Source organism: Zhongshania aquatica, from assembly GCF_027257955.1.
Classification (GTDB): Bacteria; Pseudomonadota; Gammaproteobacteria; order Pseudomonadales; family Spongiibacteraceae; genus Spongiibacter; species Spongiibacter aquatica.
Genome location: NZ_JANZNQ010000002.1, coordinates 1 through 57,671, shown reverse-complemented (window position 1 = coordinate 57,671; position 57,671 = coordinate 1). Strand labels below are relative to the sequence as shown.

Below are 57,671 nucleotides of genomic sequence, written 5' to 3'. Positions count from 1 at the left end.
CGCCAAACTACGTCGATCGAGTTGAACGGCGGATAGTTAAAGAGGCGAGTGAGCGCCGAGAAACGTTACCCGCAAAGTTGGAGTGGTTTGATGAGCAGGTGCTCGTCAGCGAAGAGCATGTGCGTCTCAAGCTTGTGCCTGCAACGTATAAGTGGAAGGAAGAGCGAACGCAGGTGTTACCCGCCCGTAGTCGTCAGGAATTAGTCAGCGCGGCTCGTTTTGATACGGTGGTTGAGGAAGTGATTGATACCCCGGAGGAGTGGGTATGGCGGCCGGGGCGGGGAGATATAGAAAAAATTGATGAGGAAAGTGGCGAGATCGTTCATCAGGAGCGGATACCCGCTCGCTACCGTCAAATTAAAAAGCAGGTACTGGTTGAACCAGCCAAATACCGAAAGGTAGTTGAACCTGCGGTATATGAAACGCTGCGCAAAAAAGTGGTAGACGTGCCAGAGCATACTATCGAGGAGCGAATTCCAGCCACGTATAAAACGGTGAAGGCGCAGCGGGTCTTAGAGCCAGAGCGCGAACTTGTTCATCAAATTGCCCCAGTATATAAAGAATACAGTTATCGAGAAAAAGTGGCCGACGCACGACTCGATTGGCGGATGGTGCCGTGTGAACGGGAAATCACTAAGGAATTGGTTTATCGCGTTCAGCGAGCACTGCGTAAATTAGACTACGGCACCGGTGGTATAGATGGCATTTTAGGTAAGCACACCTTGGCTGCTATTCATGACTTTCAAAAGAAAAAAGGACTGGCGACAGGGCGCTTGTCATCAGAAACATTAAGGGCTCTTGGTATTGATGGTGACACTATCAACTGAGTATTTGCCTCGTATAGTTTGTGATTTACTTGCCGCTGGCAATTGTAGCGGCGCACAATACCGGCATGGAAACCTTGCCGTCATTACTCAGCACCATTCGTGATTGCCAATATTGCAGTGCGGTATTACCTTTGGGGCCGCGCCCGGTGGTCGTGGCAGATACCGCAGCGCGAATACTCATTGTTGGTCAAGCGCCCGGTACTCGCGTCCACGAAAGTGGAATTCCGTGGAATGACCCCTCTGGTGATCGATTGCGGCAGTGGTTAGCCATCGATCGAGATCAATTTTATAACGATAAACGTCTAGCTATTATGCCTATGGGGTTTTGTTATCCCGGCAAAGGTCAATCTGGCGATTTACCTCCCCGCAAAGAGTGCGCGCCCTTGTGGCATGAGCGCTTGTTGGCGCATATGCCGTCAATTGAGCTGATTTTACTCATCGGCCAGTATGCGCAAAATTATTATTTAACTGATACATACAAAACCCTCACTGAAAGGGTAGAAAAGCATCCCGGTGACAGTCGGTTTTTCCCTTTACCTCATCCTTCACCGCGAAATCAAATGTGGTTACGACGTAACCCTTGGTTTGATACCGATGTGATACCTAAGCTTCGGCAGCGTGTAAAACCCATTATGGATAATCTATGAGCAAAGTGCTTGGTCCTTGGCAGCAGCTAAGCTGTGAAACAGTCTACGAAAACCCGTGGTTGCGAGTTGAGCATCATGAAGTAAAGACCCCGGCGGGCACTGATGGAATTTATGGTAAGGTTTGCTTTCAGAGTATCGCGGTTGGCATTGTTCCGTTAGACGATGACGGATTTACGTATTTAGTGAAACAATACCGCTACCCGTTAGAGGAAAGCAGCTGGGAGATACCTGAAGGTGGTTGTCCACTCGGTAGTTCACCGCTTAATACTGCAAGCCGCGAGCTGGCAGAAGAAACGGGACTTACTGCGGGGCGCTGGGCAAAGTTAATGGATTTGCATACCTCAAACTCGGTAACAGATGAGCGCGGCGAGATTTTCTTGGCTCTGGATTTGATTCAAGGCGAGGCAGATTTAGAGCCAACCGAAGATATTGTGGTGCGTCGTGTGCCGGTAGGTGAAGCGATATCGATGGCGATGGATGGCAGAATAACAGACGCGATAAGCGTCGCTGCACTTCTTAAATTACAGATTTTACTGCTGAGTTGTGGTGGTGATTTGCGGCAGGTGTTTGCAGTACTTCCAGAACTTGCGCAGTAATTTTTACCATAAGAAAGAGAATAGTCTACATACTACATGGAGAAAAATATGAAGAGTAATCGTATCCACTATCTGATGTGCACGTCATTGGTGTTTGTTTTAAGTTTGGCTGCGCCGGTATTTGCCGCCGACGTTGCAGCCAAGTCTGAAGCTAGTGAGGGCTTCACTAAAGAGGAGGTTCTAGCAAAAGCCGATTCCTTTTTTGGTGAAACAACGGCGGGTTTAGCCAAGGCCATTGAGAAAGTATTTGAAGAGCAGGGAAGCCCCAACGCAATTATTGCTGGGGAAGAGGTTTCTGCGGCTCTGGGTGTCGGTGTTCGCTATGGCCAAGGTGAAGTGCAGCGCTACAACGGCGATGTGTTGCCGATCTTTTGGCAGGGTCCGTCTGTCGGATTCGATATGGGGGCAAATGCCTCTAAAGTATTTACCCTCGTCTATCATCTAAATGACATCGAGCAGCTTATGCAGCGCATTCCCGGCGTAGATGGCAGCTTTTATGTGGTAGCGGGTGTTGGTGTAAATTATCAGCAAAATGGCGACCTGATCTTAGCGCCGATTAGAACGGGAGTTGGCTTGCGTGCTGGCGCGAATGTTGGTTATGTACACTACAGCGATAAGAAATCATGGATACCGTTTTGATTTCCTTACAACAATGTAAAAATAAGGGGAGCAATTGCTCCCCTTATTTTTTAAGTCCTAAAACTCTGTTGTCTAGTCTTCCACTTCCTCGATTTCCGCTTCCGTTTTTTCAACCGCGTTTTCTGAGTTAGTTTGTAAGTGCCTGCGGTAAAGCTCGTTTAAATAGACCGTCAGATGATTGACGACAATTTGGGTGCGAAGAGACACTGGAATGTCGAAGGCATGCTGTGCGTCGGGTAATTCGGCATAGCTAACGGCTTGTTGTGACACTTCTTTCAATGCCTCGTAAAGCACTCGCGATTCTTGCACGGGCACTAATGTGTCAGCTTCACCGTGAATAAGTAAGAAGGGTGGTGCGTCCTTGTGTACCCAGTATAAAGGAGAGGCTTGCCGCCATAGCTCCGGTGACTCAGCTCGGGTTTTCTTAAGCACTTTTGCTGAAATCCACTGACTTAAGGATTCACTGCTACGTTGACCTTGGCTATTTAAAAAGTCGTATACGCCATAGAAGGGGATGCAGCCTTGTACACTTGTGTCAGCATCCTCAAATCCCGGTTGAAACTCGGGTGCATTGGCACTTAATGCGAGTAGAGAAGATAAATGCCCGCCAGCCGAGCCGCCGGTGGCGATAACGAAATTTGGGTTGCCGCCATATTCGCTAATATTTTCTTTTATCCAATGCAGTGCTCGTTTGCAGTCAATGATGTGATCTGGGAATGTCGAACCTGGGCTAAGGCGATACTCGACGGCAACGCAGACCCAGCCATTGGCTGCCATCTGGTTCATCAATGGCAGCGCTTGCTCGTTCTTACTGCCCATCTTTTCTAGCCATGCTCCGCCGTGCATTTGAAATAACACCGGTGCATTTTTTGGGGTGTCTGCTCGGTGATAAATGTCTACGCGCAGCGAGCGGCCAGCGACGCGAGAGTATTCGATATTCTTGCGGCGTTGCACATTGGGCAGTTTGTAGTCGAAGGGTTTTGCCAGACGTTTTGCATCTGCTTCAATTAGCAGCGAACTGCTGGTATCTAGAGTTTGTTCCGGGCTTAATTGCAATGCATAGCGCACGGCTTGCGCCATGATGGGGTCGGCGCGTTGAGCACGAAAATAGAAAATGGCTATGGCTGCCCAACTACAAATGGCAATCGCCAAACCCAAGGCATCGCTAAGACCACTAAGTTCGCCGACCATAATAATAAGTAGGGTTAAGGCGACCTCGATTGCGATGATATGTATCGCGAGTTCCCCGGTTAGAAAACCGAATATAAAACTGAGCACGCCAAGTAATTCAGGTGCAGATTTATGGGGGTGATAGACGTTCCATGCCGTCCAAGCCCAAATTAGTGATAACAGCAACATAGCTAAGTCTCTTTAATGAGGTCGCGATGGGGAAATTTGTGTCCATAATAGGATATGTGAATGACGATCTCTACCATGTGGGAATTAGCCGCCAGATCCCGTGTCTTAATGGCGGCTAGTCACCGTAGCGAATGCGAACAATGTGGTAGTTTTGGTTGCCGGCGGGGGTGGAGACGATGACCTCATCATCGAGTCGCTTGCCCAGCATGGCTTTTGCCAGTGGCGAATCCATTGATAATTTGCGCAGTGCTAAATCGAATTCGTCGGGGCCAACAATACGATATTCGCATTCGTCGCCCGCGTCGTTTTCTACGGTCACCCATGCGCCGAAGTAGACTTTGCTGTGATCACTGGGGGTATGTGAAACAACAGTTAGCTCCTCTAAGCGTTTGGTGAGAAAGCGAACTCGGCTATCTATTTCTCTGAGGCGTCGTTTCCCGTAAATATAATCGCCGTTTTCTGAGCGATCGCCGTTCTTCGCCGCTTCGTGTACGGTGGCAGTTACTTGAGGGCGTTCTATTTTCCAGAGTTGGCGAACTTCGTCGCGAAGCGCCTTCTCGCCCTCTGGGGTAATATAGCAGGCGCCTTTAGGTTGGGGTGGACGGTAGCGAGACATAATATTATTGGGTACTTTATTTAACGAATCATAGCGCGCTATGGTAGCGCAGCGGTCGCCATTAAAGGATAGCGAATAATGAAAAGTTGGTTTGTAGCAGGGCTTGCACTGTTGGGTATTACCGCCGGTGCGCATGCAGAACTGAATTTGAACGGCAGTTTAGAGCAAGGTGGGCTGATATGGGCAATGGTTGCGCCCGGCAGTTCTGCGGCACTGGATGGTAAGGCGCTGGCGGTTGCAGAAAATGGTTTGTTTGTGGCGGGCTTTGACCGCGACGCGGGGCCTACGGCAAGCCTGAAAGTCTGTAGCCCCGAAGGAGAGTGCGCAGAGCAGCAGTTAAGTATTGTACAGCGTAGCTACGACGTACAGCGTGTTAATGGTGTTCCTCAGCAAACGGTTACGCCACCTGCAAGTGTTTTAGAACGAATTCGGCGTGAAGGCGCCTTGGTGAGTAAGGCGCGTAGTCAATTCACCACTAGGCAGGATTTTGTAAATGAATTTAAATGGCCGCTGCTTGGCCCCATTACGGGTGTATTCGGCAGTCAGCGTGTCTATAATGGCAACCCCGGCCGGCCGCACTATGGATTGGATATCGCGGCGCCCACCGGTACGCTGGTATCGGCACCGATAGATGGTGTTGTGACCTTAGCTTACCCAGACATGTTTTACTCTGGCGGCACCTTGATTATTGATCATGGTTTGGGCGTGTCTTCGACCTTTATCCACCTCAGTAAAATATTGGTAGAGGAAGGGCAGGAAGTTAAACAGGGAGATGCCATCGCAGAAGTAGGGGCGACAGGGCGCGCAACCGGGCCGCATTTAGACTGGCGGATAAACTGGTCTGATCGGCGGCTTGATCCTGCACTGATTATTGGCCCAATGCCTGCGCACGATCAAGCGGCAGGGCACTAAGAACGGCGCTACAAAGAACCGATTGGCGTCGTGACGACGCTGAAAAACAATGAATTTGAGTGTGAAGAAACCAATGATAGATAAGAAACTATTAGAAATACTGGTATGCCCCGTTAGCAAAGCACCCTTAGATTACGATCAAAAGCGCAATGAATTGGTGTGTCGCGCAAGTGGCCTTGCTTACCCGATCCGCGACGGGATTCCCGTCATGCTAGAGTCTGAAGCACGTGCGTTAACCACGGATGAGAAATTAGGCTAGTTTCAGCTTTATTTGCGGTAGATGTGTTGCGCGGCTAAGGTCGCGCTAACCGCTCAAACCCGATACAAATACCCGTAATTTCGATATACTTGGCGTTTTTTCGCCCAGGCTTGGTCTGTGGCGATGAGTAGTTGTGTGATGTTCATCCGCGACCGAAAAAGTGCCCATGGAGTGAGAGAGTTTCAATGAAAAGCGCCGCCATTCGCGAAGCCTTTATCAAATATTTTGAAGGTAAAGGACATACTCACGTCGCCAGTAGTTCTTTAGTGCCAGGTAACGACCCTACGTTGTTGTTTACCAACGCAGGGATGGTGCAATTCAAAGACACATTTTTGGGCCGCGAGAAACGCAACTATGTTCGAGCAGTGAGCTCGCAGCGCTGTGTTCGCGCGGGTGGTAAGCACAACGATTTAGAGAATGTAGGTTATACCGCGCGTCACCACACTTTTTTTGAAATGCTGGGTAACTTTAGTTTCGGTGATTATTTTAAACGCGACGCCATTACCTTTGCTTGGGAATTTTTGACCTCGTCAGAATGGATGGCCATTCCGGCGGAAAAGCTATGGGTCACCGTGTACGCCGACGACGAAGAAGCTTATCAAATTTGGAACCAAGAAGTGGGTGTTCCCGCAGAGCGTATGGTTCGCATTGGCGACAATAAAGGCGGCAAATACGCATCTGATAACTTTTGGTCTATGGGTGACACAGGTCCCTGTGGTCCGTGTACCGAGATTTTTTATGACCACGGTGAAGACGTGTTTGGCGGCCCACCGGGCAGTCCAGACGAAGACGGTGACCGTTACATAGAGATCTGGAACAACGTTTTCATGCAATTCAACCGTGACGCCGATGGCACTATGGCGCCACTGCCTGCCCCTTCGGTAGACACTGGCATGGGGCTGGAGCGTATCTCTGCGGTTATGCAGCACGTTCACAGCAACTACGAAATTGACCTCTTTCAGAATTTAATCACCGCTACCGCTGGCGTTTTAAATGTCAGTGATCTTGAGCATACATCGCTGCGTGTTATTGCCGACCATATTCGCTCCTGCGCATTTTTGGTGTCAGATGGCGTGATGCCGTCAAATGAAGGGCGCGGTTATGTCTTGCGCCGGATTATTCGTCGCGCCGCTCGTCATGGTAATAAGCTTGGAGCAACAGCGGCGTTTTTCCATAAATTGGTGGCACCGCTCGCGCATGAGATGGGCGAGGCCTATCCAGAGCTAGTTATTCGGCAGGCGCAAATTGAGAAGGTGTTACTGCAAGAAGAAGAGCAATTTGCCAAAACCCTTGAGCAGGGTATGAAAATCCTCGAGCAGGATTTGGAAGGGTTAACGGCGACGCAAATTCCCGGTGAGACTGTATTCAAACTTTACGACACCTATGGTTTCCCCGTTGACCTTACCGCAGATATCGCCCGTGAAAATGGTCTGACTTTAGATTTAGATGGCTTCGAATCCGCAATGGAAGCGCAGCGTACTCGCGCTCGTTCAGCATCTAATTTTAAAGTAGATTTAAGTAATGAGCTGGCACTAGACGGAGAAACGACATTCTGCGGCTACCAGAGCCTTGCTGACGATGCCATTGTTGTTGCTATTTTGCGTGATGGTCAGAGAGTGAACTCCTTAAAAGAGGGCGATGCTGGCATCATTATCTTAGATCGCACGCCATTCTATGGTGAGTCGGGTGGTCAGGCTGGTGATACTGGGTTTTTGAGCGCTGAAGGTGTTCGTTTTGAAGTGCGCGATACCCATAAGTCGGGTGGTCATCATTTGCATCACGGTGTGGTGTTGAGCGGGGTGATTGCCGAGGGTGAAACACTGCATGCCGATGTTGATAACGATGTTCGTCAAGCAACGGCATTGAATCATTCCGCGACCCATTTATTACATGCTGCTCTTCGTCAGGTTTTGGGTGAGCACGTTAGCCAGAAGGGGTCGCTGGTTGATTCACAGCGACTACGGTTTGATTTCTCTCATTTCGAAGGCGTTACCAAGCAGGAACTTGTTGAAATCGAAGGCTTGGTCAATCAGCAAATCCGCCTTAATACCCCTGTACAGACTGAAGTGATGGACATGGAAAGTGCTGGTAAGCGCGGTGCTATGATGTTGTTTGGTGAAAAATACGGTGACAGTGTTCGTGTATTGAGTATGGGTGGTGACTTCTCTATCGAGCTTTGTGGTGGTACTCACGTGCAACGCACAGGTGATATCGGTGTGATGCGCATTACTGCAGAATCTGGCATTGCAGCTGGGGTTCGACGCATCGAGGCGGTCACCGGCGCAGCGGCGTTAGCGGCCTTTGACCATGCTGAGAATGAGTTGAGTCATTTGGCTGGTCTACTGAAAACTGGTCGAGAAAAGCTTGGCGATAAAGTTCAGCAGTTGCTTACACAGCAAAAGCAGCTTGAAAAAGAACTCAGCGCCTTAAAGGGTAAGCTGGCCAGTTCTGCCGGTAACGATTTGATGAGTCAAGTTGAAGAGATTAACGGCATCAAAGTATTAGCAACAAAGCTGGACGGCGCAGATGCTAAATCTCTGCGAGACACGGCAGATCAACTAAAGAATAAATTGGGTTCGGGAGTGTTATTACTCGCGGCCGATGAGGGTGAAAAAGTGTCTTTGGTTGCTGGCGTGACTAAGGATCTTACCGATCGATTCAAGGCTGGCGACATTATGAAGCTGGCTGCCGAGGCAGTTGGTGGTAAGGGTGGTGGTAGACCCGACATGGCCCAAGGTGGTGGAACAGACAGTGCAGCCATTCCGTTGGCGTTACAGGCGGCGCGTGATTATTGTCGCGGTAAATAACGCGTCGCTACGTAAATCACCTATAGCGCGCAACGAGTCATTTCCTTTAAATTTGATCTGGTGTTTAATGAGCGCCCTCTGCGGTGGGTGTTTATTAAGTAGAAGCGAATCATGAGTCTGATAGTTCAAAAATTTGGCGGTACCTCGGTTGGCACAGTCGAGCGTATAAAAGCCGTAGCTAAAAAAGTGGCAGGCTTTCGGGAGCAAGGACACGACATTATTGTCGTAGTGTCTGCAATGAGTGGCGAAACCAATCGTCTCATTGAAATGGCGAAGGCCATGCAGTCAGTGCCGACTCCGCGGGAGTTAGATGTACTGGTTTCGACCGGTGAACAGGTGACAATATCTCTGCTGTGTATGGCCTTACATGATCTAGGTCAGGGGGCTAAGTCGTATACCGGGACGCAGGTACGGATATTGACTGATGAGGCTCATACCAAGGCGCGAATCAGGGATATCGACGACGAAAAGATAAGACAGGATTTAGCGGCTGGTAATGTTGTGGTGGTGGCAGGCTTTCAAGGTGTCGATGAAAACGGCAATATCACTACCTTGGGGCGTGGCGGTTCAGATACCACCGGTGTTGCCTTGGCGGCAGCCTTAAAAGCTGATGAGTGCCAGATATATACCGATGTGGACGGGGTGTATACCACTGACCCGCGGGTTGTGAGTAATGCACGTCGTTTGAGTCGTATTACCTTTGAAGAAATGCTGGAAATGGCCAGCTTAGGTTCAAAGGTGTTACAAATCCGCTCGGTGGAGTTTGCTGGTAAGTACAATGTACCTTTGCGGGTGCTTCATGCTTTCCAAGATGGCCCCGGTACATTAATTAGCTTGGAGGAACAATCGGATATGGAAAACCCGGCGATTTCGGGTATTGCTTTCACCCGTGATGAAGCAAAAATTACTGTTTTAGGCGTGCCGGATACCCCTGGCTTGGCTTACCAAATACTGGGGCCAGTCAGCGATGCAAATATAGAGGTTGACGTTATTGTTCAAAACGTTGCCGAAGACAACACCACAGATCTTACCTTTACAGTAAGTCGCGGTGATATGGCCAAGACTGAAGCCATTGTGCGCAAGCTGGTGAAACAAACAGGTGCGCGAGAAGTCAAAACTGATGACAAGATTGCCAAAGTATCTTTGGTTGGCGTAGGAATGCGCTCCCATGCCGGTATTGCCAGCAAAATGTTCAAAACTCTGGCGGAGGAGTCAATCAATATCCAATTGATTACGACATCGGAAATAAAAATTTCGGTGGTGATTGATGAGAAGTATTTGGAGCTAGCCGTTCGGTCGCTGCATGCAGCGTTTGAGTTGGACTTGGAGCCCAGTATTTAAATTTATAACGCTATTTTCGCTGGGCTGTAGAGGGATTTACACCAGGGTGTGGCGATGGGCCCTTACAAGGAGATGCCATAATGTTAATTTTAACTCGTCGTATTGGTGAGACTTTGATGGTTGGTGATGAAGTGACCGTTACTGTACTCGGAGTAAAAGGGAATCAAGTCAGATTAGGGGTTAATGCACCCAAAGACATCGCTGTTCACCGTGAAGAAATTTACGAACGTATTCAAACAGAGAAGGACGGCAACAAGTAATACACTGAAAAAGACGCTCTAGGTCTTTGCTTATTTTCTCAGTGTGGTATCATGCCGCCCGATTCGTTGAACAGCGCTATGTGCTGATTAACGCTCTACTTTTTTGGAATTCCATCACTGGGAAACCTTAAATAGAAGAGACATCCCGGAGAGGTGGCCGAGTGGCTGAAGGCGCTCCCCTGCTAAGGGAGTATGCGGTTAATCCTGCATCGAGGGTTCGAATCCCTCCTTCTCCGCCATTATCAATGAGTTAAGCCCGCTAAATGCGGGCTTTTCTTTGCCTGAAATTTGGTGAGTACGGTAGTTGTACGGAAATTAATACCCTCTATAGTGTAGTAATTTCTTTAGGTTTGAAATCCTCTTATTTTAATACCCTACCAAGCTGAGTTTGGCTTTGGCACCAAAATCTAATCTCTAATATCTGCAAATATCCGCGACTAGACTTATCTCATTTATATAAGTTTTTTGCTGCATCGAGGCTCCCTTAAAGCATTCTAGGCTCAAGTAAAATGCCTTGGGTGGATATGCCTGAAGATAAGCCTAAAACTCGTTATGTCGTTAACTCTGGGGCGAACAAAGTCTATGACTAGACGTATGCTTGAGAGCTGTTTTTGATTAAGTGATAAACGGTAACGTCTTCACTTAAGGTTTGCCTAGGTGGCGAGCTAAGAGATGCGGCTAGGTTCTAATAGTAAAGCCTGTTCATCGCTGGTAATCTTGCCCTCAATAAAGCGAGGTAAGGATAGCCCGGTTTCCACAAGTGATTTCAGCTATTTAAGCCTCTGTGTTTTTTTAATTGGATGTTTAAGTAGCGATCTATGACGAATTCTGAAGAGCAGCAGTTCCTTAATGACCTAGAGAAAAAACTCTGGACCAGCGCCAACAAACTTTTGCCATCGCTAGACGCCTCCCAATACAAGCATGTGATGCTGGGCTTGGTGTTTCTCAAATACGTGTCCGATGCCTTCGATATTCGCCGCGACGAGTTAACAGCTCAATTTAACAATCCCGATTGCGACTACTATCTAGACCCAGCCGATTTTGATGATGCCGCATCCTACCAAGCTGAAATCGACACCGAGCTAGAGGTTCGCGACTACTACCTAGAAACCAATACCTTCTGGGTACCACAGCAGGCGCGCTGGCAATTTCTGCAAGACAATAACAAAACCGTTATTGGTGGCGCAGATTTGCCGCTAGGCGAGGGCGCTAGGTTAAAGATCAGCTCCGTCGGCCACCTTATCGACAACGCCCTCGACGCTATCGAAACTGACAACCCCAAGCTCAAAGGAGTACTAAACAAACGCTACACCCAGCTGCAAATCGACCAATCTAAGTTAGGCGAGTTAATCGACCTTATCGCCACCATCCCATTTAACCACGCCACACTGAGCAGCAAAGACATACTCGGCCATGTTTACGAATACTTTCTGGGTCAGTTCGCCTTGGCAGAGGGCAAAAAGGGCGGTCAGTTCTACACGCCCAAATCCATCGTTAGCCTTATTGTGCAAATGCTCGAACCCTTTAAGGGTAGGGTTTACGACCCCGCCATGGGCAGCGGTGGTTTCTTTGTGCAGTCTGAGCACTTTATTACCGCCCACAAAGGCAAAATTGGCGATGTTTCTATATACGGGCAAGAGGCCAACCACACTACCTGGCAGCTGGCCGCCATGAACATGGTCATACGCGGCATCGACTTTAACTTTGGCAAAGAGCCCGCCAGCACATACACCCACGACCAACACCCAGATCTACGCGCCGACTTCGTTATGGCCAACCCACCCTTCAATATGAAAGAGTGGGACACTGGCGTGAGCGACAACGACCCGCGCTGGGTTTACGGCAAACCGCCCAGTGGCAACGCCAACTTTGCGTGGTTGCAGCACATGCTTTACCACCTAGCACCCAATGGTAGCCTGGGTTTGTTATTGGCAAACGGATCCATGAGTTCCAACACCAGCGGCGAAGGCGCCATTCGCCAAGCTTTAATCGACAACGACCTAGTGGAATGCATGGTCGCCTTACCCGGTCAATTATTTACCAACACCCAAATTCCTGCATGTATCTGGTTTTTAAGCAAAAACAAAAACGCCCGCACCGCCGCCAGCGGCAGGCAACTGCGCGACCGCCGCGGCGAAGTGCTGTTTATAGATGCCCGCAATTTAGGCTATATGAAAGACCGCGTATTACGTGACTTTACCCAAGACGATTTAAACAAAGTCACCGAGACGTTTCATGCGTGGCAAATGGGCGAAGCTTATGAAGACACTGCGGGCTTCTGTAAATCTGCAAAACTAGATGAGCTGCAAAAGCACGACTACGTACTCACCCCCGGTCGCTACGTGGGCGCTACCGAAGAGGAAGGCGATGGCGAACTCTTTGCGGATAAAATGGCACGGTTAACTGGGCAATTGAAAAGCCAGTTTGAAGAATCGGATCGTTTGGAGGTGGAGATTAAAAAGAACTTGGCGGGGTTGGGTTTCGATGTCTAGTTTTCAGGAAGTTCTAATTGGTGACGTTTGTTCTGTAGGCGACGGTGCTCATAGTAAAGTTAAAAGGATTGGTGAAGGCGTGCCGTATTTAACTTCGAAAAATATAGGCCAAGGGGAGCTGAAGTTAGATAAATTGGATTTTATATCTGAAGAATCATTTGAAAAACTGTTTCCAGAAAATAGTAAAGCGACTAGAAGGCCCCGGCCCGGTGATGTGTTATTTGGAATAATTGGTACTTTTGGTAATTCATATCTTTATAAAGAAGGTGATTATTTTGGATTCTCTAGTTCTATTGGCTTGCTGAGACCTGATCCAGAAAAACTGGATTCAGAATATTTATATTATGTCGTTAGTAGTGAAGTATTTAAAAGTAATCATGCTAATCATAATGCCGGTTCTGTGCAGGGTTATACAAATATTCCAACTGTTAAAAGTTTACCGATTCCATTGCCACCGTTGGCAGAACAAAAAAGAGTTTCTAAAATATTGAAATCGCTGGACGAAAAAATAAAGCTCAACCGCCAAGCCAACCAAACCCTAGAACACATCGCCCAAGCCATCTTCAAAAGCTGGTTTGTCGATTTCGACCCCACTCGCGCCAAAATCGCAGCCAAACAACGCTGGCAAGCCTTGCACGACGTGGTCGAAACCAGCTCGCCGACGTGCTACAGCGAGACCGACGACACAGCTAAGCCAAACTCCCAAAGCCTCGACGACGCCATGAACCAAGCCGCCATGACGGCTATCAGCGGCAAAAATCCAGAAGAACTACAACAACTCAGCCCCGAGCAGCTACAGCACCTGCAAAACATCGCCGCCTTGTTTCCTGATGCTTTGGTTGATTCTGAGTTGGGTGAGATTCCGGAGGGGTGGGGGGTTAAAAAAATTGGTGATGTCGTTGAACGCTTGAAGCCCAAGAAACGATATACGAAAAAACAGATTGAGCCTTTTGGGGCGATCCCGGTCTATGAGCAAGGGGCAGATATTTTGCTTGGATTTCATAATGGTAAAGCGGGATTTTCCGCCTCGGCCGACCGTCCTCTATTCATATTTGGGGATCATACGTGCGTTACCCATTTATCATGCGAAGATTTTGACATTTCACAAAATGTCATTCCGCTTGCTGGGAGTGGCTATCCTACAATATGGGTTTATTACGCAATACAAGGTAGGCAAGAGTTTCAGGAATATAGAAGGCATTGGGCTGAGTTCATCATTAACGAAATTGTTTCACCTGCAATTGATGTAGCCGAAGCTTACTCAACAATCATTACGACCTTGTATAAGCAAAAGGAACAGCTGGTAAGAGAAAATAAAACACTCGAACAAGCTAGAGACTCATTATTGCCAAAACTCCTCTCCGGAGAGATTGAAACTGGTGAGGTTGCTTAACTGAATTATGGATAATTATGATTTTGAAAAAATCCCGTTATGGAATGACGACACTGTCAATTTTGATATTTTGTCTGATGAGGTTAATGGCCGTATTCCCGTCACTCGCTTAGAGCATTGGCAGGATTTTACGCGATTGCTTGAAGCTCCCTTTTTTAACCGGCCAAAAACGCAATTGGTTTTTCGTGGCCACCGCCGTTTCGATTGGGGCTTGATGCCGACGCTAGCCAGAATTCCTGAATCGGGCATTATTGATAAAGAACTGGCTGATACGCAACTGGACTATTTCAGACGGGCGGTAAGAGGTCGGCTTTCAAATAATGGGTTGGTATTAGAAGACGAAGAAGATGAGCTATGGGCCGTCGGGCAGCATCACGGCTTAATGACGCCCTTGTTGGACTGGACTTATTCCCCTTATGTGGCGTTATTTTTTGCTTTTTCCAAGGAGGATTCGGAAGAAGAAAAGGAGAACGATTACCGCGCTATTTATGTTTTAAATAGAACATTCATTGCTGATGATGAACTTTGCCCTGAAATACGTATGTTTGAGCCGCGGAAAGACGACCACGGTCGTTTGGTTAATCAAGCAGGTCTATTCACATTTTCACCTTATGATTCCACTATCGAAAACATGCTCGCTGACACTATAAGTGACGAAGATTTTGACGATGATGAATTGCGCAATGCGCCAGAGGAGGATCAAGCCAATATCATCGCTAAGTATATCTGTAAAATTTATATCAAAAACGAAGATCGTGAAGGCTGTATGCGGCACCTACGACGGATGAATGTTCATCATGCCAGTTTGTTCCCTGATCTTATCGGAGCCTCTGAATACTGTAATTTAATTGTTGCAGAAGAAAGACGCGAGTATGAGCTGGAACAATCGACGCGGCGCGTAAAGGAGTCTCAATTACCCGCCGTTGATACTACCAGGCCTGAAAAACCTCGGGTCTTTGAATCAGACGAGGAAGGTGTGCCTATTCTTGCCGCCATATTAGATTCGCAAGCTGAGAAGCGCGTAGAACCAGGCCGAATTCAGTTAATTGCAGAGAGGATCAATAAAGAGATACAGCAGTTGCAGGTGGTTGATTGGTACGAGCGCGAGGCGATTCTGGCGAAAATACGTTCTACTTTAAGGATTACATTGAGAAAGCTAGGTTATCCAGCTAATGCTAGGGATGTGGCTATAGCAAGCATATTGGATGTGTTGACTAAGGACGCAAAGGCTAAAGGAGTAGCTATCGATGACTAGTAGTCATCAAATTCAACTTTTTCAAGCTGCTGACGGCAAGGTAGAGCTGGAAGTCTCGCTGGATCAGGATACGGCTTGGCTTAGCCTGGACCAAATGGTGGATCTGTTTGCGCGTGATAAGTCGGTAATATCCCGCCATATATCAAACATCTTTAAGGAAGGGGAGCTGGTGAGAGATTCAGTTGTTGCAAAAAATGCAACAACTGCGGCAGACGGTAAGATCTACCAAGTTAGCTACTTTAATTTGGATGTGATTATCTCCGTCGGCTATCGGGTCAAATCCCAGCGTGGCGTGCAGTTTCGCCAGTGGGCTACAGGGGTGCTAAAACAGTATTTGGTAGAAGGCTACACCCTCAATCAGCGCCGCTTGCAGGAACGCGGCATTGAGTTTGAGCAGGTGGTACAGCTGCTGTCGCAAACACTGGCAAATCAGCAATTAGTGACCGAGCAGGGCGCGGCGGTATTGCAGGTGATTAACGACTATGCCCGCAGTTGGTCCTTGTTACAGGGCTACGATGAGCAGAGTATTGGTGATCAAACAGCCCGCCAAACTGACATGGCAGGTCTGGAGCTGGAACAGGTATTACCCGCCATTGCGGAGTTGAAGCAGGCCTTGATTGCCAAAGGTGAAGCCACCGAGCTGTTTGCTCAATTGCGCGGCGATGGTCTGGCCTCGGCGCTGGGGACTTTAGAGCAAGGCTTTGGCGACGAATGGTTTTACCCCAATGTGGCTAGCCGAGCCGCCCACTTGCTGTATTTTGTGATTAAGAATCACCCCTTGGCAGATGGCAACAAGCGCACGGGTTCGTTTCTGTTTTTGTGGTATCTGCGCAATAATCAGCATTTGCTGGCCAAACCGGTTGATGCGCTGGTTAACGACAACACCCTGGTGGCCTTGGCCTTATTGGTTGCCGAAAGTAAGCCGGATCAAAAAGAACTGATTATTCGCCTTGTGCAGCAGTTTATAACGCTTAAGGCTAATTAAAGGACTAATAAGTGATAACAGAAGACCAGCTGGAACAGCTCTGCCTCGCTTGGTTTAAAGCCATCGGCTACGACTATGTGTGCGGCTACGATATTGCCCCCGATGGCGACAGCCCTGAGCGCAGCGATTACCGGCAAGTCGTTTTGCATGATCGTCTGTTGGTCTGCCTGCAGCGTTTAAATCCCACTATTCCGGCCAGCACCTTGGTGCAAGTTGCTTTTCAGGTCGCTAAACCAGAATCCCCGAGCTTAATTAAAAACAATAAAGCCTTTCATACTTGCTTGCTGGAAGGCGTGAAGGTGAGCTTTAAGGATGCGGCAGGGGAAGAAAAGACCGATTACGTTAAATTAGTCGATTTTGCCAATACCGCGAGTAACCAGTTTTTAGTGGTTAACCAATACACGATTACCGGCAGCAAGGGTAATCGCCGCCCCGATGTGATTGTGTTTGTTAATGGCTTGCCGCTGGCGGTCTTGGAACTGAAAAACCCCGCCGACAGTAACGCCGATATTTGGTCGGCTTTTCAGCAGCTGCAAACCTATAAAGATGAAATCCCTGATCTGTTTATTTTTAACGAGGCGCTGGTGGTTAGCGATGGCCTAAATGCGCGAGTCGGTTCGCTTACCGCGAGCAAGGAGCGTTTTTTGCCTTGGCGGGTAGTGAATAACGAGCACGATAAACCCCAGTTTGAATATTTTTTAGAAACATTGGTAAAAGGCTTTTTTAAACCGGAACTGTTTTTAGACTATCTGCGTCACTTTGTGTTGTTCGAGCAAGCTGGTGACGTAACGATTAAAAAGATCGCCGGTTATCACCAGTTTCACGCGGTGCGCGAAGCGGTGCGGGCAACGGTTATTGCCGCCCAACAGCAATCTAAAAACCTGACAGAGCCACGGGCGAACTACGCCAACAACGTGGTGCCCGGCTCCGGTAAAGCTGGTGTAGTTTGGCATACTCAGGGTTCGGGTAAATCAATCTCGATGGTGTGTTATGCCGGTAAGCTACTGGCCCAGCCGGAGATGAATAACCCCACCATTGTTATTGTCACCGATCGCAATGATTTAGATGGCCAGTTGTTCGACACCTTTAGCATGGCCAGCGATATTTTGAAGCAAACCCCGGTTCAGGCGAGCGACAGGGACGACTTGCGCGATATTTTAGCGTCGCGGCAATCCGGCGGTATTATCTTCACAACCGTGCAAAAGTTTGCCTTAGCCAAAAATGAAGACGGTAGTGAGGAGTCTAGCCACCCAGTACTGAGCACCCGCCATAATATCGTGGTAGTGAGTGATGAAGCGCATCGCAGCCAATACGGCGACAAAGCCAAGCTTGTTAATGTTAAAGACAAGGCTGGCAATGTGGTTGATATGAAGTACACCTTCGGCTATTCCAAGCATATGCGCGACGCCTTGCCGGAAGCTTCGTTTATTGGCTTTACCGGCACACCGATTGATTCTGCTGATAAAGACACCCGCGCGGTATTTGGTGACTATGTTTCGATCTACGACATTCAAGACGCGGTAGATGATGGCGCTACGGTGCCAATCTATTACGAGTCTCGCTTGGCAAAGCTCGATATTAATGCCGCAGCGATGGAAGCCTTAAACGATGAAGTAGACGAGGTAATTGAAGACGAGGAAGATGTCTCTATTCGCGAAAGCACTAAATCGAAATGGGCGGCACTGGAAAAACTCGTTGGCAGTGAGCCGCGTATAGCGCAAGTGGCCAAGGATTTAGTAACACACTTTGAAGACCGCACTAACACTATGCCGGGTAAAGGCATGATTGTGTGTATGAGTCGCGAAATTTGCGTGGACATGTATAACGCGATTGTTAGCTTTAACCCCGACTGGCACGATCTTGATCCCGCCAAGGGCGCCATTAAAGTGGTAATGACGGGGTCGGCCTCTGATAAAGCCAAGTTGCAGCCGCATATCCATAACAAGATTACCAAAAAGTTGTTTGAGAAGCGTTTTAAAGACGTTAATGACCCACTGCAATTGGTGATAGTGCGGGATATGTGGCTGACGGGTTTTGACGCGCCTAACTGTCACACCATGTATATCGACAAGCCAATGAAAGGCCACAACTTAATGCAGGCCATAGCTCGTGTTAACCGCGTGTTTAAAGACAAGCCCGGCGGTTTAGTGGTGGATTACATCGGCATTGCCAATGAATTGAAGCAGGCCCTAAAAACCTATACTGGCTCCCAGGGCAAAGGTAAACCGACCCACGACACCCACGAAGCCTTTGCAGTGCTGCTGGAAAACATAGATAAGCTACATGGCATGATGCACGGCTGCGATTACAGCGAGTTTGAAACCAAGGCGCTAGAACTGCTGCCAAGGGTGATGAATCATATTCTCTCTTTAGAGGGCGCCAACGGTGAGTTGGATGGTAAAAAACGCTTCCTCGATGTTATGGCGAGCCTGCGCTCAGCCTATACCCTGTGTGGCACCTTAGACGAAGCTAAAGCTTATTCTAAGGAAATCGGTTTTTTTGACGCCGTAAAAAATGCGATTAGCAAATTTACCACTGTGGATAAACGCCGTACCGATGAAGAGAAAAATTCGGCCTTAAAGCAAATTATCGACAATGCCATTATTGCCGGTGGTGTAGATGACATTTTTAAGCTGGTGGGGCTAGATAAACCGAATATTGGTTTGTTGTCTGCTGAGTTTATGGAAGACGTCGCCAACCTTAAAGAAAAGAACCTTGCTGTTGAGCTGCTAGAACGCCTACTGCGTGATGAAATAAAAGCCAGAATGAAAACCGATGTGGTCTCGGAGAAGAAGTACTCCGACCGTATTATGGAAACCCTACGCAAGTATCATAACCGTGCTATTGAAACGGCGCAGGTGATTGAAGAGCTGATTAAAATGGCCAAAGACATGGCCACAGACGCTGAACTTGCTGAAAAATCTGGGCTGTCGTCCGACGAAATTGCTTTTTACCGCGCATTGATTCAAAACGAAGCCGCGGTTAAGGAGCTCGGCGATAACAACCTGCGTGAACTCGCCAAGTACGTGACCGAGCAGTTGCGCAAATCCACCACGGTAGATTGGCAAGTTCGGGATAGTGTAAGAGCTAAGTTAAGAAACCTAGTACGCCGCGCACTACGACGCTGGAAATATCCGCCGGATAAGTCCGAAGAGGCGATTGAACTGTGTTTGAAGCAAGCAGAAGTTTTGAGCCAAAACTGGAGTGTGTAGATTTAAAAATCTTGTTGCGCGTTTCATCCCTCTGAGCGAGCCGCGCGCAACAAGGCTACATCGAAGTACCCCGTTTCCCAGATTCCTTTGCCTTTTTTGAGCGTCCGTACATTGGTTTGTAGTTGTAAAAGTCCAAGGCCTCGGGCTCTCGGTGGCTGATTCGTTAATTCTTACCTAGTAAAAATTAACAACAAAACAAACGTGAAGCCATTGATTTTCGAGTAGACAAGCAAGAATGTCACATGTGGCACTCTAAGGGCATGCTACTCCCATATTAAGATAGCGAGTTGTGTTAGGGTGTTTTTGCTAGTTCTAGGTTAATTTTGTCGTCGCCAAAGATAGAATATTTAATCTTCGGTAGAAACCGGATAAAAAAGTAAATCTTGCCTGAAACTCAGATAGCATAATGAAACAGTATTGGATCAAGTGATTAGTTAGGGAAAACGTAATGTCCGTACTCAACGAAAAGTATAAAAAGCTCGCCCTCACGGATGAATATTTGCAAGATCCATTGCTGCTGGCATTGGCTTGGAAAAAAGCTCAGCACTACGTCCGGACTACAAGTTGGTATGCGGATAACTTTGAGATAGATACCACGACGATTGATCTTCCAAATCGTTGTCAGGATTGGTCTCGCGAATTGGTGAATGACCTAGAATTTACTCCGATTGAGCTGATTCCAGCTCCTAAAGGGTGTAAATGGGAATTTAAAGAAAACGAAAAGAAACCGACTGAAGGGCAAAGTGTATTAGAAGTTTCACTTAGTGAGTTTAATGTACCCGCAGAGTGTTTGGTTTGGAAGCCCTCTGATCTCGATAAACTAAAGTTACGCCCCCTTGCTCACATTGGTATTCGTGAACAAACTATAATGACGTTGGTAATGATGTGTATTGCTAACGAGGTGGAGGCCGAACAGGGAGACCCTGCAACCCCGTTTGATAAGGTTCACGAAAAGAAAGTTGTTAGTTACGGAAATCGACTGTACTGCCAATACGTAGATGAAAAGGCAGAGCACAGTTATGGCGCGACGACTGTCTATAGTAAATACTTTACTGACTATCGGCAGTTCCTTCAAAGGCCATACCATTTTGCGATAAAAGAGTTGGCTGAGAAATCTGACGATCAAGAAGTTTATATCGTTGAGCTAGATATGAAGCAATTTTTTGATTTGGTTGATCGAGACAAGTTGGCTCAAAAAATTGAAGTCATTGCAAATAGACAGGAATCTTCGAGCAGCAGCAATATTGCCGCAAGAGGCAATATCCTACAGGCGTTTTGCCACTGGAAGTGGTCTTCTGACGCACATTCAAAATTCGCCGTTTGTGCATCTGATATTGTAAAAGTAGTACCCGAAGGCATACCTCAAGGGCTAGTTTCTGGTGGCTTCCTTTCAAATGTTTACTTGGCAGATTTCGATAAGTACATGTCTCTCCTTACTGGTAGTAAAGCCGAAATTTCGGCGCTCCTCGGTAGTGAAATTAGAATTGTAGACTATTGTCGTTACGTCGATGACATGCGGTTAGTGATTGTTGGTCCTAGCAGAAAAGGTTGTGGTGTCGATCCTATTACCGCAATTACCTCATGGCTTAACGAGATGTTTGATCGCGAATTGCAGAAAATAAATCTTCGCCTAAACACGGATAAGACAAAGGTTGAGGTGTTTCGCGGTAAATCCGTTGGGATTTCTGTAGCTATGCAAGATATTCAGTCGAAGATGAGTGGGCCTGTGCCATTAGATGAGGCAGGTGAGTACCTTGGGCGTCTTGAATCTTTGCTGACGATGGCTGGAAGCGATAATCCAGAGCAGTTAGGGGATAACTGCCGGATTAACAGGCTGGCGGCGATTGAACGGGATTTTCTTGATGTGCGAGAAGATACGCTGAAGCGTTTCGCAGCAAACAAAATATCAAGTTTACTCAGTAGTATTAGGCACTTCACTTCCCGTGATGTTGGTGAACAAGGCCAGCCCGTGCCTGGGGAGTGGGATTATCTGCAGGAGCGCATAGCTCGTCGTTTTATTGCTTGTTGGAGCCGGGACCCGTCATTAGTGTTGCTATTGAAAAAGGGTTTGGAGCTATATCCTAGTCCCAAATTACTTGGGCCGATATTGGAGCAGCTAAAGTTAATCCTAAATAAATATAGCAATTCGCGTGTTGCTAATGCGCTTAGGCTGGTTGCGACAGCTAATTACTGTTTGGCAGAAATATTTCGTCATTCAGCAACTGTTATTCACCGCAAGGACCTGCAAGCGATTCCTGCTCATGCTGACATGAACTCGTTTTTTGAAGAGCTGCAGCAATTTGCTGTCGACATTATTATTGCCGATGACGAACGAGCCGCTGAGGATGATGATAGTGCGGGCGGTAGAGCGGTAAAAAAGGCGCCGTTTAACTTTTTGGCAGAACAAGCACGATTCCTACTGATGGTTCGTCTTGATACAACATTGGAGTTGGGTAGTGGTAATGATTACCAAGACTTAATCGTAAAGCTAACTAAAGGGTTCAGGCAAATAACCTTACCGGAAGAAATGACTGACCGTGAGATAGCTGCCTGTATATTGATAGCTAGTCAGTTGCTTAATGATCAAAAAGCAGTGATTCGTGCTACAGCTTCGATGCTTAATATAAGGCTTGAGGCTATACCTATTCTAGAGCTTATCGCTATGCAAGATGTGGCCCTGTGTTGTTCCTTGATTCGTCATGCTCGGCAGCTAAAGTATCGGTGGGTTGCTGAAGTAAAGGCTACAGAATTGGATCGCCGCCTTTACCTTGATTCCCGGCCGTCAGCTAAACCTTTAAAAGACCTTAACGGTGATATACCAATATATAAGCTTATTAGCCGTATAGATAACCCTTTGGCGAATGAGGTGATGGCGCTTAAATTGATGTTGGCTTTGATTGATAAAGCGCCCGAAATTGAGACGGCGCGGCCAGACAAATTTATAGATTTGGCGGAAACGAAGATTGAATTTTCTTGTTATCGGAATCCTCCCGCTTTTGGTGCATTCGACGAGAATTTGATTGTCAGCGCTGTGCGGTTTCATGTGTCTATAGCGAATATCGCGGGTCACCTCCATGCTGAGCACGACGATACATTTGTATTGCAGCGTATCGCATTTTGCCTGCGTGCAGTTCTGGCTGGGTCCGAAGATCCAACTAGCTTTGGCCGGTCCTTTTTAACTAAGGCGGGTTATAGAGGACTTAAATCTACCCAATACAAACGGCAAATTGGTTTAATGACCACGCCAGAGGCGTTGGCTGGCGAATCAGCCGAGTTTTCGGCTTGGTTGACTACCTTGTTGTCTAAATTACTTAGGTGGCCCGGTATCAGAGTGAATGATCAGGGCTATGACTGGCCCTTGGAGTTGACCCTAGTGGCGGTTAAGAAGCTGGTTGACGAACGCCTTGCGTTACTTAAGCGCAATTATTGTGAACTTTCTAGAACGCCTAGCTTACTCGAACTCGTTAACCCAGCATGGTCGCATGATAAAACTGGGCTTACCGTGGCAATGGTTCAGTCTAAAATGCCGCACAAGGATGATTTTTCAAGTTATGGAATTCTATTGGATCAGCCGATCTATCGGGCTAAGCACCGTCAGCATGTTGCTAGGGTTGCTGAGTTAGTGATCAAGCATATCGAAGCTCAGCATCTCGATAAGCCTAAAAAGGGCGAGCGACATGAGGATATAGATCTAATTGTTTGGCCTGAGCTAGCGGTACATAAAGATGATATGGATATTCTCGTAGCTCTCTCTAGGAAGACGCATGCAATTGTATTTGCAGGCCTAAGTTTCATTCAGCAACAGGGCGTCAAAGGCCCAAATAATTGCGCTGCGTGGATTGTTCCTAGAAAACACAATGGAAATATGAACGAAATTATTAGGTATCAGGGCAAGCACCACATGATGGAGGGGGAGCGAATAGCAAAGGTTCAGCCATGGCGACCCTACCAGTTAATGTTGGAACTTGTTCATCCTCGATTTCCGAAGGAGAGAGGTTTCGTTCTAACGGGGGCGGTCTGCTTTGATGCGACAGATATTCATTTGAGTGCGGATTTGCGCGACAAGTCGAATGCACTTCTAATTCCAGCATTGAATCGTGACGTTAATACCTTTGACTCAATGGTTGAGGCGCTGCACTACCACATGTATCAACATGTTGTGCTCGTCAATACCGGTGAGTTTGGGGGGTCCTACGCTATGGCGCCTTATGACAAGCCGCACAAGCGCTTAATTGCACACTCGACGGGTAATGATCAGGTGGCTATTAATACCTTTGAGATGAACATGTTTGACTTCCGAAGGGACGGGGCTGGTAAAAGCATGCGTTCTAATATCGACAGGAAAACTGCGCCTGCCGGTATACCACTTGAAGACTTCGAGTGACTTGATTTTCTTTACGGAGCGTTTTAGATGGCAATAGAACAAGGTATATGGCGAATTGATGGAGGAGGCAATGTGGCCTCCCAACGCCTTCGGACAGCAAAGCTAGATGATGAAAATCAACTTGAGGAGCTTATTGTTCGTGACGTTTCCATTATTAATGCTGATTGGTTGCTTATCGGTCGCCAGGTGCGTACCAGTTTTGACAAGCGGATTGATCTACTTGCACTAGATGCCAATGGCAGCGTGATTATCATCGAGCTGAAACGAGATAAAACTCCTCGTGATGTGGTGGCGCAGGCCATAGACTATGCATCGTGGATTGATACCGTAGACGATGCGCAGCTGGTAGATTGCTATCTCGATTTCGCTTTACGGCACGGGTTGCCGGAAAGTAGTTTGGACGCAGCTTTTTTTGCCAAATTTAGTTTACCTTTGGCAGATGTTAACTTGAATGACTCCCATCAGATGGTGATAGTGGCGTCTGAGTTGGATGCAAGCACGGAACGTATCATCACCTATCTTAATGATCGGCACGGCGTAGGTATTAACGCGGTGTTTTTCTCTGCATTCATCGATGGAGATAAGCGCTATTTGTCTCGAGCGTGGATGATCGACCCAAAAGAAACCCAGCAATTGGCTAGCACCAGAGGTGCACGTGAACCTTGGAACGGCGAATTCTATGTGTCGTTCGGTGAGGGTGAACGTCGGAGCTGGGATGACGCTCTTCGTTATGGATTCATTAGTGCCGGTGGGGGTGGCTGGTATACCAATACGCTGAATATGCTGTCTGAGGGAGATAGGGTCTGGGTAAATATTCCTAAAACGGGCTATGTAGGCGTTGGAGTCGTGACTGGAGACCGTGTAAGTCTGGATGATTTTCTAGTCGAGAAGGAAAATCTTAGAGGCTTGGAAACTCAGGTGAATTATTGCAGTTTTGACCATGACTCTATCGACGCTGCCGAGTATTTCGTTCCGATAAAGTGGGAGCACACAGTTCCTATAGCTCAGGCATTTAGTGAAGTTGGCTTGTTTGGTAATCAGAACTCTGTATGCAAACCGACAACACCTAAATGGAGCCATACAGTGAATCGATTGAAGCAGACTTGGAGTATCACCTAGCCTTTTTTGAGCGTCTATATACAGTGGTTTGACGCCTACATTTGTATCTTTCGATAACTATGCTTCAAGCTCGCCGGCCCAGTGACTCTTTTCACGATAAATGGGGTAGAAGGTAAATAACATCCAAGAGTGTAATATTTCAGCCGACCATGTAATGGGCCCTACGTGATATGGGCCTTGTTTGGCAAATAGCCAATCAGGTATCTCAAGGTATTCGTAATCCTCATCATCTTTCATTGTTGTTGGCCTTTTAGTGGTGGTTTTAGTTAACCCAAGCAAGTGAGATTGTCTGGTTAAGTCTAAGTTTTTATAGTTAATTGCTGATGTCATTATTCGTTATTACTTCCGCCAACCTAAGCTACGATTGTAGAAGTCTACTGTAGCCGACAAAGCGTGTATTGCATCTAATTCTGCATAGAGGTATTCAAAATAAAGACGATCCCTAGTTCTCTTCCACATGCGGGGCCGGCAATTACCGTGCAGCTTTTCATATAGTTTATTGCGTTTAGTGCAAGCTCTACCGTGTCTGTCTTCCAATTGCGTGGGATAGAGCAACCGGCAACATTGCCTACAATAGAATGAGGTTTCTTGCATATAAACTACTTCACAGCGCCGCATGCAGCGAGGGCAGTTTAGCCAGTGCCGAACTCCGCCAAATTGGCATGGTGTAGTTGATAGCGGGATCATGCATTCCCGCTTTAGCCAGTTTTCGTCCTCGAGTCGGTTCCTGTAGTAAAAACTTAGGATAATGTGTTTCTCAGATTCTACACGTATGTTGACGTTGCCTGCTGATTGGCCATTGCGTGTCCAAGAAAGAGTGCCACGCCCGTCCGGCACTAATAACCCTTGTTTGCGCAGAAACCGAATATCTATATGTTTTGAGTTACCTGTTGTTTTAGGGAGGGATGATTGTCTCCCGCTACCGATTCCGCCCATCTCATATCTCCTTTTTCTCGAAATACATAGGGGATAGTGTTTTTAAGTTTGTAGTCCTTATCCAAGTGTTAGCTACAAATCTGCCCCTGTTTTGCTTCCTGTGCCCGGCTGGCTCTGCTGCCATGGCCTCAAACCATATCTCTCGATAACGAGCTAGGGCAGTGTCACGCATGCCTGGATCGAAGGGTAAGTGGTGGCGTAGAAATAAGAGGTCATCGTGCGTTAGATCTAAGCCGTCCTTATTGAATGCGTCGATACTCAGTTCAAAAATAGCAAGTGTGGCGGATTTGGCGGATTGGCGTATTTTAGCTGTAGAGCCTTCAGCATGGTCTGGATTTTCGTGTGTTTTCAGCATTGGTGGGTGTTGGCGGATATTGGCGGGTACTGGCGGATTTGTTGCGGATGCACTCATCGCCACCTGTATTGGCCGCTGATTACGTATTGCCATGCCCTCGGCTATTAGGTCTAGCATGATATAACCTCCCAATACACCGCTTTAGCGCCAGCTCCCATTTGCACCTCTAGGTGGCCATCCATGCGTAGCCTGTCCAGTATGGTTCTGGTTTTGCTGGCTTTTCGGTAGGCCCTCGGTAATCGGTTAAATTGAGTCGCCTCCAGCTTACCGCCGTGTTGAGTTATCCAGTCGAGTAATTCACGCGCCTGTATATCCTCTATATCGTTTGCGGCTTCCCCTGTGCGGGCTGCCATTGATTCCAAGTAATAGGCCGTTAGTTGTCCAGCTCTTTGAATATGACTCTCTGTAATCTCCTCGTTTTCAATGAATGCCATTACAGCCGCAATTCTGGCTGCGTTTTCTGCAGCCTTGGACGCGAAGGCTTTAATGTCGAAAAACATGCCGCTTGGCGTCAGGTGTCGTTCTATACCATCATGTAAGGCTTCCCATTGTTGATAGGCATCACCGGTGATTTCGAGGGTGCGCAGATCTAACCCACCGGTTTCTTCGTCTGTGGCTGCAGTTATAGCTAGCAATTCGGTTAGCCGCGACCAATAGGCGATAATCGCAGGATTATCATCTGGGCCTATTGTTGGGTCACGATTTGCGAGAAAGCGAGTGCCGGCAATACTACTTTCATGACAGATTAGAAAGCGAGCTATAAAGCCTTGGCCTAGTAATAGTGGATCGGCTAACACTTCCGCACTTACTATCGGTTGCACCATAAGGTGAGTAGATAGGCGGCGGTTGTCCATTTCGCCAGATTCACCCTCAGCGGCGCGGGTACGCTGTAAGGTGCTGCCATCCCATAATTGAGAAAGACAGCCAATCATGCGGCCCTTTGCCTCTGCGGTCATACCGTGGCCGCTAAAAAATCCTACAGCCTCATCAGAGAATAAACCGGCGCTGGGTAATCCTTGCTGATAGTGTCGCCATATTGCTTCCGGTGTCGGTTCTGCAAACGTAATGCTTGCCCGTGGTGGCGGAGTTGGTTTTTCTGCTTCCAGCTCCATTAATGCATTAGCAAGGCGTTGTTCCTCGCTCTCGCTCATAGCCTTATCACCTTTTGGTTTGAATACCTGTTTTGTTGAATTACCGCGCATTTCCCATGCGGTTAGATTTGAGCGATAGCGTTTCAACTCGGATCGTAATTCATCACGGCGGGCTGCTTCAAAATCACGAACGGGCTTTAACGCCAGCTTGTCGGTTGCGCTTTTGCGGTCGCCACTCTCGGCTATCGAAAGGCAATAGAGCGACACTGGGCCGGTGCTGATTTTGCCTCTCGCCACGTTCACGTGCTGCTGTGCCACTAATGAACCTGCAGCCAGTACGGACTGGCACGCAATGCCTAACGGCACTTGCACATGGTAGGCAATGGCTTTGGCTGCTTCGCCCAATATTGGGCCTAAAGCCTTTACGGGGTAGTTGAGGGCTGCAGGCTTCTCGGGTAGTGGCATAGGTTTACAGAGGGGTAAATTTCGGCCTTCTGCACAATCCGCCACCTTTTCGCCATTGTTCCGCCAATTAACATTAGGCTTAAATCCACGTATATCTAGGGGGACACTATTTATACGCCAATCCGCCATTTCCGCCATTGCCGGGTTGTTGTCAATATGCTCGCTCATCCCATCACCCCCGATTCAATCATCCAATCATTGAAGTCATGGCCTTGCGTGGGTGGGTACCAGAAGTCAGCACCAGTTTTTGAAGCTGCTTGTTTGGCAGCCTTAATACCTACCTCGTCATGGTCGGCAACAATAACTATAGGGACGTTCGGATATTTTTTGCGGATCGCTGTGGCGACATTCGTCATGTTGCCCGCGTTGAATGCGCATGCTGCTGTGTTGGTAGTGTAGAAGGCAACACTGGCGGCGGTCGCCCATCCTTCGGCAATATATAGCGTGTCGGTGCGCTTGCCTTCAATCCAGGACATACAGTCTTTAGTGCGCCCACCAGATAGAAAACGCTTTTCACCGTTTGGCTTAATTGTTTGGATCGACCACAACACATTATCAATGTCGGTAATTGGAATAATTAAATTACCACTGGCCTCGCGCAATCCAAAAGGCGGTAAGCATTTACGTTTAAGGTATTGGTGGTTTTGATTGGCAGGAATAGTATTGTTCCAGATTAATACCGCGCGCCTCGCGGTGGCGTCTTGCTCGGCTTTTCTGGCCTTCTTAGCGTGTGCGCGTGCTTGTGCCATCATTGCCTTGGCTGCATCCATATCGGTTTGTGTGATTGATTTATCACGCCACGTCGATACGTTTGCACTTAGACCGGTGCGCCAATCACCGACCACCCCAGTCACGCCGCTGCCGGAATCAAAAAACACGTACCAGCTCGATACTGACTTTGGTTTATCCGGTTGAGCATATCGGTGCAGTTTTCCGTCAACGAGAATACGGTCGGGCGGGGTTAGTCCTGCATTCAAAAATGCTTGGTTCAAATCTAGGTAGAGAGCGTTCATTGTTTTAACCCCCCCTGTTGGCAGAGCTGGCGCCACGCGTAGGCGGACTCCTGCGTAATCAGGGTTCGGCTACCCACTTTCATCGCGTTCAGGCGGCCCGCTTTGATTTCCGCGTAGGCCTTTACTTTTCCGATACCGTTGCGTCGAGCAAAGGTATCGACCGACATGGCGTCAGCCTCGAAATCGACCGCTTGACGGTCTTTCGCGGAGGGGCTGCGGGGTTTGTTAATAATGCCTATTTCATTGTGTTGCATCGTGTATCACCTCAGTTGTTGGTAATACGTGATTCTCCACATGGGTTTTACTGCGCGGAATGTCCCTCTGATAAATAAATATCAGGAATTGGCTAATATTTGGCGCTTTCGAGGGGGCGAAATTAGATCAATGCCCCTTGGTCGATAAGCTGGCGCTATCGAGCTTGATCTTAGTTACCCCTGCTAATAGGTGTCCGTAGTGGCGCTGGATCATATCTTCGCTTGTGCCAGCTAATTTCGCAGCTTCAAATGTGCTGAGTCCACCAGCGAGCCATCGACTAATTGTGGCGTGGCGCATATCGTACGCAGAAGTTCCTTCTGGTAATCCTGCTTGGATTGCGTACTTACCGCATTCCTGCCAAGTTTGTTTGTTCCACGGGTTGCCAGCGGAGTCGTGAAATAAGTAGGCGCTTTTAAGCTTAGTCGTACACTGCTTACTGATGAAGTTTGAGGCATCAGTAGTTAGCACGACATTTCGGAATATTTTCTCCCGGCCTTCTTTGCGCTTCCCCGTCGCGACAGTAAGTATCCCTGCAGCTTTATCGAAATCTTGTACTTTTAGAGTAGCTAACTCACCTGGTCGTGCGGCTGTCAGCATCAGGCCATAGAGAAAGTTGCGCAAGGGTTGCGGAGTCGCATCGATCCACACTGAGGTCTGGCTGTCATTGAGGTAGTTTCCTTTTGAGCGATTTGTTCCTGGGAAGGCTATCCCAGTTGACCACGCTGATTGAAGGCTGTTGCTGCACATTCCATCACTGCATGCTAGGTTGAGAGCCGCACGCAAATGCCGAAAATCTCGGTTAGCAGTGTCCTTTGCTCTTCGCATTACATCAGGATCTGAAGGGTCGGCACCTGTTTTATCCACCGTTTGCTGAACCGAACCGAGCATCCAGTCCCGCAAATGGCTTTTGCGCAGGGACGAAAGTTTGATCTTGGCGATTGGATTGGCTTCTATCCGATAGCGAAAACTACCGCTTGCCGACTGTTGTGCCTTTGGGCGGCCTGCTAGGCCAGCGTTGACATAATGCTTGCACGCATCCGCGACAGTGGGTTGCGTATTAGTGATACCAGCCCTCATATCATCGGCCCAGGCGATAGCTGCCTTTGACGCTTCATCGAATGCTTTCACTTTTGCATGCTTCTGATTTGTCCCGTAGATGTCGGCAAAGTGGCCCAAGGAAGCTGTTAGGTGTTTGCCAGTGTCAGGATCTCGCCACCGAGCTTGCCAAATCCCTTCGTCAAAAGTCTTGGACACTCTATAGCCGACTGCTAAGCCTTTATATAGTGGATGCCAATACGGCTCTCTACGGACGGGCAGTGTGGCTCTTTCTGTGGCAGATTTTATGCTTCGCGTTGGCCGCTTCATCTAGGCCTCTTGAAATAAGTTGAGGAAGTACGGTAGTTGTACGGAAAAATATGGGTGTAATCAAGTGAATTGTTATGAACTTATTTTTGGTAACGTATTGATAATAAATACATTAATGAACTGACATGAACTGATATTACTCCCCTGCTAAGGGAGTATGCGGTTAATCCTGCATCGAGGGTTCGAATCCCTCCTTCTCCGCCATACAAATAAAAAAGCCCTAGTCGCGAGACTGGGGCTTTTTTATTTAGCGATAGTCCACCAAGCGCGTACACCACACAAATTACCTTTATTGGGTTCTACCCATAAAGGGGGATGGCACTCATTAAACCCTGTTAATCACACCGTTCCACCCACAACGGGCTTCAACCATGAGCGCAATGTGTTCACTAGCGCTCGTAGTGGGCTCTCAGCTAACTCATCAAGTAATCTCATACATACCGGCAACTTGATACCGGCTTTCTTACGCGGCAGGGTCTTGAGCAACACAAGCCTGATTAATCCTTGCTTGGCCACATACAGTGCTTGCAGCACAGGGCAATCAGCAAATAGTGCATAAGGTTGGCGTTCTGCTCATCGCGCAAATTCCACTGATGACGGCGCATTAAACGGATTAAACCACGGTTCCTTCCTCCCTCGGGGGCATGCTGCTTCCAGACACTTTAAAAGTGCTGATTAATAAGTCTGATCACATGGAGTCGGTCAGCCACTATTGTGGCGTTGGGAAAGTAGCTGCGGGCAATGCTGCAGTGTATGTTTCCGAGAGGTCCATAATCACAACCTGAACGCGTTCTCGCCCCTCAAGGGCCGTTAAATAGTGGCGCAAACTCAGTTCTGGTCGTCCTAGTTGAACACCAAACACGTTGTGATTTTAGAGGTCGGTAAGCGTGGTCGCATACCCCTTTTAAGGGTAAAGAAATGCTCCTCCATTCCCAAGACGGGAGGGCAAAATCGGCCATCCCCCTCGGGACGCCTCTGATTAATATGATGCTGATACCAACGCTTTATGGTCGCTGGACTGATTTGATAGGTTCGAGACAACTTACGCTGCGTTTCACCGCCATCGTGGGCTTCGAACACTTCCAGCCGATAGGCTTCTGAAGCGCGAGAACGCTGGCGAATACCGGTAAAGACGTGACGAAAATAACGCTTACACTCCTGGCAATGGTACTTGGGTACTCGAAGGTGCAAGGTCATCACTTGATTCCCCTGACGGGTGTGTTTCACCGCCCTGAGATGCGTAGCCTTAATCCTCGGTCCATCGCCCTAGCAATGCTCGCAGGGCGGCCTGCGCGCAGGCTTTGCCCAGACCTTGATTTCTTTCCTAGGTATTATCCGTTCAATCTCAAGGCCAAGTATGCCTATAATTCTTTCTGCATGGGGCATCGGTATTCTCCATGAAATGGAGCGTCGCAAAATCATTTTAATGAATACCTGTGTCCGCTGTTAATGATGAAGAGCCGTCAATGATACTAACTCCGGCGCGTAATGAGCCATAAACATGAATGTCTTGAATAGATGGTTCATCAACAATAGCTGTCGTGAAAAAAGGAAAGTGCGGACATTTTTATAGAATCTATGAACGCTTAATGACGTGACATTTCCATTTTAAATAGCTGCATTTTCGTTGATAGATCTAACAGATCTTACAAACTCACTCTTTTGTATGGACGGTATCGCGGAGTCCAGAAATTACGTTCAATACAATCAAGTAATTGTTCGTCGCTTAATGGTTGAGCTAAACCTTGGTCAATAGCGACCTTGGCGACCACAAAGGCGATCTCCCGACTTAGCTCAGTTATTTCGGTCAGAGGTGGCAGCAACTTTCCTTCGCCGTCATTGACAAGTGGTGAGACCGTGGCCAATGCGTTACTAGCCGCCATTAGCATTTCATCACTAACCAAACGCGCTTTACAGGCGAGTACGCCCAAGCCGACGCCGGGAAAAATATAACTGTTATTACATTGTGGAATATCAAATACCCGGCCACCGTATTCAACGGGATTAAATGGACTGCCAGTGGCAATAATCACCTTGCCTTCACACCACTCAATAATGTCTTCTGGTCTAGCTTCCACCTGTCTGGATGGGTTGCTTAGGGGGAATATAATGGGTAGCTGTGTGTTTCGCGACAGGGTTTTAATCACCTGCTCGGTGAACACGCCAGCGACGCCTGATACACCAATCAGGATTCCCGCTTGGCTCTGTTCAACGACCTCTAATAGTGAAGGAAAGTCCGACCTTATATCCCACGTCGCCAAATTATCACTGTGTTGAATGAGTTTTAATTGGAAGTCACGTAAGCCCGTCGAGTTTTCGGTTATTAATCCAAAACGGTCAACCATATAAATTTGCTGTCTGGCTTGTTGATCGCTTAGACCTTCTTTGATCATTTGCCTAATCAACTGCTCTGCAATGCCACAACCTGCAGATCCCGCTCCGACAAAGACAATTTTCTGCGATGACAGGCTGACACCTTTGTGGCGACAAGCTGCCAATAATGAACCTAAAGTCACTGCGGCTGTGCCTTGAATATCATCATTAAAGCAACACATGCTATGACGATAACGTTGAAGTATTTGCATAGCGTTATGTTGAGCGAAATCTTCAAATTGAATTAATACCCCCGGCCAGCGGCGCTGGGCACTCTGCATAAAACTATCAACAAACTCATTGTATTTTGATTGGTGGATACGGGGGTGTCTGGCACCCATGTACTTTTTATCTTCCAATAATTTTTTATTATTAGTGCCTACGTCAAGCATTACTGGCAGGGTGTAGGCTGGGCTAATTCCGCCACAAGCTGTGTACAACGATAGCTTTCCAATTGGTATCCCCATGCCGCCAATACCTTGATCTCCAAGACCTAAAACCCTTTCGCCATCGGTTACCACAATCACCTTAACTTTTCGCTTAGTAGCGTTACGCAGTATGTCGTCTATTTGATTAATATTATCGTAGGTAATAATTAAGCCTCGTGAACTGCGATAAATATCGGAAAACTGTTCGCAGGCATCGCCTACAGTTGGTGTGTAAATAATCGGCATCATTTCAACAATATATTGCTTAACCAAGCGATAGAATAAAGTTTCATTGTTATCTTGAATTGCGCGCAAATAAATATGTTTGTTCATCGGTTCTTCGAAGCTTGAATACTGCAAGTACGCTCTATCGACTTGTTCATCTATGGTTTCATAGCGTGGTGGCAGCAAGCCTGCCAGATTAAAGTCTCGACGCTCTTGCTCGCTAAAGGCGCTACTTTTATTCAGTAGTGGGGTTTCTAATAAGGCTGGTCCAGCATAAGGGATATATAAGGGCTGAAGAAAATCATGGTCTGTCATGTTAGAGAGAATCCTATATTGCCATAAGCACTGCGGTGCTTATGGCGTGGTTTTTGGTAAGCAATGAGCGTTATTGTGATGGACTTTAGCCTGAATTTCCCAGAGTCAAATACTTGGGAGGATCAGGCTTATACCAATGTCATTAAGAGCTAAAAACCAGTGGTGCGAGAAATATCGATATCAAGGAAACCAGTACAACCCCTAAAATGTTGAGTAGAAAACCTGCTTTAGACATTTCATGAATACTGATAAAACCTGATGAGAACACTATCGCATTTGGGGGAGTGGCGACAGGTAGCATGAACGCGCAACTGGCAGCCAAAGCGATAGGCACAGTTAAGGTGATTGGGGCGCCGCCGATTTGCAGTGCAATCGCAGCCACGACGGGTAGAAATGTCGCAGCAGTAGCTAAATTACTGGTCATTTCAGTGAGAAAAATAACCATAGCTGTAGCACAAATGACCAAAACAACTAAGCCCATTGAATTGAGGTGCACCAGACTTTGACCAAGCCATGTCGCCAAGCCAGAATCCGATACGGCCAAGGCTAAACTTAAGCCGCCACCGAACAGTATGAGTACCCCCCAAGGAATATTGCGCATATCTTCCCAGCGCATTAATGGGGAGGCTTGTTTATTACCTGCTGGCACAACAAACACTGCCGCAGCGGCCAGCATGGCTAAGCCTGCGTCTGAAATGCCGCTAAGATTTAACCAGCTTGTCACAAAGGGGCGGGTCATCCACGCCAAGGCAAGTAGTAAGAATATAATTCCCACACGTTTTTCCGCAGAGGTGATTTTGCCAAGCTCTTTGCGTTGTTGTTTTAAACGGTGTTTGGCTTCTTCAGGAGTACGAAAACTAACTGGATAGACCACGCTAGTGAGTAACCAAAACGCAATGGGCAGCATAGTCACAGCTAAAGGTAGACCAATCATCATCCATTGAGCGAAACCTATTTGTAAACCGTAGGTATCATTCATAAAGCCGGCTAAAAAGGCATTGGGAGGAGTGCCAACCAAAGTAGCCATACCACCGATGGTGGCGGCATAAGCTACGCCTAATAAGATCGCTAGCTTAAAGTTATTGCGCTCTTTAGCACTCATTTCGCTATGCTCATTATCTAAGGTATGGATAATAGATAAGGCGATAGGCAATAACATCATGGTAGTGGAGGTATTTGTCATCCACATGCTCAGCAGCGCGCTGACCGACATAAAACCCCAGATGATCGATTTGGCCCCGTTGTCGGCGTAACTTAAAATAACAAAAGCAATACGTTTATGTAGGCCACTTTTTTGTAAGGCGGCTGCCATAATAAAACCACCTAAGAATAAATAAATGGTAGGGTTGGCATAAGGTGCCGTCGCCTCTTTAATATCCAGTATCCCCAATGGCGCAAACATCGCGATTGGCAGTAAGGCGGTAACTGGAACCGGCACCGCTTCTGTTGACCACCAAATAGCCATCCATATGCCCATAGCGGCCGTCGCCCAGGCTGCAAAACTTAAGTGTTCTGGCGTGGGTGACATCATCATGAGGATTGCAATCAGCGGGCCTCCTAGGAGGCTGATGCGCTTCACGGCGGATTGATCGGAGAACTTTTTTTCCTGTGGCTGAATAACTGGCATGGGTGAGCTATTTTTATTTTGAACCGCTGAGTCCATTGTATAACCTACTTTGATTTTATAGTTTGTTCGATTGCAACCTAGCCCCGAGGGAGTGGCTGTTGATTTATGCAAAAAGTAATCTGTAAGCTCAATAGCAACATGTTTGCCAGAACTGCTATTTTCTTATAATCACAGTAGTAACAATAGCTTAGGTAAAGTCGCACATTTAAGTCACCTTAAAATGTGTGGAAAACTACCCATTGTCGACTCAACGTGGCGGGAATTGACCCATTTTAAAGGCGGCATAGCGTTTAAGGTTTGTACTGCTTACTCTCAAGTCCAGTTTTTTTCATTTTGTCATAGCGTGTTTTGCGCGCTGGTGAAGGCCACCCCCTTTCAAAACCAAAGAGCTCACTTCCAATAATTGTTTCAGGAATGGTGCCGCAGGTAATCGCCTCAAAGGTCCCACTACTGCGTATGCTGTTGTCATGCAGGTGACGGGCACGCAAATCTTTACCCGTGCCTGTTTTAAACAACACATCTGTGGGCGTAACTTTAATACGTGCTAGAGCCTTCTATGCGGTCGGGTACTTACGTTACGTGAATCTGTCTGCAAAATTCAAAACAAGCATCGCTTGCGATGCAGGCATCAGTGACTGACAAAACGGCCCGATCTCCAGTAAAGATGGAGTGCAAGAACCTCGAGCTAATATGTGTTCCGCTAGCTGTTACCCATTGCGATTTGGTTTGAATGCTTCCTTGTCGCTAGGTGGCGAAAGAGCGCTTTAGCGGACAGTTTTCACTGATAGCATAGATTGAAGTTACAGTGTGCTAACGATTACGCTCATGTAATAATAGTCTGCACTGCTCGACCTTTCTGCAAGACAGTGCTACTTTTTGAGCCAATTTTGAAAGCGTCTAACTCAGCGTTTTAATTAACAATTTTTTGATGAAAAGTGCTGACAGATGGTTTTTTTTGTGTACAACATTTTCGAACTTGATATTGCATAGGAAAAGTTTATGAGCAGGCGGATGGTTATTATGCTGCTGCTGAGCGCAGTATTATTTGGCGGCGTATTTGGCATGAAGTGGTTCGGTACTAAGAAAATGAACGAGTTTCTTGATGCTATGCCAGCCCCTGCGGTAACTATATCTAGTGCTAAAGCGGAAGCGATGACGTGGGAGAGCCGCTTGGCATCGGTTGGTAGTTTAGTGGCGGTCAATGGCGCGGATCTTACCGCGGAAGTTGATGGGGTGGTCACTAATATTTATTTTGACTCAGGTGATACGGTCAAACGAGGCGAACTTTTGCTGAGTATGGCGTCGGCTAGCGAGCAGGGCGAGCTAAAGCGCCTGCAGGCGCAGGCTGAGTTAACAGAATTGAACCGCAAGCGCAGTGAGCAGTTATACGAGCGCAAGACTATCTCGAAATCAGAATATGACACGGCGGTTGCTGAAACCAATGTGGCACTGGCTGCCGTACAGGCACAAAAAGGCCGCTTAGAGCAAAAGTCGGTTAAAGCGCCATTCGATGGTCAGTTGGGTATCCGTCGGGTCAACGTTGGTCAGTACCTAGGAGTTGGCGTTGCCATTGCAACTTTACAAAAGCTGGACCCAATCGATGTCGATTTCTCAATACCTGAGCGCTATCTGTCTATTTTGGCGCCCGGACTTAAGATATCTGTGACAGTTGATGCCTATGGCGATAAAACATATGAAGGCGAAGTTCTTGCGATCGAACCAAAAGTAAATCCGCAAACTCGCAATGTAGATGTGCGCGCCCGGCTGCCGAATCCTGAGGGCAAGCTTAAGCCTGGTTTATTTGCGACGGTGGTGGTTAGTTTGCCAAATAGTAGTGACGTGACTGTGATTCCGCGATCAGCGGTGAATTACACCTCCTATGGCGACTCTGTTTTTGTGATTCAGAAAAATCCCGATGCTCTGCCGCCCCCTGCGGAGCCGAATCCAATGATGGGGCCTTACACCGATCTTGAGGTGATTCAGCGCTTTGTTACCTTAGGCGATGCTCGAGGTGACTATATCGCGGTGAGCAAGGGGCTTGAATTAGGTGATGAGTTGGCCAGTAGTGGTCTACTTAAGCTACGAAATAAACAGCCGGTTATTATTGATAACAGCAATGCGTTGTCGCCAGAACTAAATCCGCAGCCCCCTCAGGGCTGAGCTTCGTTTTAGATTGGTGGTATTAAACACAGGACAATCCCAGACATTGCCTACGCCAGTAAGCTGAGGGTATAAATGAATTTCACTGATATTTTTGTAAAACGTCCAGTGCTCGCGGTGGTAGTGAGTCTGGTTATTTTGTTCCTCGGCTTGCGCGCGGGCATGGACTTGACCGTGCGCGAATACCCAGAGTTACAGAATGCCCAACTTACCGTAACGGTTGCCTATCCCGGTGCTGATCCGGAATTGGTTGAAGGTTTTGTTACCACGCCATTAGAGCGGGAAATTGCATCTGCTGACGGCATCGATTTTTTAACCTCGCAATCTGGTCAAGGCGTTTCAACAATCACCGCTAACTTGCGTTTAGATAAAAATGCCAATGAAGCGTTAACCGAAATTTCCGCAAAAGTAGGTAAGCTTCGCAATCAATTACCCGAGGGGTCGGAAGATCCCGTTATTCAATTGGCGGACGGCAGTGATACTGCTGCGATGTACATCTCGTTTTTCTCGGACATTCTTAACGAGAGTCAGATTACCGATTATTTGGTTCGGGTCGTTGAGCCTGAAATCTCGGCGATTGCGGGTATTGAACAGGTTCAGATTCTTGGCGCGCAGAATTACGCCATGCGGGTATGGCTGAAGCCGGAAAAATTAGTTGCCTATAATTTAACCGCCAGTGAAGTTTTTGCCGAGATCCGTAAACAAAACGTGTTGTCCGCCGTGGGTAGTACAAATGGCAATTACGTGAAGGTGGGGTTGTCGGCAGCGACAGACCTGCGGAATGTCGACGAATTTAGGCAAATGGTAGTGAGTTCAAACGGCGATACCTTGGTGCGTTTGCAGGATGTCGCAGAGGTAGCCTTAGGCTCGGAAAGTTATGATAGCAGTGCTAGGTGGGATGGTCGTCCAAGCTTGTTTGTTGCCTTAACAGTTCGCCCGAACGCCAATCTACTTGACGTTATGACTGAAGTGCGCGCCGTACTTCCCTCTGTATTTAAAGCACTTCCAGAAGGATTAGAAGGGGAGATAGGCTTTGATAGCACGGTCTATGTAAGTAATGCGATTAGTGATGTTAGGACAACCTTAGTTGAAGCCGTTGTCATTGTGATTGTCGTAATTTTCTTGTTCCTAGGATCGATTCGCAGCTCATTGATACCCGCGGTTACCGTTCCCTTATCTTTAGTTGGCGCCCTGTTCTTGATGTACAGTATGGGCTTTTCGATAAATCTACTGACACTGTTGGCTATGGTCTTAGCCATCGGCATGGTCGTTGATGATGCCATCATTGTTTTGGAAAACATTCATCGACATATTGAAGAGGGGTTGGAGCCGGAAAAGGCAGCCTTGATAGGTGCTAGAGAGTTGGTCGGGCCGGTTATTTCGATGACCATTACACTCGTAGCAGTTTATGCCCCTATTGGTTTCTTAACTGGTATAACCGGTACTTTGTTTACTGAGTTTGCTTTTACTTTAGCGGGGGCAGTTTTAATTTCTGGTGTTATTGCACTCACGCTAACGCCAATGATGTGCGCCAAGATATTACGGTCATCTACTGGCAGCACGTCAGGGAGTCGCCTAGTCCATTTTCTCGATAAAAAGTTTGAACATTGGCGGCAAGTGTATCGTCGGAGTTTGCACGGCGCGTTAGATCAACGACACGTTATTGGTATTTTTGGTCTAATTGTTTTGATTTCTTGTTATTTCCTTTTTGCGTCTACTCAATCTGAATTAGCACCCGCAGAGGATTTTGGCTTCGCCGGATCTCTGCATGAGACTGATGGCTATTCATCACAGCAATACTTGGAGCATTTTTTTGAACAGGCTCAGGAGATCGCCCTTAGCAATGAGTATGTAGATCACATATTTGCCTTTACTATCAATATGGGGGGCGGCACGAATACGGCTTTCATGGGGATGATTGCCGATGAATGGGATAAGCGTGATAAAACCATGGGGCAGATTACCGATGAAGTGAACGCGGAATTTCAAAAAATTTCCGGCGTCCGCGCTGCAATATTTCAGCCGCCGCCGCTGCCAACGCCTGGCCAAGGCTACCCGGTAGAATTTGTACTTAAGTCTACCGCGGATGCGCAAACAATGGCTGATGTTGGAAATAAAATTGTCGAGCGCGCTATGTCGAGTAATCGCTTCTTTTTCGTCGCGCCGGGTTTGAATATAGACAGGCCTGAGTCGGCTATTGAGATCAATCGCGATAAAGCTGCTTTGCTCGGTATTGATATGAATGCCCTGAGTGCCGATTTGGCGTCGATGATGGCGGGGGCAGAAGTGAACCGCTTTGCACTGAAGGGGCGTTCTTACAAGGTTATTACCCAAGTTACCCGCGACGCCAGATTAAATCCAAAGCAATTGGGCGAGTTTTATGTGCGCACTGGCAGTGGGGACTTAGTTCCACTGTCCACCATCGTGACGTTTAGTGACCACGTAAAGCCTCGCTTCCTATCCCATGCGCAGCAGTTGCGTTCGAATACTATTGTTGCGGTGCCTCGCCCAGATGTTTCCCAAGGGCAGGCGTTGGCACTGTTGGAGGATATCGCACGGGAAGAGATGCCAGCGGGATTTAAGATCGACTACGCCGGTAGTTCAAGGCAGTTTAAACAAGAGGGCTCGGCGTTACTGGCTACCTTTGGCTTTGCATTGATCATAATTTATTTAGTACTTGCCGCTCAGTTTGAGTCTTATCGTGACCCCTTGATCATTTTGGTGACGGTGCCGATGTCGATTTGCGGTGCGTTGCTAACGCTGAATATTTTTGCGATGACCAACGGAATGCAGCTTACGCATTTTTCTGGTATGACTTTGAATATTTATACTCAGGTTGGTTTGGTAACCTTGATCGGCGTTATATCTAAACACGGCATATTAATCGTCGATTTTGCCAATCGATTACAAGAGCAGGGCTTGTCAAAGCGTGATGCTATTGAAGAGGCTGCCTCGATTCGTTTAAGGCCAATTCTAATGACAACGGCGGCGCTGGTAGTGGCTATGATCCCGTTGCTATTGGCGAGCGGTCCTGGCGCGGCGTCGCGGTTCTCATTGGGTATGGTCATTGCCTCTGGCATGAGTATCGGTACCTTGTTTACGCTATTTGTGGTGCCAGCAATGTATATCTATCTAGGACGAGACCACCATGGCGAGTCGTCATCGTTAGCCATCTCAAAAAGCTAGCCTGACTTACTGGTGAATAACAGAAAGGCCGCGTATGATGACGCGGTTTTTTTGTACCTTTTTAGGGGACTTCCATGATTAAGCACAATAGTTATTTTGATAATAATGTTCAGTCGCTGGGCTTTGCAACGGACACTAAGCCCGCTTCAGTGGGTGTGATGGCCGCTGGCGAATACCGTTTTGGTACAGACGCTGCAGAGCGTATGGAAGTGATCAGCGGAGCGTTGACCGTTCTCCTGCCAGAACAAACAGAATGGCAAACGTATGCGGCGGGTGAGGGTTTTGATGTGCCAGCGAATAGTCATTTTGACCTGAAGGTTGCTGTGAGCACCGCCTACCTTTGCATTTATGGGTAAATGTAAAGATATTGCTCAAGCGTGTTACAACTGATCGGTTAAAAGCGGCTTAAGCCGCTTTTTTATTGATTGGATTTAAGTTGTGCCAATATTTTTATCGAATAAATTTTTAAAATGTGCCTGCACACGCTCGAGATCCAAGAGTGACATGCCGCTGGAAAATCCGAACCATACGTAGAGTCCATTTAGGTCACGGAACATGGATGGTAAGTAGCGGGGGGCTTTTATCAAGCCGGCTTGCTGATATTGATATAAGACGGGAATATCATCTAGCGCAACCTTACCTACAAATAACATGGGTAAAATTTCTGGCTTGTCTGACAAAATAGCGCTGCGAATAAAGTTGACGGTTTCGACAAAGCCTTTGACGTACGACAGGTCTTTGGTAAAACAGCTACCGCCTTCCACCATACCGCCGCGAAATACTCGTTGGGCAATTTTGTAGCTGTCATGTTGACTTAATCCTTGGCCTATAAAATATCGATAAACTTCAAGAAAGTCTGCGCCGTTTTCAGCCATGTCGATGGCAACCACGCGGTCGCTAATTTTTCTGGCTCGGTCCGGAAACGAGCTAAATGTCAGCGTTTCTATCAATACTGCAAGCCCTTCTTGGAGGGCGGTAATTCTGGGCGAGCCAACACTCAGCCATGTCGCCCAGGGCTGATTACGTCCATTTAAAGTGGTGCCAACGTGCACCCAACCTTCGTGTACTTCTAAGACTTGCAAATCGAGACTGGAAAAAGAGGAGTGGGTGTTAACTTTTATGCAGTCTCCCCCTGCCGATGCGTCGGACACGATACCGTCTGTTTCTCTTACCGTGAAGGCGCTATCTGCAAAGTAGGGAGTAAGACTTTGCTTGAGTTTTTCAACTGCGCTTTCTGCGCTGATATTTTTTGGATACGCCGCCGCCAAATGTTTTGCCGCTGGTAGGGAAAAAATATGACAGAGGCGTTGGCCCATTTCGATTAGGGTGAGATTGTCACCGCGTAAATGATCGCGTGCTGAACCATAAAGCTCTCTGCTGGCGCTTACAAATTCCGGATTTCCCCGGTTCTCTACTAAACGTATAACGGTAAGGTACTGATCTATCGTTTCCGCTAGGATATTGCCGAGTGGATCGTTTTTCCCCAGCCGCTGTTCCACTTGTTTTGAAAGCGCAGTGAGTTCTGCCGCTTTGCTTGCTGGGTCGAAATTTAATGGATTGCGAAGGTAGTATTCTCTGTCGATCGGCGGCAGTTTTTCAGCTTTATCATTGAAAAATTGCTGTTCAATGGATTGCGGCCATTTGATCGAGTCGAGTATGAGGATGGGCTTCTGAATCGCAATGAGCGATTCAGACAGTTGTTTAAGAGACTCTTTATACTGGCTGTCCAAATGATTGCTCATGCGCAGTGATTTACTCCGACACTTGGGGGTGGATTGCTAGTAGGCAACGCAGACGATTGCGGCCAAAACTGGCCATCGTAGTAAACGCATTGATACTGATGGGTACGTGCATAAAATCAGTTTCGCTCTGCCAGCGGCTGTCGTTGGTGTCAGGGTCGCTGATATACACAAAGTGTTCGTCCGTCTTGCTTACATAGACCCAGTGAGGTGCGCGGTTGCGGTTAAGCGCCCAGGTACTAATCAGCGCAATGACATGGCTGTGTCGGTCTAGAATCTCACGAAATTGTCCTGGCCCCAAGGGATTGATTTCGACGCTCTCCGGGTATTGCTCAAGTTGCTCGCTAAAATCCTGATGAACCAACTCAATAACCTGACGTTTCTCGTCGCTGCGTACGCTATCAATAAACGGCGTGCCGCTGCGATTGATGTAAAGATGTGCACCGAAGCCACGTTTTAAGGCCGCAAGAGCGAGGCCATGTGGAGAGCTGCCGCCGTGTCCGGTGGTCATGAAAATAGTGGTCGCTTCTCGCCATATTTGCAACTCCTCGCGACGGCTAATCGGGTAGCTAGAGTCGATATTGGCCATCGCCATCATCAGTGCAGCAGGGCCACAACTAAACTCTGTGGTCTGGCGATAATAGATAGGGGCTTCGGTAAGCGCTGAGCCGGTTTCAGGTTGCAGACGTTTTTCAAATCTAAGCGCGGTGCAGCCGTCTTCGTAATAATCATCAATTCGATCAAAGGCCGAGTAGCCGAGTTTTTCATAGAGCGCGATGGCAGCGGGATTATCAATTCGCACTTCTAGTCGCATAAACAGGCAATCCCGATCCCGTGCTTGGGTCTCCGCGTGGGCGAGCAACTGCTGTGCCAGCCCTTGTCCGCGATAGCTGGGGTCTAGGGCGATAGAATAAAGTCGCGCAAGGCTGGTGCCGGTGCGAAACAGGACTATGCTATAGCCACAGGGCGATTCATTGCTCAAGATGACGGAGGTGGAATGAGCTCCCGGTTTGATGAGGCTCTTGAAACTCCGGCGGGAGAGCTTGTCGCCACTAAAGCAGCGTTGCTCAATATTCTCAAGGGCGTCGAGGTCATCTTTCAGGGCTGAGCGAATTGTACTCATTGAGAGCTACCGGAAGTGTGCGCGAGTTGCGTAATTGTATGCCAACGGGGTGCATATAGCGTGAGTTCAAAATCGTCGCCACTGTGTTGAAATACTGCTGAATACATGGCGTGAATAACCTCGCTAAAGAGTGGATGATACTGCGCAATATTTACTAGTTACAATCATCATTGGCATATTGTTAATGGTAAAAATTGGTCGCAGAATGCTGGTCATTGTTTAGCCTACTAGGGATTGGCTGATGTCACGTTTTTTTGTTGTTGTTGATGATCTAAAAGATTGGTCGCCGTATTACCCCAGTCAAGATGTTATCACCTTTGATGATTATCTTGAGCGCGTCACCCAAAGTACAGGTGAACGAGTACGGGTCATCAACCTATGTCGTAGTTACCGTTATCTAGGCACCGGATATTATTGCTCATTGCTTGCTGAAGCGCGCAGTCACAATGTATTGCCTTCAGTAAATACCTTGAGTGAATTGGCGCGTAAATCCCTATCAGACATTTTATTGGAAGGCGTTGAGCCCTTGCTGGCGAAACTGCCTTCGGCAAAAGCCGGTGAAACCCTGAGTGTTAAAACGTGGTTTGGCGAATGCTTGGCGCAGGAGTACAACGCTATCGCCAAGGCGGTTTTTGAGCGTTTTCCCAGCCCGCTTATTGAGATCACCTTAGAGTATAAACACCGCTGGCAAATTAAGAAGCTGCAAATGATTGCGCTTAAATCCTTAAAACCCGGCGCGGAGCAGGAGGCGTTTGCGTCCACTTTTGAGCGCTTCAGCAGCAAAATGTGGCGTAAACCAAAGGCGAGAAAAAGCTTTCGCTATGATTTAGCAATATTGGTTGATCCTGAAGAAAAGTTGCCACCCAGCGACAAGGCGGCATTACGCAAATTTACCAAAGCTGCGGCGAACTTGGGTATTTCTGCTGAGCTAATTACTAAAAAAGATTATCTGCGCTTGCCCGAGTATGACGGTCTGTTTATTCGCGAGACTACCTCGGTAGACCACCACACCTATCGTTTTGCAAAAAAGGCGGCGGCGGAAGGTCTGGTTGTTATGGACGACCCTACGTCTATTTTGCGCTGCACAAACAAAATTTATTTGGCAGATCTGCTCAGCAGTCACAAGGTGCCCACGCCGCGGACGGAATTTTTGCGACGCGATAATCCTGATGAGCTAAAGCGTATTGCTGACACCTTGGGTTACCCGATTGTGCTTAAAGTACCCGACGGCGCATTTTCCCGTGGGGTAGTGAAGGTAGAGGATTGGGATAGCTTGGTAGCTGAAAGTCGTCGTTTACTGGATAAATCTGCGCTGTTATTGGCGCAGGAGTTTATGTATACAGATTACGATTGGCGCATTGGCGTGTTAGACGGAAAGCCACTATTTGCCTGTCGCTATTATATGGTGCGCAATCACTGGCAGATCTATAAGCACAGCAGCAGTAAGAGTCAGTCAGGTGGATTCGACACTATGCCGACCTATGAAGCGCCGAAAAAGGTGCTCGATGTTGCAGTGAAAGCCTGTAAATTGATTGGTGATGGCTTTTACGGTGTAGACGTAAAGCAGTCTGATAATCGTGTAGTGGTAATTGAGGTAAATGATAATCCCAGTATCGATTCGGGCGTAGAAGATTTGTTCCTTGGCGATGGGCTTTATGACTCAGTGATGGACGTGTTTCTGCGGCGTATGGAAAAGCGCCGCCGCTGATTGTCCCTCGGTAATTTCTATCAATCACCGTTACCGCCGGGCGATAGCCCGCATTGCGCAAGCAGTTCACCGGCAATTTCAACATGTTGACGGTGAGCTTGTTTAGCCTCGTCGAGTATGCTTTTTCGCTGCGCTAACCAGCTTCGGTAGGCGGGTGGTATTACAAGGTCGTGTTGGGCCATTGCTGAAAGCAATTCGCTTTCAATGGCATCGATTTGGCTGAACAGAGCAAATTCATGCTGGTTGATAAGGCTGGCTTGTTTCTGAATACGGGCGATGAAACGACTGCTTAGTACATTGCGAAATTGCTCCGCTGCGGCTATCGGTGAATGGTTTAGGCAGAGAGGGCGCTCAGATACTCGCTGAGCAATAATGCTCGTCGCCTCCTGCAATCCCTGTATATTCACCTGTTGTGCTTTCAATAACGTCCCACCGTGCCCTAAACGTATTTCGCCTAAGGTTTCCAAAATGGCATTGCTGTCATGATGCCAGTCACCGTTTAGCCATTGATGTTGCCAGTCGCTCCAGCTAGAAAGAGCTGCGATGCTGGTGTCTTGCTCTGTTGTTGGATATCCCTTCAAGTCGGGTGGCGCATGCCAAAGTTCACGGAATTCTGCACCCGCGAGGCTGGCGCTAAAAATACGTGCGGGTAGTTCCCGTATTTTTAGCTTTACAGCTTCCTCTAGCTGCAACGCTAACGTGTCATTGTTGTCCTCTTCTAATACACGAATACAGTCTTCCGCCTCGCTTAAAAACCGCAAATCAAAGATGAGTTTTGCACTTGCATCACCGTGTTTCCCTAAAATGCTATTACGCTCGGCAATGGTTTCTCGTAAGGCACAGCGGCGCATGCGCAAAAAATCTAATAGGTCGATATTGCTTGTTGCGAACGTGCTTTCTAAATCACGAGGACGTGGGAAATGAAGTGAGGTTTCCGGGGGCGGAGACGCCGCGTCTCTGTCGAGAACACGGCTCAGTCTTGCTAAGTAATTTTGCCAGTTTTCTTCAAGGCGGCTCTGGTCCGAGCAGCCTGCACATAGCAGGCTAATAAATAGTACAAGCGCACAAGATTTGATTCGCAATTGTTGCCGGCTAAACATGTAACGTTCTTTTATTTAGCGTTGAGTCGCTTTGTTATTGCCATGCGTAGAGATTCAGCATCTGGCTTGGTCATCGAGCTGAAACTGTCAGACTCGCCGGTTACTGGGTCGAAAACATATTTATAAAAATTCCATTTGGGGGCGGTTCCGCTAGCGTCGGCGACGAGTTTCAATAGTGGGGCTGGTTTCTCGCAACGGATGCAGGATTTGTGGAATACGGGAAAGCTAACGCCGTAGTTGGCGTGGCAGACTTTCGCGGTTTTATCGGCGTCGTTGTATTCCTGTCCGCCAAAATCTGCCGTTGGCACACCGAGCACCACTAAGCCTTGATCTTTAAATTCTTGGTATAGCGATTCCAAGCCCTCAAATTGTGGCGTGAATCCGCACATGCTGGCGGTGTTCACTACTAGAACGACCTTCGCGCTTTTCACCGTGTCGCATAGATTTAAATCGCCAGCTTCTAGCGTAGGGCGGATTTGTTTTAGGGACTCTGGGCACTCCCATGCAAAGGCGTTGTAACTAAAAAGCAGACCAGCGAAGCAAAATATCAGCTTAAAGGTACGAAGTTGTGTGGGCATATGTCACCTAAGCTTAATTGGTAATATCGATGTGTGGGGCTATACTCAGATTTTCCTGACAGCACCACTATATACTAATTTCATAACAGATCGGATCACTCGCTACGGACTTCGCGAGTCACACATGGATGGGTTTCGCTTTTGGATAAATTTGATCGCTTCCAGCTTTTGCATCGGCAGTTTCGTCAACACCGCAAACCTGTACCACTTTCGCGCTTAGCAGTATTACTTGAATGCTCTGAAAAGACCGTAAAACGAGCAATAGACAATATGCGCGATTACTTAGACGCGCCCATAGCATATTTTCCCGATGCCAAAGGCTGGGCCTATACCACCGAGGATCAGGGGCGTTACGAACTACCGGGGCTGTGGTTGACCAGCACCGAACTGCAATCGCTGGCGCTATTGCTGCAGCTGCTAGATAGTTTTGGCAACGGTTTACTCAATCGTGAACTCGTGGTTATTGAAGAATATATAGGCAAGCTATTGGCCTCGCGGGGTATTGAGCGCAGCGCCTTCGACCAGCATATAAAAGTACTGCCACTGAGCAATCGTTATATTGCTAATCATATGTTTGCCAATGTATGCGAAGCGGTACTCAAAAAGCAGAAGCTCGCGATTAGCTACCGAAATTACCAGCGACATATCTCTAAGCGAACTATCAGCCCACAAACCTTGGTGTACTATCGAGAGAACTGGTATCTCGACGCTTGGTGCCACCTTCGCAATGGCTTGCGCACCTTTTCCTTAGCGAGAGTAGAAAAATTAACCATACTTGATGAGCGCGCATCAGCGCTGCCGTGCGAGCAGTTAAATGCACATTTTACAGAAGGCTACGGCATCTTTTCTGGTGAAGCAAAGTATACGGCGGTGCTGCGGTTTAGCTCAGAAATCGCTCATGAAATTGCTATGCAGCAATGGCATCCAAATCAGCAAGGCAGTTGGGACAATGGCCACTTCTTGCTCACGCTACCCTATAGCGATGAGCGAGAGCTCATTCAGGACATATTGCGGTATAGCCCCTATGTTAGGGTAGAGCAGCCCAGTGCATTGCAACTGAGCGTGCGCGACCGACTCCAACGTGCAATTCAATTATATAAGTGATACCTGCACAATTATGCGAGAAATTAGCGATGAGTTACTCATACAGTTGGCGGGAGGTGCCAGCTTCAAACGCGGCTTTGCTTATTATCAACAAGGTCGTGTCGGCGAATTACGTTTAAAGGGTAAAGCCATTGTTGCTCAAGTTGAGGGTAATGAGATTTACCAGGTGACGCTTAAACACACCGGCAAGTTATTTGAAGGCAGTTGCGATTGTCCAGCCTCAGAAGGCTTTGATTTTTGTAAACACTGCGTTGCCACAGCCTTGGTATATCGCGACCAGCTTGAGCAGGATAAGACCTTGCAAAGCAGCACCGCCAAAGATCGCGTGCCAAACTATTTAATGGCCTTAGACAAACAGCAATTAGTCGCGATGCTGCTTGAGCAACTGCAAAACGACCGCAATGCCCTTGCACAACTCACTATCAAGGCCGATATGGCCGCCGGCAAACTCAATGACAAGGCCATTAAAAAGCAAATCACCGCTGCAACACCCTTAAACAAACACCTGCATAGTTACCCCCAAGTGCGCGGTTACTTCGCCCGCCTCGACGCCGTGCTAAGCAGTTTAGAGGCAGTCATGTCAGATTTACCCGCGAATAAGGCCCTAGCGCTAACCGATTACGTCATTGCAAGGGTAGATCGGGCGCTAGACACCATCGACGATTCAGGCGGCTTTCGCTTTGATGCTCTAGAGCGCCTAGCAAGTTGGCATGATCGCGCCCTTAGCGCTGCGGCATTCTCTGCAACAGACCTGGCGGCATACCTATTTTCGTTGTTTATGCAGCCAGAATCTGAGTTTTATCCTTCTATTCCAGAAGAGTACGAAGACATGCTCGGAGAGGAGGGCATGCAAGCCTTTATCGCAAAGGTTCAACTCGCTTGGGATGCTTTGCCACCGTTACAAGAAAAAGGCTGGGCAGCGCAAGGTGACTACCTACACCTGCTATACCCACTCAAAAACGTGGCTATACGTCGCAACGATAGCGAAGCGATTATTGCTCTGCATGCCAAAATCGCCTGTGACTTTAGCGATTTTCTTGAGCTTTCGAACCTTTGTCTTGAACACAATATGTTTGACCAAGCCCTGTGGTGGCGCAAGCGTGCAGAAACAGCAAAAAATAAACCTTTTTCGGCCGTGACAGCGCTGGAAAATAATCAAATAGCGCTTTGGTTGTACACCGAAAACTACGCGTCGGTGGTGAAACTGCTTTGGCAGCGTTTTGCTGAGTGGCCAAGTGTTGAACATTATAAAAAAATAGTCGCCATTAAGGGCCAAAAAGATGACAAGCAAAGTCGCAGCAACGCGATTGAACTTGCCAAACAAGCCGTAAGCCATCAAAACAAATTCTACGGGCAGCAAAAAGCCGACATCACCGTAGCCGAACTCCATCTTTATTTTAAAGAATTTGCGCAGGCGCTCGATCTAGCCGAAGCCGGCAAACTACCCCCACACTTATTGGTGAAAATCGCCACGGCCAACGCCGAGCAAATTGAGCGGCTACTCCCTTTGCTCTACCGCGCCACCCGTGCGTTTATTGAGGCAAGCAATAATGATGGCTACCGAAACGCTATTGACTGTCTCAAACGCGCCGAACAGCTTGCAGGTAAGCAGTACGCGCCGCAAGTGAAGCAGGTGTGCGAAGGTTTACTCGTTGAATTTAAACGCAAACGGAATTTCTGCCAGTGGTTAAGAGAGGCATTTTAGGAAAAGAAGTGAGTAGCTAAAAGTACTGGCTATATCGCCAGGACACGTTTTGACCAAAGGGCTTGGTACAGTGGTTCTCACGCACAAGAGTGCAACGATTTTGAAAATTACGGCGATATTCAATTGACATGTTTTGCGGGTGACGCAAGGAAACGAGATGGAACAGCTCACTGACTTAAAAGCTATTCTGCATTCAAAACGCGCGAATATCTATTACCTCGAAAAATGCCGGGTAATGCAGAAAGACGGTCGTGTGCTGTATTTGACCGAGGCGAAAAACGAGAATCAGTACTGGAATATTCCCATCGCCAATACCACCTGCCTCTTGCTCGGTACCGGTACCTCGCTCACCCAAGCAGCAATGCGTATGTTGGCCTCGGCCGGCGTAATGGTGGGCTTTTGTGGTGGGGGTGGCACACCACTGCTAATGGCGACAGAAATTGAATGGTTAAGCCCGCAAAGTGAATATCGTCCCACCGAGTATGTGCAGGGTTGGATGCAATTCTGGTTTGATGATGCCAAGCGACTCATCGTTGCCCGGCAGTTCCAGCAAGCCAGAATTGAATTTTTACAGAGTGTTTGGAATAAAGATCGCGATTTAAAGAGCGAGGGCTTCAATGCCAACGACGTCGATATTGCACAGGCACTTGAAAATTTCCTGAATAAAACCGAAAAAGCGGGAAAAGTCAGCGAGTTATTACAAATTGAGGCCCAGCTCACTAAGCAATTGTACAAAATAGCGGCAAATCGCAGCCAATACGGCGATTTTGTACGTGAGCGCGAAGCGGTCGATACCGCCAATGCCTTTCTTAACCACGGCAATTACCTCGCCTACGGCCTAGCCGCTACCACCCTTTGGGTACTGGGCATTCCCCACGGCTTTGCCGTTATGCACGGTAAAACCCGCCGCGGGGCCTTGGTGTTCGATATTGCCGATCTAATTAAAGACGCCATCATCCTGCCGTGGGCCTTTATCTGCGCCAAAGAAAAGGCTACCGAACAGGAATTCCGTCAGCAGTGTCTGCAAGCCTTTACCCAGCACAAGGCCTTGGATTTTATGTTTGAGCAAGTCAAAAGTGTTGCCTTGAAAGGCGATTGGGAAGGCAGCGCGAATGAATGAGCAGCAAATAGAGATTTTTGAAACCGCCGATGGCCAGGCTCAAATCGAAGTCCGTTTTGATCGTGAAACTATTTGGTTGTCTCAGTCGCAAATGGCAGAGCTATTTGATAAAGACGTGCGAACCATCAATGAGCACGCCAAAAACATATACAAAGAACAAGAGCTAATAGCGTCTGAGGCAACTATCCGGAAATTCCGGACAGTTCGTCAGGAGGGTAATCGTCAGGTAAGCCGGGAGATAGATCACTACAATTTGGATATGATCATCTCTATTGGATATCGGGTTAACTCAAAAAAAGGGACTCAATTTCGCATCTGGGCCACCCAGCGCCTGCGGGATTATCTGGTGCAGGGCTACAGTATTGACCGCCGCCGTTTCGAGCAGAACGCAGCTGAGCTGGAGCAGGCTATTAAGCTGATTCAAGCCGCTGCCCGTTCACCGGAACTGACCACCGCATCGGGTCGTGGCTTGGTCGACATTATCAGCCGTTACACCCAATCTTTCCTTTGGTTACAACGCTATAAGCGAAGCGGTGCGTTTTTATTCGTGGATTTTCTCCACCGCAACGACCGTTTGTTGAATCATTATGGCCAACCCTGCATAAACGATACTGGCTTGGCGGCACTCACCCTGTTAGTTGCTGAATCCAGACCTCAACAAAAAGAAACCATCATTCGATTGATCATAAACATGCTGGCTGGGGGAGGTGAGCGGTCATGATGGTCACCTTTGTAAGCCAATGCGATAAAAAGGCCATAACCCGCAGCAGACGGGTGCTCGATGCCTTTGCTGACCGTATTGGGGATAACACATGGCAAACCGTGATTACCCAAGAGGGTTTATTGGCAGTTAAAAAGCTGTTGCGCAAGACCGCCACTAAAAATACGGCAGTAAGTTGTCACTGGATTAGGAGCAGGGCGAGGAGTGAGTTGGTTTGGGTGGTGGGGAATAGACAGAAGTTTAATAGCGCGGGAGCGGTGCCTGTGAATACAACTGGACAAGAGGTTTTTATGGATGTCATAACAAACAAGCCTAAAGCTGGAGTAATGTATGCCAATACTAAGTTGCAACCACTATCTGAGCATCTATTCGCAGTAGGTTATTTCGCGGAGCAATTACATAGAAAGCTGTTTCCTGAAGCGCCGCAGTTTACGATAGCTAATTTTATTGCTGGTTGTTTACACGATCTTGGTAAAATTGACCCGATATTTCAATCTTGGGTGATAAATCCGAAAAAGCAAGGTTTTATCGCCGATGATGGTCAGCATATTGATGATGCCAAATTCAGTTTTGAAAAACATCCAAGACATAATGAAATTTCACTGTTGCTTTATCATTTTTTAGATGGGCCAGAATTAAAGGCAATAAATCCAGCTAATAAACGCTCAATTAAACATGCCATATATTGGCATCACGCCAAGCCATATCGTAAAGATAAAAATAGTTTTACGACTTACAAAGATATTTGCAAAAAACTCATCTCAAATCAAAAAAATATTGCACTGAGTGATATTGTGGAGCGATCTCAGTCTTTGCTTAAACAAGTTGCAGGAATTGATAAAAAGTACCGTGAGCTGGATATAACATCACTGGAGAAGGCTTTTGTCGTTCAGGTTTTAGATGATATGGAAGGCGGTTTACCTGACGCGCCAGCTTTACCCAGTTACAAAGAATATGAATTAGAGGAGTCGGTAGCCGCTAATAGCGGTAATGTTAAAACCAATGCGTTCAATAATATTGTGCGTGCTTGTGTGATAACTGCAGACAGGTTGATTTCAGCACTATCAGCAAGTGAATTGCACGAGGCAATATTGAATCGTTCTCTTGATGAAATGGTTGATGAGCTACTTGATGTTGATTCGGCGATAAGCTCTGAAATAGAGACTTGTCTGGCCTCTTTTTTTCCTAATAGTGACCGCAGTTTAAAACAACACGAGATAGCTAAGCAGCTCACGACGACAGAGGATGTAGCCGTTTTAGCCGGTGCTGCTGGATGTGGTAAAACTAAAATTGCCTTGGAATGGGCAAAACTAAAGGGTGCAAAGAAAATTATCTGGGTGTGCCCAAGAGTGCAAGTTTGCCAAGGTTTGTTTTATGAGCTGACTTCAGAACAATATTTGCCAAATAGCACAATTGAGATCAATACCGGCGAATTTAAGTTTCATAATCAATGGGACAACCCGATACCAGAGGGTGAAAACTTTTCTGGTGACATTATTATCACCACCATAGATCAAATACTTGGCTCAGTGATCAGTCATACTAAAGCTAATACCTTGATCGATTTCTTAAACGCCCATATCGTATTTGATGAATTCCATGAATATGTCAATATGCCTGCGTTTAACTTACTGTTTGCAGAACTCATTGCGGCGAAAAAAATGCAAGAGCAACATGCAAATACCTTGTTGGTGTCAGCCACGCCACATTATGTCTTTGTTGAGCAGTTACTTGGAATTCATAAGGATGATATCAAAGTAATGCCGTCATTTAACCGAAGCCAGTACCAGCTTGAATTTAAGGTATTTGATGACAGCTTGCTAGATACCTCCAATCCATTATTTACGCCGCAAACTGGGTATACTTTCGTTATTAGTAATATGGCGCTTACAGCACAAAATAGCTTCATAGCTAATCAGTACAATGAGAACGCTGTATTACTGCATTCCAAATTTATTAAAAGCGATAAACAAAAGTGGTTTGAAGAAGTGTTTGAATCTTATAAGCGTGGTGGCTCACGCAAATTCGATGTATTGCGCAGTGGTCCCATAGTACAAGCTTCTTTGAATATCAGCTGTGATGCTATGGTGGCTGAGATTACCAGCGCCGAAGATTGTTTACAGCGCTTAGGCCGTTTAGATCGCTTTGGCGAAAACGACGAGGTAAATGTCTATACCCTTGCTGTACCTGAATCTATTGCAAACGCAAAAGGTAACAGCCCAGCGTCCCGTTTTTTATCAAAAATGTATGTTCTCAAGTCGGTTCGAGAGTGGTACCAGTTTTTATTAAACTCTCTTGATGGCGACACGTTCACTTTGCCAGAAATTTACCAGCTTTATCATGCATTTCATTGCTCAGACAGTACCAGGCGTTTTATTGAAAGTGATTTGGTTGCAGCACTAAAAGAAAGTGTTAATAAGATAAATGCCAAAGTGATTGACCCGATCGTGGTTCAGCCAAAGAAAAATAAAGATCAGAAGCGTAGCAAGATCAGCAAAGGATCTTTAAGAGGTGATAATCGTTTTGTTCAACTCGCTGTTGTTGATTTGAGTAATCCTGAAAAAATTAACTTTCTCAATGAGTACGCATATCCGATGCCATTGGATGATGATAGCGATATTGATAATTTGACCTATTCAAGTAATGCCATTCGTGGTTATGGACAAAGTGATAAAGACCTACTGGCACACATGTTTAAAAAACACCATAACATAATGGGAGGAGCTAAATCTTATAACGATAATACGTTGTTAAATGAAGCGCGCGATCCAGAATCGCCTATTTATTTGAGTTATACGGGCAGTGATTTACTACAAGTAGGTGGTGACAGTGCAAGGCATAGTCACGCAATTTATTATGCGGTTTGTGACAAACAACCCATAGGTGCAATATCAATTAAACAAATCAATCAAGCCACAGAAGACGAGGAATAAAAGATGGAAAAAGTAACTGGTATTAAAAGTGTTGATTTTAAGATTACGGCATTAGGACACGGAGTGGTGAACTGGAATGGGCCGACAACATTACAAAGTGATGGGAAGATTGTAGACAATCATAGCTTGCCTAAATTACGTGGTTATACAAACATGACAGGTGAATTAAGTGAAAAAGGTTATAAATTAAAAAAAGACCCTACAGATATAGATTTTAAGAAAAACCCTATGTATATAAGTCAAAACTGTATACGGCATCATTTGTTTAGAGATCAAGCATATGACCTGCATAGCGCTAAGGAGAAAAACCTAGAAAAAGTATTGGCTTCAATTACAGGCCTAGTTCGAGGGTATGTAGTTCCATCTAGTCAATGTAAGAGGACAAGCCCGCTTCTTATCGAAGACTTCGTTGATCAACTCGGCAACGGTAATTTCGAACAAATGGGACGTTCAGGCACTAAAGCTAAAGAGTTAGATGACGACGGAAAAGAAAAGAAAAGCAATTCACACTTTTCCAAGACGACGTTTGGTGACACCTTTTATATTTCATATGGATCTATAAGTATCGAGCAATTACAGTTCATTTCACTCGATAAGAAGTTTGATCGTGCCAGCATGGTGGTAATGGAAGGACAAGGCGAAGAAGTTGCCGCTTTAGTCCAAGAATTTGTTCAGTCACTAAATGCCAATTTAAAGCCTGTTGCGACTTACCATAAAAATTATGTACGAAGAGGAACTATTTTCGAAGAAGGTGAATGTGGAATTTTACTCAATGATGATGCTATTCAATCTTTAGTTGAAGAAATTTTGACGCGCTTATCAGACTTAAGCATTCGTCAAGCAAAAGGCTACATGTATATAGATGAAATCACTGTCGATTATAACGATAGCAATAAAATGATGCGTATAAAACGTAACGAATCCGAGATTGTTAGCGAGCCGCAAAATGAGTTTGCAAAGTATTTTTACGCAAAGTAGGAGCGGTATATGAAAATCGTAATTGAATATGACTCTTCTTGGCGTAACTCGTTCTTAGATGGTAATAATAATGAACCTTTGCCAAGAAGCGGAAGAACTTTTATAGCGGCAAGCTCTAGTTTAAATGATCGTAAAAAGCCGGATAGCTATAAAGCGGTAGGTGTCACTAAGCAAACAGTGTTTGGTGTGCTTTGTAGGCTAGTCGGAGATCAAAGAAAATTATATCAGTCGCAACAGAGTGACTCATATTTTCTAAAAGGTCTAGAGGAGTTGGTAACATTTGTAGATAAACCTATATTTTCTAATGAAATCACATATATAAGAAATATGGCAGGCAGTTATGACAGAGAGGCATATACGGGGCCAATCAACACGAACCACTGGTTGTTTAAATCCGACTTTTCTAATGGGCTGTGGAATTTAGCTTTTATTGATTTGAATGGGTTGATCGATTTTATAGTTAACAATGTAGAACATATAGGTGATGTAGATCTTGATCCTAGGAAGATTATTGAGCGATTCAATAGCCTTAAAGCTATTACTCTCAACAAAGTTGATCAGCTGGGTCTGACTGAGGATAACGTACTTGAGGCCATTGGGACTTTTAATGAAAGTAGGACTAATAACAAGTTAAAAGAGCTTTTTCCAAGTATGCAGAAGAGTTTTTCTGATATTGAATACATTAAGGAAGATAAAGTAGATATTAGAGCTATATATTGTTCGACATTGTATTTGAAGCTTGTAAGGCTGAATGAGCAGGGAGTAAACATAGAAGGCAACATTAAGGGATTTTCTGTGGCAGGTTTAACACCGAAAGATTTCATGGCCAGTTTTACTCAAGGTAAGAAGAAGGTTTACGGCAATCCATACCTTAAAAAAGAAAAAATAAAAGGCCAGGGTGAGGTAACTTCAATGATGACTAAAGCTTGTGGTCAATTAGAAATTTCGATAAACGTCGACCGAGATAAGGGGCAAGAAATTAGATCACTTATCGAAAATGCGGGAGTGTCCCCTTTTTACCTTGGTAAAAAAGGGCTTGCGTATGTTTCAAATATTCGCGTTTAGGAGGAGTTATGGATAGTTATATTGAAATTTCTATCAAACCAGACCCAGAGATGCCGCTCAATCGGCTTCTTAATGCCATCTACACCAAATTTCATAAAGCGCTGTGCGATTTAAACTCAACCAATATCGGCATTAGCTTTCCTAAATATGAGGTTACGTTGGGTAACGTTTTGCGCATTTACGGTGAAGAACCAGTGTTGAACAATTTGCAGGGTTTGGATTGGATCGGCGGTATGAAAGGTTATTGCAAAGTCAACGACATTACCCCCGTACCTGCGGGCTCGAAGTTTCGCATCGTGTCGCGCAAGCAAACCACGATGAGTTTGTCGAAACTAAACCGGCTGTTAAAACGCGGCACGATCACGGAAGAGGAAGTAAAAAACTACAAGACTAAGATGTTCACCAAAGGTTTGGATAATCCTTACCTAGAGCTGCAAAGTGGTTCAAACGGCCACAAGCATAGACGCTATATCGAGTTCGGGCCTCTGCTCGACAACCCGATTGCTGGTGAGTTTGACCAGTTTGGCCTCTCCAAAACCGCCACCGTTCCTTGGTTTTGAAGGCAATAGGCACAATTGTAGCAATCTGCTACTATTGTGCCTATCCAGTTTGAAAGGAGCTTGATCATGGCTAAGGCCGCATCCCCCATTCGCTTGCAGCAGGATTTAATGCAGGCAGCCGAATCCACCGCCAAACGCTTCCATCGCAGTACTGCCGAGCAAATTGAATATTGGGCGGAGTTGGGGCGATCGGTTTCCTCGTCGATTAACCCCGGTAATCCTCCCATTTTTAGCTGATGCTCAAAGTAGAAGTTAAGCAGCCATCAATGGTGGCTTCCCATTGTTGGCTTTATGGGGGCGTTCATGATTGTAAAACCAAAGCCACTCGGTTGCATACTCT

Annotated in this window: 47 protein-coding genes and 1 tRNA gene (1 of these 48 running past the window's edge); 30 read left to right on the top strand and 18 right to left on the bottom strand. The window is 47.0% G+C overall.

Annotated elements, in window-relative coordinates; all coding sequences use genetic code 11:
- The 4 genes in view from O9X78_RS02230 to O9X78_RS02215 are tightly spaced (at most 48 nt apart) and all read left to right on the top strand, a layout consistent with a single transcriptional unit that may run on beyond the window.
- Positions 1-827, top strand: partial view of a peptidoglycan-binding domain-containing protein gene (locus O9X78_RS02230; protein ID WP_269617977.1) — the 3' portion only. 352 nt of this gene lie to the left of the window's left edge; the window shows 827 of its 1,179 coding nt (coding positions 353-1,179); its start codon lies beyond the left edge, outside the window; it ends in the stop codon at positions 825-827.
- A gap of 29 nt (positions 828-856) precedes the next feature.
- A complete protein-coding gene (locus tag O9X78_RS02225; RefSeq protein WP_332108500.1) occupies positions 857-1,474 on the top strand; it encodes a uracil-DNA glycosylase family protein in 618 nt (205 codons plus the stop codon).
- Positions 1,471-2,070 (top strand): NUDIX domain-containing protein, encoded by a 600-nt coding sequence (locus O9X78_RS02220; RefSeq protein ID WP_269617976.1) that lies wholly within the window; start codon positions 1,471-1,473, stop codon positions 2,068-2,070. Before O9X78_RS02225 ends, O9X78_RS02220 begins: the two co-directional genes overlap by 4 nt.
- A gap of 48 nt (positions 2,071-2,118) precedes the next feature.
- A complete protein-coding gene (locus O9X78_RS02215; protein ID WP_269617975.1) occupies positions 2,119-2,709 on the top strand; it encodes a DUF1134 domain-containing protein in 591 nt (196 codons plus the stop codon).
- A gap of 72 nt (positions 2,710-2,781) precedes the next feature.
- On the opposite strand, the gene O9X78_RS02210 is transcribed toward O9X78_RS02215, so the two are convergent.
- Both O9X78_RS02210 and greB read right to left on the bottom strand, forming a co-directional pair.
- Positions 2,782-4,068, bottom strand: coding sequence for an alpha/beta hydrolase (locus O9X78_RS02210; RefSeq protein WP_269617974.1), 1,287 nt, complete (start codon positions 4,066-4,068; stop codon positions 2,782-2,784).
- Between the two features lie 115 nt (positions 4,069-4,183).
- The gene (gene greB, locus O9X78_RS02205) at positions 4,184-4,684 is read right to left on the bottom strand and encodes a transcription elongation factor GreB (RefSeq protein ID WP_269617973.1); all 501 of its coding nucleotides are present in this window, start codon (positions 4,682-4,684) and stop codon (positions 4,184-4,186) included.
- 78 nt (positions 4,685-4,762) lie between these two features.
- Between greB and O9X78_RS02200 the strand changes: the two genes are divergently transcribed.
- From O9X78_RS02200 to O9X78_RS02140, 13 genes are all read left to right on the top strand, one after another.
- On the top strand, positions 4,763-5,596 hold the full coding sequence (locus O9X78_RS02200) for a M23 family metallopeptidase (protein WP_269617972.1): 834 nt from the start codon (positions 4,763-4,765) through the stop codon (positions 5,594-5,596).
- Positions 5,597-5,669: 73 nt separating this feature from the next.
- Positions 5,670-5,855, top strand: coding sequence for a Trm112 family protein (locus O9X78_RS02195; protein WP_269617971.1), 186 nt, complete (start codon positions 5,670-5,672; stop codon positions 5,853-5,855).
- Between the two features lie 185 nt (positions 5,856-6,040).
- A complete protein-coding gene (gene alaS / locus O9X78_RS02190) occupies positions 6,041-8,662 on the top strand; it encodes an alanine--tRNA ligase (protein ID WP_269617970.1) in 2,622 nt (873 codons plus the stop codon).
- Between the two features lie 111 nt (positions 8,663-8,773).
- Positions 8,774-10,003, top strand: coding sequence for an aspartate kinase (locus O9X78_RS02185; protein WP_269617969.1), 1,230 nt, complete (start codon positions 8,774-8,776; stop codon positions 10,001-10,003).
- Between the two features lie 80 nt (positions 10,004-10,083).
- On the top strand, positions 10,084-10,263 hold the full coding sequence (csrA, locus tag O9X78_RS02180) for a carbon storage regulator CsrA (protein ID WP_269617968.1): 180 nt from the start codon (positions 10,084-10,086) through the stop codon (positions 10,261-10,263).
- A 147-nt stretch (positions 10,264-10,410) separates the two neighbouring features.
- Positions 10,411-10,502, top strand: a tRNA-Ser gene (locus O9X78_RS02175).
- A 579-nt stretch (positions 10,503-11,081) separates the two neighbouring features.
- A complete protein-coding gene (locus O9X78_RS02170; RefSeq protein WP_269617967.1) occupies positions 11,082-12,755 on the top strand; it encodes a class I SAM-dependent DNA methyltransferase in 1,674 nt (557 codons plus the stop codon).
- Complete coding sequence (locus tag O9X78_RS02165) at positions 12,748-14,148, top strand: restriction endonuclease subunit S (protein WP_269617966.1); 1,401 nt, start codon at positions 12,748-12,750, stop codon at positions 14,146-14,148. Before O9X78_RS02170 ends, O9X78_RS02165 begins: the two co-directional genes overlap by 8 nt.
- 7 nt (positions 14,149-14,155) lie before the next feature.
- A complete protein-coding gene (locus O9X78_RS02160; RefSeq protein WP_269617965.1) occupies positions 14,156-15,403 on the top strand; it encodes an FRG domain-containing protein in 1,248 nt (415 codons plus the stop codon).
- Positions 15,396-16,388: a virulence RhuM family protein/type II toxin-antitoxin system death-on-curing family toxin gene (locus O9X78_RS02155; RefSeq protein WP_269617964.1), complete on the top strand. Its 993-nt coding sequence runs from the start codon at positions 15,396-15,398 to the stop codon at positions 16,386-16,388. Before O9X78_RS02160 ends, O9X78_RS02155 begins: the two co-directional genes overlap by 8 nt.
- A gap of 11 nt (positions 16,389-16,399) precedes the next feature.
- Positions 16,400-19,600: a type I restriction endonuclease subunit R gene (locus O9X78_RS02150; RefSeq protein ID WP_269617963.1), complete on the top strand. Its 3,201-nt coding sequence runs from the start codon at positions 16,400-16,402 to the stop codon at positions 19,598-19,600.
- A gap of 448 nt (positions 19,601-20,048) precedes the next feature.
- Positions 20,049-23,984, top strand: coding sequence for an RNA-directed DNA polymerase (locus O9X78_RS02145; RefSeq protein ID WP_269617962.1), 3,936 nt, complete (start codon positions 20,049-20,051; stop codon positions 23,982-23,984).
- 27 nt (positions 23,985-24,011) lie between these two features.
- Positions 24,012-25,103, top strand: coding sequence for an endonuclease NucS domain-containing protein (locus O9X78_RS02140; RefSeq protein WP_269617961.1), 1,092 nt, complete (start codon positions 24,012-24,014; stop codon positions 25,101-25,103).
- Positions 25,104-25,160: 57 nt separating this feature from the next.
- Here the strand turns inward: O9X78_RS02140 and O9X78_RS02135 are convergent, their stop codons facing one another.
- The 12 genes from O9X78_RS02135 to O9X78_RS02085 form a co-directional block, all read right to left on the bottom strand.
- Positions 25,161-25,340: a hypothetical protein gene (locus tag O9X78_RS02135; protein ID WP_269617960.1), complete on the bottom strand. Its 180-nt coding sequence runs from the start codon at positions 25,338-25,340 to the stop codon at positions 25,161-25,163.
- A gap of 700 nt (positions 25,341-26,040) precedes the next feature.
- Positions 26,041-26,511: a hypothetical protein gene (locus O9X78_RS02130; protein WP_269617959.1), complete on the bottom strand. Its 471-nt coding sequence runs from the start codon at positions 26,509-26,511 to the stop codon at positions 26,041-26,043.
- On the bottom strand, positions 26,505-28,118 hold the full coding sequence (locus tag O9X78_RS02125) for a YfjI family protein (RefSeq protein WP_269617958.1): 1,614 nt from the start codon (positions 28,116-28,118) through the stop codon (positions 26,505-26,507). The genes O9X78_RS02130 and O9X78_RS02125 overlap by 7 nt, the downstream gene beginning before the upstream one ends.
- Positions 28,115-28,963: a toprim domain-containing protein gene (locus O9X78_RS02120; protein WP_269617957.1), complete on the bottom strand. Its 849-nt coding sequence runs from the start codon at positions 28,961-28,963 to the stop codon at positions 28,115-28,117. The genes O9X78_RS02125 and O9X78_RS02120 overlap by 4 nt, the downstream gene beginning before the upstream one ends.
- Positions 28,960-29,217, bottom strand: coding sequence for a hypothetical protein (locus tag O9X78_RS02115; protein WP_269617956.1), 258 nt, complete (start codon positions 29,215-29,217; stop codon positions 28,960-28,962). The genes O9X78_RS02120 and O9X78_RS02115 overlap by 4 nt, the downstream gene beginning before the upstream one ends.
- 127 nt (positions 29,218-29,344) lie before the next feature.
- Positions 29,345-30,472 (bottom strand): tyrosine-type recombinase/integrase, encoded by a 1,128-nt coding sequence (locus O9X78_RS02110; protein ID WP_269617955.1) that lies wholly within the window; start codon positions 30,470-30,472, stop codon positions 29,345-29,347.
- Between the two features lie 450 nt (positions 30,473-30,922).
- Positions 30,923-31,117, bottom strand: coding sequence for a hypothetical protein (locus O9X78_RS02105; protein WP_269617954.1), 195 nt, complete (start codon positions 31,115-31,117; stop codon positions 30,923-30,925).
- A gap of 128 nt (positions 31,118-31,245) precedes the next feature.
- A complete protein-coding gene (locus O9X78_RS20890; RefSeq protein ID WP_350339231.1) occupies positions 31,246-31,296 on the bottom strand; it encodes a hypothetical protein in 51 nt (16 codons plus the stop codon).
- A 130-nt stretch (positions 31,297-31,426) separates the two neighbouring features.
- Positions 31,427-31,780, bottom strand: coding sequence for a hypothetical protein (locus O9X78_RS02100; protein ID WP_269617953.1), 354 nt, complete (start codon positions 31,778-31,780; stop codon positions 31,427-31,429).
- 449 nt (positions 31,781-32,229) lie between these two features.
- Entirely contained in the window at positions 32,230-33,924 is a 1,695-nt protein-coding gene (locus O9X78_RS02095; protein ID WP_269617952.1) for an NAD-dependent malic enzyme, read from the bottom strand.
- Between the two features lie 142 nt (positions 33,925-34,066).
- A complete protein-coding gene (locus tag O9X78_RS02090; RefSeq protein WP_269617951.1) occupies positions 34,067-35,587 on the bottom strand; it encodes an SLC13 family permease in 1,521 nt (506 codons plus the stop codon).
- A 254-nt stretch (positions 35,588-35,841) separates the two neighbouring features.
- Positions 35,842-36,069, bottom strand: coding sequence for a sigma 54-interacting transcriptional regulator (locus O9X78_RS02085; protein ID WP_269617950.1), 228 nt, complete (start codon positions 36,067-36,069; stop codon positions 35,842-35,844).
- Between the two features lie 481 nt (positions 36,070-36,550).
- Here O9X78_RS02085 and O9X78_RS02080 point away from each other — a divergent pair, with 481 nt between their 5' ends.
- The 3 genes from O9X78_RS02080 to ppnP all read left to right on the top strand — a co-directional run bounded on the left by O9X78_RS02080 (position 36,551) and on the right by ppnP (position 41,253).
- A complete protein-coding gene (locus tag O9X78_RS02080) occupies positions 36,551-37,711 on the top strand; it encodes an efflux RND transporter periplasmic adaptor subunit (protein ID WP_269617949.1) in 1,161 nt (386 codons plus the stop codon).
- Between the two features lie 75 nt (positions 37,712-37,786).
- Entirely contained in the window at positions 37,787-40,897 is a 3,111-nt protein-coding gene (locus O9X78_RS02075) for an efflux RND transporter permease subunit (RefSeq protein ID WP_269617948.1), read from the top strand.
- A 74-nt stretch (positions 40,898-40,971) separates the two neighbouring features.
- Positions 40,972-41,253, top strand: coding sequence for a pyrimidine/purine nucleoside phosphorylase (gene ppnP, locus O9X78_RS02070; protein WP_269617947.1), 282 nt, complete (start codon positions 40,972-40,974; stop codon positions 41,251-41,253).
- A 75-nt stretch (positions 41,254-41,328) separates the two neighbouring features.
- Here the strand turns inward: ppnP and O9X78_RS02065 are convergent, their stop codons facing one another.
- Together O9X78_RS02065 and O9X78_RS02060 are read right to left on the bottom strand one after the other, a co-directional pair.
- A complete protein-coding gene (locus O9X78_RS02065; RefSeq protein ID WP_269617946.1) occupies positions 41,329-42,639 on the bottom strand; it encodes a flavohemoglobin expression-modulating QEGLA motif protein in 1,311 nt (436 codons plus the stop codon).
- A gap of 10 nt (positions 42,640-42,649) precedes the next feature.
- A complete protein-coding gene (locus O9X78_RS02060) occupies positions 42,650-43,759 on the bottom strand; it encodes a GNAT family N-acetyltransferase/peptidase C39 family protein (RefSeq protein WP_269617945.1) in 1,110 nt (369 codons plus the stop codon).
- 241 nt (positions 43,760-44,000) lie between these two features.
- Between O9X78_RS02060 and O9X78_RS02055 the strand changes: the two genes are divergently transcribed.
- Positions 44,001-45,467, top strand: a complete 1,467-nt coding sequence (locus tag O9X78_RS02055; protein ID WP_269617944.1) for a RimK family ATP-grasp domain-containing protein — start codon at positions 44,001-44,003, stop codon at positions 45,465-45,467.
- 20 nt (positions 45,468-45,487) lie between these two features.
- Here the strand turns inward: O9X78_RS02055 and O9X78_RS02050 are convergent, their stop codons facing one another.
- On the bottom strand, positions 45,488-46,567 hold the full coding sequence (locus O9X78_RS02050; RefSeq protein ID WP_269617943.1) for a DUF3080 family protein: 1,080 nt from the start codon (positions 46,565-46,567) through the stop codon (positions 45,488-45,490).
- Between the two features lie 11 nt (positions 46,568-46,578).
- Positions 46,579-47,145 (bottom strand): glutathione peroxidase, encoded by a 567-nt coding sequence (locus O9X78_RS02045; RefSeq protein WP_269617942.1) that lies wholly within the window; start codon positions 47,143-47,145, stop codon positions 46,579-46,581.
- Between the two features lie 141 nt (positions 47,146-47,286).
- Between O9X78_RS02045 and O9X78_RS02040 the strand changes: the two genes are divergently transcribed.
- The 9 genes from O9X78_RS02040 (at position 47,287) to O9X78_RS02000 (ending at position 57,568) form a co-directional block, all read left to right on the top strand.
- Positions 47,287-48,249 carry a helix-turn-helix transcriptional regulator gene (locus O9X78_RS02040; protein WP_269617941.1) on the top strand — a complete coding sequence of 321 codons (963 nt, stop codon included), beginning with the start codon at positions 47,287-47,289 and terminating at the stop codon, positions 48,247-48,249.
- Positions 48,227-49,954: an SWIM zinc finger family protein gene (locus tag O9X78_RS02035; RefSeq protein ID WP_269617940.1), complete on the top strand. Its 1,728-nt coding sequence runs from the start codon at positions 48,227-48,229 to the stop codon at positions 49,952-49,954. The genes O9X78_RS02040 and O9X78_RS02035 overlap by 23 nt, the downstream gene beginning before the upstream one ends.
- Before the next feature lie 157 nt (positions 49,955-50,111).
- Complete coding sequence (gene cas1f / locus O9X78_RS02030) at positions 50,112-51,074, top strand: type I-F CRISPR-associated endonuclease Cas1f (RefSeq protein ID WP_269617939.1); 963 nt, start codon at positions 50,112-50,114, stop codon at positions 51,072-51,074.
- Positions 51,067-51,795: a virulence RhuM family protein gene (locus O9X78_RS02025; protein ID WP_269617938.1), complete on the top strand. Its 729-nt coding sequence runs from the start codon at positions 51,067-51,069 to the stop codon at positions 51,793-51,795. The genes cas1f and O9X78_RS02025 overlap by 8 nt, the downstream gene beginning before the upstream one ends.
- Complete coding sequence (locus O9X78_RS02020; RefSeq protein ID WP_269617937.1) at positions 51,792-54,728, top strand: CRISPR-associated endonuclease Cas3''; 2,937 nt, start codon at positions 51,792-51,794, stop codon at positions 54,726-54,728. The genes O9X78_RS02025 and O9X78_RS02020 overlap by 4 nt, the downstream gene beginning before the upstream one ends.
- Positions 54,729-54,731: 3 nt before the next feature.
- Positions 54,732-55,706 carry a type I-Fv CRISPR-associated protein Cas7fv gene (gene cas7fv, locus O9X78_RS02015; protein ID WP_269617936.1) on the top strand — a complete coding sequence of 325 codons (975 nt, stop codon included), beginning with the start codon at positions 54,732-54,734 and terminating at the stop codon, positions 55,704-55,706.
- 9 nt (positions 55,707-55,715) lie between these two features.
- Positions 55,716-56,771 (top strand): type I-Fv CRISPR-associated protein Cas5fv, encoded by a 1,056-nt coding sequence (gene cas5fv, locus O9X78_RS02010; protein ID WP_269617935.1) that lies wholly within the window; start codon positions 55,716-55,718, stop codon positions 56,769-56,771.
- A gap of 8 nt (positions 56,772-56,779) precedes the next feature.
- Positions 56,780-57,331, top strand: coding sequence for a type I-F CRISPR-associated endoribonuclease Cas6/Csy4 (cas6f, locus tag O9X78_RS02005; RefSeq protein ID WP_269617934.1), 552 nt, complete (start codon positions 56,780-56,782; stop codon positions 57,329-57,331).
- A gap of 66 nt (positions 57,332-57,397) precedes the next feature.
- A complete protein-coding gene (locus O9X78_RS02000) occupies positions 57,398-57,568 on the top strand; it encodes a TA system antitoxin ParD family protein (RefSeq protein WP_269617933.1) in 171 nt (56 codons plus the stop codon).
- Positions 57,569-57,671 lie beyond the last annotated feature (103 nt).

Excerpts from the sequence above, each read along its gene's own strand:
- O9X78_RS02220 (WP_269617976.1), top strand. The coding sequence starts at position 1,471 with ATGAGCAAAGTGCTTGGTCCTTGGCAGCAGCTAAGCTGTGAAACAGTC.
- O9X78_RS02215 (WP_269617975.1), top strand. The coding sequence starts at position 2,119 with ATGAAGAGTAATCGTATCCACTATCTGATGTGCACGTCATTGGTGTTT.
- O9X78_RS02210 (WP_269617974.1), bottom strand. The coding sequence starts at position 4,068 with ATGTTGCTGTTATCACTAATTTGGGCTTGGACGGCATGGAACGTCTAT.
- greB (WP_269617973.1), bottom strand. The coding sequence starts at position 4,684 with ATGTCTCGCTACCGTCCACCCCAACCTAAAGGCGCCTGCTATATTACC.
- O9X78_RS02200 (WP_269617972.1), top strand. The coding sequence starts at position 4,763 with ATGAAAAGTTGGTTTGTAGCAGGGCTTGCACTGTTGGGTATTACCGCC.
- O9X78_RS02195 (WP_269617971.1), top strand. The coding sequence starts at position 5,670 with ATGATAGATAAGAAACTATTAGAAATACTGGTATGCCCCGTTAGCAAA.
- alaS (WP_269617970.1), top strand. The coding sequence starts at position 6,041 with ATGAAAAGCGCCGCCATTCGCGAAGCCTTTATCAAATATTTTGAAGGT.
- O9X78_RS02185 (WP_269617969.1), top strand. The coding sequence starts at position 8,774 with ATGAGTCTGATAGTTCAAAAATTTGGCGGTACCTCGGTTGGCACAGTC.
- csrA (WP_269617968.1), top strand. The coding sequence starts at position 10,084 with ATGTTAATTTTAACTCGTCGTATTGGTGAGACTTTGATGGTTGGTGAT.
- O9X78_RS02170 (WP_269617967.1), top strand. The coding sequence starts at position 11,082 with ATGACGAATTCTGAAGAGCAGCAGTTCCTTAATGACCTAGAGAAAAAA.
- O9X78_RS02165 (WP_269617966.1), top strand. The coding sequence starts at position 12,748 with ATGTCTAGTTTTCAGGAAGTTCTAATTGGTGACGTTTGTTCTGTAGGC.
- O9X78_RS02160 (WP_269617965.1), top strand. The coding sequence starts at position 14,156 with ATGGATAATTATGATTTTGAAAAAATCCCGTTATGGAATGACGACACT.
- O9X78_RS02155 (WP_269617964.1), top strand. The coding sequence starts at position 15,396 with ATGACTAGTAGTCATCAAATTCAACTTTTTCAAGCTGCTGACGGCAAG.
- O9X78_RS02145 (WP_269617962.1), top strand. The coding sequence starts at position 20,049 with ATGTCCGTACTCAACGAAAAGTATAAAAAGCTCGCCCTCACGGATGAA.
- O9X78_RS02140 (WP_269617961.1), top strand. The coding sequence starts at position 24,012 with ATGGCAATAGAACAAGGTATATGGCGAATTGATGGAGGAGGCAATGTG.
- O9X78_RS02135 (WP_269617960.1), bottom strand. The coding sequence starts at position 25,340 with ATGAAAGATGATGAGGATTACGAATACCTTGAGATACCTGATTGGCTA.
- O9X78_RS02130 (WP_269617959.1), bottom strand. The coding sequence starts at position 26,511 with ATGCTAGACCTAATAGCCGAGGGCATGGCAATACGTAATCAGCGGCCA.
- O9X78_RS02125 (WP_269617958.1), bottom strand. The coding sequence starts at position 28,118 with ATGAGCGAGCATATTGACAACAACCCGGCAATGGCGGAAATGGCGGAT.
- O9X78_RS02120 (WP_269617957.1), bottom strand. The coding sequence starts at position 28,963 with ATGAACGCTCTCTACCTAGATTTGAACCAAGCATTTTTGAATGCAGGA.
- O9X78_RS02115 (WP_269617956.1), bottom strand. The coding sequence starts at position 29,217 with ATGCAACACAATGAAATAGGCATTATTAACAAACCCCGCAGCCCCTCC.
- O9X78_RS02100 (WP_269617953.1), bottom strand. The coding sequence starts at position 31,780 with ATGACCTTGCACCTTCGAGTACCCAAGTACCATTGCCAGGAGTGTAAG.
- O9X78_RS02095 (WP_269617952.1), bottom strand. The coding sequence starts at position 33,924 with ATGACAGACCATGATTTTCTTCAGCCCTTATATATCCCTTATGCTGGA.
- O9X78_RS02090 (WP_269617951.1), bottom strand. The coding sequence starts at position 35,587 with ATGGACTCAGCGGTTCAAAATAAAAATAGCTCACCCATGCCAGTTATT.
- O9X78_RS02080 (WP_269617949.1), top strand. The coding sequence starts at position 36,551 with ATGAGCAGGCGGATGGTTATTATGCTGCTGCTGAGCGCAGTATTATTT.
- O9X78_RS02075 (WP_269617948.1), top strand. The coding sequence starts at position 37,787 with ATGAATTTCACTGATATTTTTGTAAAACGTCCAGTGCTCGCGGTGGTA.
- ppnP (WP_269617947.1), top strand. The coding sequence starts at position 40,972 with ATGATTAAGCACAATAGTTATTTTGATAATAATGTTCAGTCGCTGGGC.
- O9X78_RS02065 (WP_269617946.1), bottom strand. The coding sequence starts at position 42,639 with ATGAGCAATCATTTGGACAGCCAGTATAAAGAGTCTCTTAAACAACTG.
- O9X78_RS02060 (WP_269617945.1), bottom strand. The coding sequence starts at position 43,759 with ATGAGTACAATTCGCTCAGCCCTGAAAGATGACCTCGACGCCCTTGAG.
- O9X78_RS02055 (WP_269617944.1), top strand. The coding sequence starts at position 44,001 with ATGTCACGTTTTTTTGTTGTTGTTGATGATCTAAAAGATTGGTCGCCG.
- O9X78_RS02050 (WP_269617943.1), bottom strand. The coding sequence starts at position 46,567 with ATGTTTAGCCGGCAACAATTGCGAATCAAATCTTGTGCGCTTGTACTA.
- O9X78_RS02045 (WP_269617942.1), bottom strand. The coding sequence starts at position 47,145 with ATGCCCACACAACTTCGTACCTTTAAGCTGATATTTTGCTTCGCTGGT.
- cas1f (WP_269617939.1), top strand. The coding sequence starts at position 50,112 with ATGGAACAGCTCACTGACTTAAAAGCTATTCTGCATTCAAAACGCGCG.
- O9X78_RS02025 (WP_269617938.1), top strand. The coding sequence starts at position 51,067 with ATGAATGAGCAGCAAATAGAGATTTTTGAAACCGCCGATGGCCAGGCT.
- O9X78_RS02020 (WP_269617937.1), top strand. The coding sequence starts at position 51,792 with ATGATGGTCACCTTTGTAAGCCAATGCGATAAAAAGGCCATAACCCGC.
- cas7fv (WP_269617936.1), top strand. The coding sequence starts at position 54,732 with ATGGAAAAAGTAACTGGTATTAAAAGTGTTGATTTTAAGATTACGGCA.
- cas5fv (WP_269617935.1), top strand. The coding sequence starts at position 55,716 with ATGAAAATCGTAATTGAATATGACTCTTCTTGGCGTAACTCGTTCTTA.
- cas6f (WP_269617934.1), top strand. The coding sequence starts at position 56,780 with ATGGATAGTTATATTGAAATTTCTATCAAACCAGACCCAGAGATGCCG.
- O9X78_RS02000 (WP_269617933.1), top strand. The coding sequence starts at position 57,398 with ATGGCTAAGGCCGCATCCCCCATTCGCTTGCAGCAGGATTTAATGCAG.